Source organism: Pseudomonas kielensis, assembly GCF_030505375.1.
GTDB lineage: Bacteria > Pseudomonadota > Gammaproteobacteria > Pseudomonadales > Pseudomonadaceae > Aquipseudomonas > Aquipseudomonas kielensis.
Genome location: NZ_CP130043.1, coordinates 2,180,187 through 2,237,857, shown reverse-complemented (window position 1 = coordinate 2,237,857; position 57,671 = coordinate 2,180,187). Strand labels below are relative to the sequence as shown.

Annotated in this window: 50 protein-coding genes and 4 pseudogenes (2 of these 54 cut by a window edge); 8 read left to right on the top strand and 46 right to left on the bottom strand. The window is 55.2% G+C overall.

Annotation, left to right across the window (positions count from 1 at the left end):
- On the top strand, positions 1 to 1,066 hold the 3' portion of the coding sequence (locus Q1W70_RS10325) for an MFS transporter (RefSeq protein WP_166588855.1). Its footprint begins 149 nt before the window's first position; 1,066 of the gene's 1,215 nt are visible here — the last part of the coding sequence; its start codon lies beyond the left edge, outside the window; it ends in the stop codon at positions 1,064 to 1,066.
- Positions 1,067 to 2,283: 1,217 nt separating this feature from the next.
- On the opposite strand, the gene Q1W70_RS10315 is transcribed toward Q1W70_RS10325, so the two are convergent.
- The 8 genes from Q1W70_RS10315 to Q1W70_RS27140 all read right to left on the bottom strand — a co-directional run bounded on the left by Q1W70_RS10315 (position 2,284) and on the right by Q1W70_RS27140 (position 9,500).
- Entirely contained in the window at positions 2,284 to 2,784 is a 501-nt protein-coding gene (locus Q1W70_RS10315; protein ID WP_166588856.1) for an Lrp/AsnC family transcriptional regulator, read from the bottom strand.
- 274 nt (positions 2,785 to 3,058) lie between these two features.
- Positions 3,059 to 4,453: an OprD family porin gene (locus Q1W70_RS10310; RefSeq protein WP_256669751.1), complete on the bottom strand. Its 1,395-nt coding sequence runs from the start codon at positions 4,451 to 4,453 to the stop codon at positions 3,059 to 3,061.
- Positions 4,454 to 4,509: 56 nt separating this feature from the next.
- A complete protein-coding gene (locus Q1W70_RS10305) occupies positions 4,510 to 5,274 on the bottom strand; it encodes an ABC transporter ATP-binding protein (protein WP_166588857.1) in 765 nt (254 codons plus the stop codon).
- Between the two features lie 30 nt (positions 5,275 to 5,304).
- Positions 5,305 to 6,012 carry an ABC transporter permease gene (locus Q1W70_RS10300; RefSeq protein WP_302098888.1) on the bottom strand — a complete coding sequence of 236 codons (708 nt, stop codon included), beginning with the start codon at positions 6,010 to 6,012 and terminating at the stop codon, positions 5,305 to 5,307.
- A complete protein-coding gene (locus tag Q1W70_RS10295) occupies positions 6,012 to 6,698 on the bottom strand; it encodes an ABC transporter permease (protein WP_166588859.1) in 687 nt (228 codons plus the stop codon). Before Q1W70_RS10295 ends, Q1W70_RS10300 begins: the two co-directional genes overlap by 1 nt.
- A gap of 103 nt (positions 6,699 to 6,801) precedes the next feature.
- Positions 6,802 to 7,917, bottom strand: coding sequence for a succinylglutamate desuccinylase/aspartoacylase family protein (locus Q1W70_RS10290; RefSeq protein WP_166588860.1), 1,116 nt, complete (start codon positions 7,915 to 7,917; stop codon positions 6,802 to 6,804).
- Between the two features lie 70 nt (positions 7,918 to 7,987).
- On the bottom strand, positions 7,988 to 8,758 hold the full coding sequence (locus Q1W70_RS10285; protein ID WP_166588861.1) for a transporter substrate-binding domain-containing protein: 771 nt from the start codon (positions 8,756 to 8,758) through the stop codon (positions 7,988 to 7,990).
- 391 nt (positions 8,759 to 9,149) lie between these two features.
- Positions 9,150 to 9,500 carry a DUF885 family protein gene (locus Q1W70_RS27140; RefSeq protein ID WP_367186788.1) on the bottom strand — a complete coding sequence of 117 codons (351 nt, stop codon included), beginning with the start codon at positions 9,498 to 9,500 and terminating at the stop codon, positions 9,150 to 9,152.
- Between the two features lie 405 nt (positions 9,501 to 9,905).
- Between Q1W70_RS27140 and Q1W70_RS10280 the strand changes: the two genes are divergently transcribed.
- Both Q1W70_RS10280 and Q1W70_RS10275 read left to right on the top strand, forming a co-directional pair.
- Positions 9,906 to 11,282: an aminotransferase-like domain-containing protein gene (locus Q1W70_RS10280; protein ID WP_166588863.1), complete on the top strand. Its 1,377-nt coding sequence runs from the start codon at positions 9,906 to 9,908 to the stop codon at positions 11,280 to 11,282.
- Positions 11,283 to 11,303: 21 nt separating this feature from the next.
- Positions 11,304 to 11,513: pseudogene (locus Q1W70_RS10275) on the top strand (chromate efflux transporter); the annotation flags it as partial.
- A gap of 93 nt (positions 11,514 to 11,606) precedes the next feature.
- Here the strand turns inward: Q1W70_RS10275 and Q1W70_RS10270 are convergent.
- The 10 genes and pseudogenes from Q1W70_RS10270 to Q1W70_RS10225 all read right to left on the bottom strand — a co-directional run bounded on the left by Q1W70_RS10270 (position 11,607) and on the right by Q1W70_RS10225 (position 17,741).
- Complete coding sequence (locus Q1W70_RS10270) at positions 11,607 to 11,762, bottom strand: hypothetical protein (RefSeq protein WP_166588864.1); 156 nt, start codon at positions 11,760 to 11,762, stop codon at positions 11,607 to 11,609.
- Positions 11,763 to 11,779: 17 nt separating this feature from the next.
- A pseudogene (locus Q1W70_RS10265) lies at positions 11,780 to 12,154 on the bottom strand (transposase domain-containing protein); the annotation flags it as partial.
- A gap of 108 nt (positions 12,155 to 12,262) precedes the next feature.
- Positions 12,263 to 12,574, bottom strand: a complete 312-nt coding sequence (tnpB, locus tag Q1W70_RS10260; protein WP_302098887.1) for an IS66 family insertion sequence element accessory protein TnpB — start codon at positions 12,572 to 12,574, stop codon at positions 12,263 to 12,265.
- A 4-nt stretch (positions 12,575 to 12,578) separates the two neighbouring features.
- Positions 12,579 to 12,920, bottom strand: a complete 342-nt coding sequence (locus Q1W70_RS10255; protein ID WP_218585137.1) for a transposase — start codon at positions 12,918 to 12,920, stop codon at positions 12,579 to 12,581.
- Positions 12,921 to 13,266: 346 nt separating this feature from the next.
- Positions 13,267 to 13,605 (bottom strand): hypothetical protein, encoded by a 339-nt coding sequence (locus Q1W70_RS10250; protein ID WP_166588867.1) that lies wholly within the window; start codon positions 13,603 to 13,605, stop codon positions 13,267 to 13,269.
- Between the two features lie 17 nt (positions 13,606 to 13,622).
- Positions 13,623 to 14,408, bottom strand: a complete 786-nt coding sequence (locus Q1W70_RS10245) for a transporter substrate-binding domain-containing protein (protein WP_166588990.1) — start codon at positions 14,406 to 14,408, stop codon at positions 13,623 to 13,625.
- Between the two features lie 116 nt (positions 14,409 to 14,524).
- Positions 14,525 to 14,893, bottom strand: a complete 369-nt coding sequence (locus tag Q1W70_RS10240) for a RidA family protein (protein WP_166588868.1) — start codon at positions 14,891 to 14,893, stop codon at positions 14,525 to 14,527.
- Entirely contained in the window at positions 14,890 to 16,296 is a 1,407-nt protein-coding gene (locus Q1W70_RS10235) for an FAD/NAD(P)-dependent oxidoreductase (protein WP_166588869.1), read from the bottom strand. Before Q1W70_RS10235 ends, Q1W70_RS10240 begins: the two co-directional genes overlap by 4 nt.
- Positions 16,286 to 16,627 carry a (2Fe-2S)-binding protein gene (locus Q1W70_RS10230; RefSeq protein WP_166588870.1) on the bottom strand — a complete coding sequence of 114 codons (342 nt, stop codon included), beginning with the start codon at positions 16,625 to 16,627 and terminating at the stop codon, positions 16,286 to 16,288. Before Q1W70_RS10230 ends, Q1W70_RS10235 begins: the two co-directional genes overlap by 11 nt.
- Positions 16,617 to 17,741 carry an NAD(P)/FAD-dependent oxidoreductase gene (locus Q1W70_RS10225; protein WP_166588871.1) on the bottom strand — a complete coding sequence of 375 codons (1,125 nt, stop codon included), beginning with the start codon at positions 17,739 to 17,741 and terminating at the stop codon, positions 16,617 to 16,619. The genes Q1W70_RS10230 and Q1W70_RS10225 overlap by 11 nt, the downstream gene beginning before the upstream one ends.
- Before the next feature lie 156 nt (positions 17,742 to 17,897).
- Here Q1W70_RS10225 and Q1W70_RS10220 point away from each other — a divergent pair, with 156 nt between their 5' ends.
- Positions 17,898 to 18,788, top strand: coding sequence for a LysR substrate-binding domain-containing protein (locus Q1W70_RS10220; protein ID WP_166588872.1), 891 nt, complete (start codon positions 17,898 to 17,900; stop codon positions 18,786 to 18,788).
- 280 nt (positions 18,789 to 19,068) lie between these two features.
- On the opposite strand, the gene Q1W70_RS10215 is transcribed toward Q1W70_RS10220, so the two are convergent.
- Positions 19,069 to 21,495: a S8 family peptidase gene (locus tag Q1W70_RS10215; protein WP_166588873.1), complete on the bottom strand. Its 2,427-nt coding sequence runs from the start codon at positions 21,493 to 21,495 to the stop codon at positions 19,069 to 19,071.
- 24 nt (positions 21,496 to 21,519) lie between these two features.
- Positions 21,520 to 22,506, bottom strand: coding sequence for an AAA family ATPase (locus Q1W70_RS10210; protein ID WP_166588874.1), 987 nt, complete (start codon positions 22,504 to 22,506; stop codon positions 21,520 to 21,522).
- A 560-nt stretch (positions 22,507 to 23,066) separates the two neighbouring features.
- On the opposite strand from Q1W70_RS10210, the gene Q1W70_RS10205 reads away from it, so the two are divergent.
- The 3 genes and pseudogenes from Q1W70_RS10205 to istB all read left to right on the top strand — a co-directional run bounded on the left by Q1W70_RS10205 (position 23,067) and on the right by istB (position 26,319).
- Positions 23,067 to 23,534 carry an Xre family toxin-antitoxin system antitoxin gene (locus tag Q1W70_RS10205; RefSeq protein ID WP_166588875.1) on the top strand — a complete coding sequence of 156 codons (468 nt, stop codon included), beginning with the start codon at positions 23,067 to 23,069 and terminating at the stop codon, positions 23,532 to 23,534.
- Positions 23,535 to 24,029: 495 nt separating this feature from the next.
- Positions 24,030 to 25,543 (top strand): annotated as a pseudogene (istA, locus tag Q1W70_RS10200) (IS21 family transposase).
- 20 nt (positions 25,544 to 25,563) lie between these two features.
- A complete protein-coding gene (gene istB / locus Q1W70_RS10195; RefSeq protein ID WP_166588876.1) occupies positions 25,564 to 26,319 on the top strand; it encodes an IS21-like element ISPsy14 family helper ATPase IstB in 756 nt (251 codons plus the stop codon).
- A gap of 1,185 nt (positions 26,320 to 27,504) precedes the next feature.
- Here istB and Q1W70_RS10185 read toward each other — a convergent pair.
- The 26 genes from Q1W70_RS10185 to rpmH all read right to left on the bottom strand — a co-directional run bounded on the left by Q1W70_RS10185 (position 27,505) and on the right by rpmH (position 56,064).
- Positions 27,505 to 29,190, bottom strand: a complete 1,686-nt coding sequence (locus Q1W70_RS10185; RefSeq protein ID WP_166588877.1) for a TniQ family protein — start codon at positions 29,188 to 29,190, stop codon at positions 27,505 to 27,507.
- Positions 29,191 to 29,313: 123 nt separating this feature from the next.
- The gene (locus tag Q1W70_RS10180; RefSeq protein ID WP_166588878.1) at positions 29,314 to 30,981 is read right to left on the bottom strand and encodes a TnsD family Tn7-like transposition protein; all 1,668 of its coding nucleotides are present in this window, start codon (positions 30,979 to 30,981) and stop codon (positions 29,314 to 29,316) included.
- Between the two features lie 15 nt (positions 30,982 to 30,996).
- Positions 30,997 to 32,457 (bottom strand): ATP-binding protein, encoded by a 1,461-nt coding sequence (locus Q1W70_RS10175; RefSeq protein WP_166588879.1) that lies wholly within the window; start codon positions 32,455 to 32,457, stop codon positions 30,997 to 30,999.
- The gene (locus Q1W70_RS10170; RefSeq protein WP_166588880.1) at positions 32,454 to 34,622 is read right to left on the bottom strand and encodes a TnsB C-terminal domain-containing protein; all 2,169 of its coding nucleotides are present in this window, start codon (positions 34,620 to 34,622) and stop codon (positions 32,454 to 32,456) included. Before Q1W70_RS10170 ends, Q1W70_RS10175 begins: the two co-directional genes overlap by 4 nt.
- On the bottom strand, positions 34,619 to 35,422 hold the full coding sequence (locus Q1W70_RS10165) for a TnsA endonuclease N-terminal domain-containing protein (protein WP_302098800.1): 804 nt from the start codon (positions 35,420 to 35,422) through the stop codon (positions 34,619 to 34,621). Before Q1W70_RS10165 ends, Q1W70_RS10170 begins: the two co-directional genes overlap by 4 nt.
- A gap of 332 nt (positions 35,423 to 35,754) precedes the next feature.
- Positions 35,755 to 37,587: a glutamine--fructose-6-phosphate transaminase (isomerizing) gene (gene glmS, locus Q1W70_RS10160; protein WP_166588882.1), complete on the bottom strand. Its 1,833-nt coding sequence runs from the start codon at positions 37,585 to 37,587 to the stop codon at positions 35,755 to 35,757.
- A 1-nt stretch (position 37,588) separates the two neighbouring features.
- Positions 37,589 to 38,365 carry a DeoR/GlpR family DNA-binding transcription regulator gene (locus tag Q1W70_RS10155; RefSeq protein WP_166588883.1) on the bottom strand — a complete coding sequence of 259 codons (777 nt, stop codon included), beginning with the start codon at positions 38,363 to 38,365 and terminating at the stop codon, positions 37,589 to 37,591.
- A 158-nt stretch (positions 38,366 to 38,523) separates the two neighbouring features.
- A complete protein-coding gene (gene glmU / locus Q1W70_RS10150; protein WP_166588884.1) occupies positions 38,524 to 39,891 on the bottom strand; it encodes a bifunctional UDP-N-acetylglucosamine diphosphorylase/glucosamine-1-phosphate N-acetyltransferase GlmU in 1,368 nt (455 codons plus the stop codon).
- Between the two features lie 116 nt (positions 39,892 to 40,007).
- Positions 40,008 to 40,433, bottom strand: a complete 426-nt coding sequence (locus Q1W70_RS10145; RefSeq protein WP_166588885.1) for a F0F1 ATP synthase subunit epsilon — start codon at positions 40,431 to 40,433, stop codon at positions 40,008 to 40,010.
- A gap of 45 nt (positions 40,434 to 40,478) precedes the next feature.
- Positions 40,479 to 41,858, bottom strand: coding sequence for a F0F1 ATP synthase subunit beta (gene atpD / locus Q1W70_RS10140; RefSeq protein ID WP_166588886.1), 1,380 nt, complete (start codon positions 41,856 to 41,858; stop codon positions 40,479 to 40,481).
- A gap of 27 nt (positions 41,859 to 41,885) precedes the next feature.
- A complete protein-coding gene (gene atpG / locus Q1W70_RS10135; protein WP_042556891.1) occupies positions 41,886 to 42,746 on the bottom strand; it encodes a F0F1 ATP synthase subunit gamma in 861 nt (286 codons plus the stop codon).
- 50 nt (positions 42,747 to 42,796) lie between these two features.
- A complete protein-coding gene (gene atpA / locus Q1W70_RS10130) occupies positions 42,797 to 44,341 on the bottom strand; it encodes a F0F1 ATP synthase subunit alpha (RefSeq protein ID WP_095165063.1) in 1,545 nt (514 codons plus the stop codon).
- A 21-nt stretch (positions 44,342 to 44,362) separates the two neighbouring features.
- Entirely contained in the window at positions 44,363 to 44,899 is a 537-nt protein-coding gene (locus Q1W70_RS10125; RefSeq protein WP_095165064.1) for a F0F1 ATP synthase subunit delta, read from the bottom strand.
- A gap of 12 nt (positions 44,900 to 44,911) precedes the next feature.
- Positions 44,912 to 45,382 (bottom strand): F0F1 ATP synthase subunit B, encoded by a 471-nt coding sequence (locus Q1W70_RS10120; RefSeq protein ID WP_095146191.1) that lies wholly within the window; start codon positions 45,380 to 45,382, stop codon positions 44,912 to 44,914.
- A gap of 56 nt (positions 45,383 to 45,438) precedes the next feature.
- Positions 45,439 to 45,696, bottom strand: coding sequence for a F0F1 ATP synthase subunit C (gene atpE / locus Q1W70_RS10115; RefSeq protein WP_002555987.1), 258 nt, complete (start codon positions 45,694 to 45,696; stop codon positions 45,439 to 45,441).
- A gap of 133 nt (positions 45,697 to 45,829) precedes the next feature.
- Entirely contained in the window at positions 45,830 to 46,699 is an 870-nt protein-coding gene (gene atpB / locus Q1W70_RS10110) for a F0F1 ATP synthase subunit A (RefSeq protein WP_095165065.1), read from the bottom strand.
- A gap of 16 nt (positions 46,700 to 46,715) precedes the next feature.
- The gene (locus Q1W70_RS10105; RefSeq protein ID WP_095165066.1) at positions 46,716 to 47,123 is read right to left on the bottom strand and encodes a F0F1 ATP synthase subunit I; all 408 of its coding nucleotides are present in this window, start codon (positions 47,121 to 47,123) and stop codon (positions 46,716 to 46,718) included.
- 148 nt (positions 47,124 to 47,271) lie between these two features.
- A complete protein-coding gene (locus Q1W70_RS10100; RefSeq protein WP_166588887.1) occupies positions 47,272 to 48,144 on the bottom strand; it encodes a ParB/RepB/Spo0J family partition protein in 873 nt (290 codons plus the stop codon).
- Positions 48,145 to 48,153: 9 nt separating this feature from the next.
- The gene (locus tag Q1W70_RS10095; RefSeq protein WP_095165068.1) at positions 48,154 to 48,951 is read right to left on the bottom strand and encodes a ParA family protein; all 798 of its coding nucleotides are present in this window, start codon (positions 48,949 to 48,951) and stop codon (positions 48,154 to 48,156) included.
- Between the two features lie 18 nt (positions 48,952 to 48,969).
- Positions 48,970 to 49,614 carry a 16S rRNA (guanine(527)-N(7))-methyltransferase RsmG gene (gene rsmG / locus Q1W70_RS10090; protein ID WP_302098799.1) on the bottom strand — a complete coding sequence of 215 codons (645 nt, stop codon included), beginning with the start codon at positions 49,612 to 49,614 and terminating at the stop codon, positions 48,970 to 48,972.
- On the bottom strand, positions 49,611 to 51,509 hold the full coding sequence (gene mnmG, locus Q1W70_RS10085) for a tRNA uridine-5-carboxymethylaminomethyl(34) synthesis enzyme MnmG (RefSeq protein ID WP_166588889.1): 1,899 nt from the start codon (positions 51,507 to 51,509) through the stop codon (positions 49,611 to 49,613). Before mnmG ends, rsmG begins: the two co-directional genes overlap by 4 nt.
- 638 nt (positions 51,510 to 52,147) lie before the next feature.
- Positions 52,148 to 53,518 carry a tRNA uridine-5-carboxymethylaminomethyl(34) synthesis GTPase MnmE gene (gene mnmE / locus Q1W70_RS10080; RefSeq protein ID WP_166588890.1) on the bottom strand — a complete coding sequence of 457 codons (1,371 nt, stop codon included), beginning with the start codon at positions 53,516 to 53,518 and terminating at the stop codon, positions 52,148 to 52,150.
- Between the two features lie 79 nt (positions 53,519 to 53,597).
- Positions 53,598 to 55,271, bottom strand: a complete 1,674-nt coding sequence (gene yidC / locus Q1W70_RS10075; RefSeq protein WP_166588891.1) for a membrane protein insertase YidC — start codon at positions 55,269 to 55,271, stop codon at positions 53,598 to 53,600.
- Between the two features lie 2 nt (positions 55,272 to 55,273).
- Positions 55,274 to 55,519, bottom strand: coding sequence for a membrane protein insertion efficiency factor YidD (gene yidD / locus Q1W70_RS10070; RefSeq protein ID WP_010465488.1), 246 nt, complete (start codon positions 55,517 to 55,519; stop codon positions 55,274 to 55,276).
- Positions 55,512 to 55,913 (bottom strand): ribonuclease P protein component, encoded by a 402-nt coding sequence (gene rnpA, locus Q1W70_RS10065; protein ID WP_198422819.1) that lies wholly within the window; start codon positions 55,911 to 55,913, stop codon positions 55,512 to 55,514. The genes yidD and rnpA overlap by 8 nt, the downstream gene beginning before the upstream one ends.
- A gap of 16 nt (positions 55,914 to 55,929) precedes the next feature.
- Positions 55,930 to 56,064: a 50S ribosomal protein L34 gene (gene rpmH, locus Q1W70_RS10060; RefSeq protein ID WP_003213577.1), complete on the bottom strand. Its 135-nt coding sequence runs from the start codon at positions 56,062 to 56,064 to the stop codon at positions 55,930 to 55,932.
- Between the two features lie 565 nt (positions 56,065 to 56,629).
- On the opposite strand from rpmH, the pseudogene dnaA reads away from it, so the two are divergent.
- Positions 56,630 to 57,671 (top strand): annotated as a pseudogene (gene dnaA, locus Q1W70_RS10055) (chromosomal replication initiator protein DnaA) (it continues 477 nt past the right edge of the window).

The window sequence follows — 57,671 nt, the reverse complement described above, 5'->3', positions numbered from 1 at the left end:
CAATATCGTCACGGCGTTGGTACAGGCACCCATGGGGTTTGCCGTGGACCGCTACGGTGCCAGGCGCTTGCTGTTGGTCGCGCTGGCACTGGGCAGCAGCAGTTTCCTGCTGATTGCACTCTTGCCCGGCTACACCTGTTTGTTGATCGCCATGGTGCTGGCCGGTGTCGCCAACGCCATTTATCACCCGGCCGACTACGCCCTGCTGTCGCGCCACATTGACCCCGCCCACATCGGTAAGGCGTTCTCCGTGCATACCTTTGCCGGGTTCCTTGGCGCGGCCGTGGCCCCGGGTTTTTTGCTGGGTATCGCGGTGGCGAGCAACCTGCCCATGGCCTTCGGGGCGGCGGCACTGGTGGGCTTTTTCGTGCTGGCGCTGTTGTTGATCCCTGGTTGCGCACTGACCCGAGTCAGTCGCGTGTATCCCGCCGCCGACCCGACACCCATCGGCGCCAGTCGCCTGTCACTGCTCTCGCCTATGGTGCTCAGCCTGACCCTGTTGTTCGTGCTGCTGAACCTGAGCACCAGCGCGATTGAGAAGTTCTCGGTCGCCGCCCTGATGCAAGGCCAGGGCGTGGCCTTGACCTGGGCCAACTCGGCGTTGACCGCCTTCCTCTTTGCCAGCGCTTTCGGCGTGCTGGCCGGGGGAGCCTTGGCCGACCGGACGCGCCGCCATGGCGTAGTCGCAGCTAGCGCGTTTGCCTTGGCCACCGTGCTGATGCTGCTGGTCGCCACGGCACGCTTGAGCGAGCCGGCGCTGCTGGTCGTGCTGGGGGCTGCGGGCTTCCTGACTGGGGTGATCGCACCGTCCCGCGACATGCTGGTACGGGCGGCTGCCCCGGAGGGTGCCGAAGGCAAAACCTTCGGCATCGTCTCTACCGGTTTCAACATCGGTGGCGCCATCGGGCCCGTCGGGTTCGGCTGGCTGCTCGACCAAGGTCAGCCCAACGCAATTTTCTGGGCCAGCGCCGCCTTCATGTGCCTGACCGTTGTACTGACCCTGATACAGGAGAAGTCCATGGCCAGGGCCCGAAAAATGGCGGCACTCCAAGTGGCATTCAAGTGACCTGGATAAATAGCCGCAACGTGTTTTTGCCGCAGCGCTTGAAGGGCGCCGTCCCGCATTGATTGCGCTGCACCTCTCGCTTGTGCGGACTGGAAAACCCGCGCGGTACGCAAGTACCAGGGTAAACCGGTGGTGGGATGTTCAAGCTCGAAGCAATTGCATGGGTTTCAACTGCAGGCAGCAGGGGAAACTGTTCCAGAATCGGTTGCAACCCCGACGTAGGGAAGCAACCGTGACAACCTTTATTTAATGCAGACACTGGGTTTAAACAACATAGTTTGACACGAATTTTCCCGAAAACACTGGGCGCGCGCGAGGTGGTTGATAGATACTGTTGCAATATAGATTGACACAAACAGGTCGCTATTTTGAATGTGCCACCCTGGCACGAACAACATAGTTTGACACAAGGCACCTGCCGCCTCCCAAAGGGATCAGCTAGGGTGGTGGGATGGTTTTGGGTGCGGTATGGACGGAAGCCTGTGTCGAAAGGTGATGGGGATAGTACGGAGAACGTGGCGGCTGGATGTCCTCACAGACCTCATTGCCTTTGCCATCAAACTGCATCTCAACATCAGCGCCCCATCGCATAGATAGGCCTGTCGTCTCTATTGGAGTTTCTGCATGATGACCGGCTTGTTGGCCAAACTGAAATCGTGGTACTCGAATCGCCGAGTGCAGGAGTGTGGTGATCCCCAGGGGAATCAGCCAATAGAAATCGGATCAGAGGCGCTGATTTGCACGAAATCCGAAGATCGTCTTAGAAGAGCTGACTTCGCAGACTGACTTGCTTGAAGTGAATATCGTGGACTTCTTGGTTCTGGAATCTTTACGCATCTTCGAATCAGACATATACGAAGCTCTAGTCCGAGAAAGGTCATTGGCTCTTGAAGAACACCGCTTCCGAGGCGATGGCCGTCAGGAGGCGGCGAAGGCGGCCACCGAGTGGCTCCTTGAGGTCGTTCCGGAGGAGCGTCGCGCCATCGCCCGGGACACTACAAAACAACTATTCCCAACTCTCGAATGGGCACTAGGCGGCACGAACTACGGGGACGGATTTCAGCTCCAATGGTTGGCAGCAAAGCACACCCAAGAACCTGTTCGCACTGCTGCAATCAGAAACACCCGATGTAAAGCTGCGAGCTTTATAAGCGCGTACCTGAAACCGATTACTTGGTAGCCTTTTCGGCTGCCAAGCGAAACTCTAAACAACAGACCTAATAGTGACTTGTTAAACCAGCTTTGACAGTCGCCAGTTCAGGGTGAGCGACGAGCTTATCAATGTGTAATTCGTCGTTGTTCAACCAGATCTCCGTCAGAATACGGTAGTGCTCCATATCCCTGCAACGCATGCGTAGACTGTAGTCGAACGGCCCCGTGATCAATTGGCAATTGAGCACCTGTGAGCAGGCATTGACGGTTTGCTCGAAGGCTTTCTGAGCAGTGCGCCCACTTTGATTGGATAACGCCACTAGAACCAGTAGCGACAACCCACCGGGCGATGTTGCCTGCATATTAATGATCGCGCTGTAGCCCTGAATAATCCCTTCCCGCTCAAGCTTACGGACCCTCTCCAAGCAGGGGCGGGCTGTTAGGTGCACCAAGCTCGAGAGCTTCTCATAGGTGATCCGCCCATTGTGGCGCAAGACATCTATAATAGCTTCGTCGATGCGATCCAGCGAGTATGGCACACGCGGATTTCTTTCTTTAGTACTCATCTTGGATTTTTCACTTCAATTGTTTTTACAAGATCAGCATGAGCGCTTGATAAGTCCCAGACCATTTAATTATTCTGGAGTGCTAAATAGCTAATCTAATACATAATTAAGAAATTTTATACAGGCACTCTATGTTCCGCTAGGCAGCAGATCATAGATCTTATACCTTCAACACTGAAAGTAGCTGAAGCTCAGGACAAGCAGTCAGCAGTTCCAAAATTTAAGAGCATTGCAATGCTTCAGCTATTTTTATAGCGCTGACGAAAAATAATAGTCAGAGAATTTCCAGTGGATATTCGACAATCAGGCGTACACGATTAAAATTCCCGTCGAACTGTTGCTGAGAGCCACGATGCACCTGCTGAACCAGATAAAAACTAAGGTCCTTGGCTGCGCCACCTTGCACAACATAACGGCCACCAAAGTCTAACTCGTGATGATCCTGCTTCTCGGATGCTCCCCAAACCGCGTGATAGGCACTACTTGACGGCATATGGCCACCATCAATATCAAAGCCTTTCATGTAGACCCCAAAGGCCGATAGTCCTGGAATGAGGATTTCACTCAGATCTAGATCGTAACGAACTTGCCATGACTTTTCATTCGGACCATTGAAATCCGAGTAGTAGCTGTTGGCCAAGTAAATCGAGTAGTTACCAACATAGTCAAAAGGCGTATCACCATCGACTTGCTGATAAGCCAACGTCAGGGAATGAACGCCCTGAGAATAGGTGAAGGCGAGCGAGCCCGTTGTGTTGCCTACAGCGCCGACCTTGGCTGAACCCGCCTCCTTGCTCCGGTAAATATTAAAATTGAAATCCAATTTCTGCGTATCACTCAAGGCCATGCCATAGGTGATATTCATGTAGTACTGACGCCAGTAGTCTTGTAATTCGCCAACATAAACCGAGGCGCTTAGTGCACTATTAAAGTGGTATACCGCTCCTGCAACCCCCATAGAGCCATCCATGACGCCGGCGTAGCCTTCGAACACATCATTGGCGTTAGTCGACGCTTGCTGGTTGGCGGCGGTAAAGTGTCCGAGAGTAACCTCAAGATTATCGACATCCATACTCTGAAGTAAGAATCCTGTCGCCGCCTCGGGTAACAACCGAGTATCGCCGGTATCAAACAATGGCGTATGCACAAACATCTCGCCGTATTTTAACGTGGTATTCGATACTCGCGCTTTTAGGGCCCCGTGTACCTCTCCATAACTATCTTGAGAGGCACATTGGCCTTTGGCATTGCAATCACTGCCATTACTCGGAAGCACTCCGGCACCTGCCCGCCCCTTACCGCTGTCTAGCTTGAAGCCGGCAAGCGCATGAGCATCTAGCCCAAAGCCGATAGTGCCATGAGTGAAACCAGACTCGAAGGTCGTAATCAAGCCCTGAGTCCACTCCCTGTATTTACTTTGCACGGCGCCCGAAGATTTGTTGTCGTCATCGTAGTAGAGGTTACGCGCAAGGATGTTCAGCTTGCTGTCAGCTATTAGTCCGCCGGACTGCGACTGGCTATTCGATGGCGCGGCGGCCGGCAAAGCAACACTATCCTCTACTACTGGTATGGGGACCTGCACTTCGTTATCGGCCAGCGTCATCTGGCTTGCAGCGCTGGCAGTCAAAGCCAAAGCCAAAGCCAAAGCGGCACATTTTATTAGGTACATGATGTATCCCTGTTGATGTTATTTTTATTATTTGGTGTCGCCGCATCAGGGATGGATTACTTCAGAGCACCTGAGAGAAATTGGCGCAAGCGTTCGCTCTTGGTTTGACTGAAAACTTCCTGGGGACTCCCCTGCTCCTCAACCTGCCCGTTGTGCAGGAAAATCACCTGCGTTGAAACCTCACGGGCAAAGGCCATCTCATGGGTCACGACGATCATGGTGCGCCCCTCGGAGGCTAACCCCTGCATCACCTTGAGCACCTCGCCGACCAGCTCCGGGTCGAGGGCTGAGGTGGGCTCATCAAACAGAAGTACGTCCGGCTCCATGGCCAGTGCCCGGGCTATTGCCACCCGTTGTTGTTGACCGCCGGACATGTGCGCCGGGTATGCATTGGAAAAATCGCCGAGACCCACTTGCTGTAGGTACTTCTGACCTCGGGTCAACGCGGCGGCTCGGCTCAGGCCAAGCACATGGATGGGAGCCTCAATGACGTTCTCCAGCACAGTCAGGTGCGACCACAGATTGAAATGCTGAAAAACCATGGCCAGTTTGGTGCGCATACGTTGCAGTTGCTTGGGGTTGAGTACTTTCAACTCACCAAAGTGATCAGTGCCTAGGCGAATGTCTTCGTTGCCCAGACGAATGGCCCCGGCATTGGGCTTCTCAAGGAAATTGATGCAACGCAGGAAAGTGCTTTTACCTGAACCTGAGGAGCCGATGATGCTGATCACATCGCCCTTATTTGCGGTCAGCGAAACACCCTTGAGCACTTCCTTGCTACCATATTGCTTGTGAATATTTTCTACGACGAGGGTTGTCATTGTTTTTCCTCTTCAACGGTATGGTACGACTCAACTAGCCGAGCGAGGCGCCAAATAAGCAAGGTAACGAACTTCTAGCAGCCTGAAGATGCCTACCAGAGCGAAAGTCATGGCCATATAGATCAGGCCGATAAACAAGAAGGCTTCGAAGGGCGCAAAATAGTCTGAATAGACACTGCGGCCTGCTCCGGTGAGATCCATAAGTGTTACTGCGCTAGCGATGGATGATCCCTGCAACATCAGAATAACTTCATTGCTGTAAGACGGGAGGGCACGACGCATGGCCGACGGCAGGACAATTCGACGCAGTGATGTCAGAGGGCTCATTCCGTACGCCCGCGCAGCTTCGATTTCACCATGAGGGATATTGCGCATTGAGCCGGCGAAAATTTCAGTGGTGTAGGCACAGGTATTCAGCGCAAAGGCAATCAGGGCACACCAGTACGGCTCACGTAGGTAAGGCCAAAGAACGCTGTCACGTATCCATTCAAACTGAGATAAGCCGTAATACAGCACTAGCAGTTGCAGCAGCATCGGCGTGCCGCGGAAAAAATAGGTGTATGCCCAGACCGACTGACTTAGCCAACGATTACGTGACACTCGCAGGCGCGCCAACGGCATGGCCAGTAACAGACCTATCAGTAACGAGTAGCCGGTCAGTTTGAGGGTCATCATCAAGCCGGAAAAAAACAGCGGCAAATTGTCGAGGATGATCTGCGGTTGTAGGTCGAACATGATCAAATCTCCGCGTGCCGTACACCAAGGGAATAACGCTTGTTCAAGGTGCTCAGGGCATATTGAGAACACGCGGTCAGGACCAGGTAGAGCAGACATACCAGCATGTAGAAAAGAAACGGCTGGCGGGTGGCCCTGCCAGCTTGATCGGCCATCCAGGTCATATCCTGCAAGCCGATCATGGTCACGATCGCGGTGCTCTTGAGCAGTACCAGCCAGTTATTGCTCAGGCCCGGAAGGGCGAAGCGCATCATTTGGGGGAACAGCACGCGACGAAATACCTGAGTACGGCTCATCCCATAGGCGACTCCTGCTTCTAATTGGCCGGCCGGAACAGCGAGAAAGGCACCACGAAAAGTTTCGGAAAAGTACGCACCGTAGATCAATGCCAAGGTAATGACACCGGCGATATAGGGATCTATATCCCATTGCGCCAAGCCATAAGCTTCTGTGAATACGTTGCAGAAAATCTGCATTCCGTAGAACAGCAGCAGCATCGCCACCAAATCCGGCACGCCGCGCATGATGGTTGTGTACAGGTGCGCCGGCCAGCGCAGCCATGCAAATGGCGAGAGTTTCAGGCAGGCGCCAATTAGCCCCAGAATAATCGCCAGCAACAACGCCAGTAGCGCTACCTCGAGGGTAGTCAGTACACCCGCAAGAATCGCAGGTAAATATCCGTTAAACATGTGTTCTCCAGGGCTCGCTGACGAGCAGTGGGAAACGAATTTTTATAATCATCTTGTTTTCATTCCTGTCACTTGCCCCGCGTCACCGGGGTAGCTTTAGTCCCTAGGCACTGAGAAGGTAACCATCACGTATTGGCACCTGCCCGGCGACGAAAGTCAGCTCGGCGTTGGCTTCGGTAAAGCGTTCCTGCACCCGTGCATAAAACACGCCGGCAATGTTGCTGGTGAGAGTGCTAACCCGGTCTGTCAGCGGATCTATGATGTCGGCCAAGGCGGTGCCAGATTCGACCCATTCGCCGATCGGCGCACGATAAGCAACTACCCCAGCATGCGGAGCATTCAACACTTCGACCGCAGTCAGCGGTGTCGGCTCGTACAATGGCAATGGCACATCAGGCGGCATATCGGCAATCAGCCCCTGGTGACAGAGGTAAGCGAGCAGCGCTTCGGCATCAGTCTTGGCCAGTTCATGACTGACATCATTGAGGCCGCGTAGCTCGACTGTGGCTGCGAAAGTGGCCATTGGAATCGGATGCTGCGGAAAGGCCTGTCGCAGGGAATACCAGACGGCAGTGAAAGACTCGTCGAAGGAGTTTCCGCCCTGCTCCAGAGCATGCAATGTCGCGTAGGCACGGGTCAGACCTGCCAGCACACGAGCCTCGGCCTGTTGTTCGCTGTGCACATAGATATGCAACATGGCCTCGCTATCGCAGTGCACATCAAGTACACAGTCTGCATCGCAAGCCAGACGCTGCAGGATCAGACGTAGAGACTCAAGCTCTGTGCGGGGCTGCATTGCTTGCAGGCTGGTACGCATGCACTCGCGAATCAGTTCCACGTTGACGTCGATATCCTCCCCTAACTCATTGGCCACCTGCTCACTCACCAATTTGGCCAATTCAAGGTAGTGGCGATTAAAGTTTTCCCGACTGGACAGCTCAAAACGTCCCAACTGACGACCGAATACGTAGTTTCCCAAGCCAATCGGGTTGGCGATTGGCACCAGCACCACTTCACCGGTTAGCCGGCCAGCGGCCTCAAGCTCCATCAGGCGCTGCTTCAGGTGATGCAACACCAGCATGCCCGGGTGCTCATCGGCATGGAGGCCCGCTTGTAGATAGGCCTTGCGCCCCTGTCCTTGCGGACCGAAGTGAAGACTTATAACTTCCCGTGGAGTGCCCAAAGTTTGCGCTACTAGCGTATGTCGTATCTTTTGCATGGGGGGTATCCAAATTGAACGCGTGGAGCGGCCTAGCGTTGGCATCGCCACGCTAGGCCACACCAGAACATCACTCGTACTGGTCGTAAGTGAAGTACTTGTCGTTGATCTGCTTGTAGGTACCGTTAGCGAGAACGGTCTTGAGCGCCTGATTGAATTGTCCGAGTAGTGCTTGGTCAGCCTTTCGCACGGCAATTCCGGAGCCTGTGCCGAAGAACGTGGGATCATCGAACTTTTCGCCGAAGGCCTGATAAGCACTCAGGTTTGGATCTTTCTGCGCGTCCGCGATAATCGCGACTTCCAGCACCACGGCGTCCACACGTCCAGCCTTAAGATCCATCAGCGCCATCTGTGTATCTGAGTAACGCGGCACTCGGATTCCAGCCTTTTCGAAGTAATCCTTGGCGAAGTTCTCCTGAATCGAGCCTTTCTGCACCGCAATGATCTTGCCCTGTAGGGCCGCAGGGCTACTGTCGGTCAGACTCTTACTTCCGAACAGCATTGAGTAACCACCCTCATATTTATCCGAGAAGGCGACCTTTTTCTCACGCTCTGGGGTAATCGCCATGGAGGAGACAATGGCGTCGTACTTCTTCGCCATTAGTCCGGGAATAATGCCGTCCCAATCCTGTTTTACCAATTTGCACTGAACTTTCATTTCGGCGCATAGGGCATTGGCAATATCGACATCGAAGCCACCGAGGCTGCCGTCTGGCTTGACGAAGTTGTACGGCGGATAGGCGCCTTCGGTGGCAATTCGGATAACCTGGTTATCTGCGTGAGCAAAACTGCAAGTTACGAGAATTAAAGAACTTATGAGGATTTTTTTTATTTTGAGCATCTGAAGTGTTCCTCTGATGAGTGCTGTTAGCGCCCAGCCACGGTATACCGTCTGTGAGTTAGCTCCATACACAGCGCCCCCTAAATAGACCGTACCTGTATAAGTTGAAAAACCTGTACAGCGCGTTGTTCAGAAGTTGGGAGAGTGGGCTGGTACGATGAGAGGGCTACTGCTGATTGGCAACCCAGTCCTGAACCTTCTGCTGCTCCACCTCCAGAGGCAGGGTGCCGCTATTGATCAGCGAACGAGCCCCGCGAAAATCTCGCATATCAAAACTATGGCCAAGTTTTTTACTGGCCTAGGCACGCAGATCACTGATGCTCAACTGCCCCACCCCCCACTTGAACAACCCTAACCCCGGCTTCGTATTAACGAAAAACACTCCAGGCGCCTAACCATCTGCACTCCCCTGGCTATACTTGGCTCTGCCATCGGTTGCCTCACAAGCAGCCGGAACCGGCTTGATTTCCAAGGGTGCGCGCGGTGTATGACTGAACAAGAGAGGGATGTGGCTGTCGACCCGCTGGGCTATCTGTTGGAAAGCTCGCATCAATCGTGCAGGGGCGGACCAAACATACTGCAGATGACTGAGTAAGTACTGGAACAAGGCTGGCAGATCTCCCTGAAAACAGATCTCAAAGCGTACCTCATCCCTCTCCGAGCGAATGCGTGCGACTTCTTGTTTACCGCGCAGGTAGTTCTGCTTTACCGGCATGTTAGTGGTGGTTTGCTGATCGCTCAGATAGTGGTCCTGGCCTTCCCCTGTGGCAGTTCACTACAACCCAGACTGCTGCCGCTTCGGTCTGCTTCTGTAATTGCGTATCGTTCTTCTGGATTTTTTTCGTAGTCTGGTCGTTGGAGGTACTGGCTGACGCGGCTTGGGCCAAAGGTGAAATGCTCAGGGGCAGCGCTACCATCAACATAGCGAACAACTGTGTGCCACACATGAACCTATCTTCTTATTGTTATAGTATTCCTACGTTATCGCTCGCTACCGCTTCCGGCCATACACAGCCAGGTAGATCAAAAGTGATGGGCAGAAACCCGGTACACCACGTTTTCAGCTGCTCCCTTAACGCCCTCTATAGCTCCACGCTTCTTAAAAAGGCGTTCATGCTTCTCTGTCCCCGGATGACTCCCCCAGCCCATGGAACTTGCTCATAAAACCTCACGAATCGGGCAGCTAGTGGAGCACTTCTCTCAGCTGATCGAGACAGCTCAACTGGCTCAGGGTTCTCGCCTGCTGTCTATCCGTTTGGCGGCCAAAGAGTTCGATGTCAGCACATTCACTGTGGTACAGGCGTACGACCGTCTGGTTGCTTTGGGCTATGTCGAAGCACGTAAGGGTGATGGCTTTTTCGTCGCGAAAACCACTCCTAGCGTCGAGCAGCAGCGCAGTACGGCACCGCTCAGCGATGTCTATTGGCTGCTAGATGACGCGTTCCACCCGGATGCAGATGCCCTGCAACCGGGGAGTGGTGGTCTGCCATATTCGTGGCTGGATGAACCGGGCCTGCACTTGGCGTTGCGCGCCCTAGGCCGCTCCACCAGGCTTATAACAGAGTACGGTAAATCTCATGGCAACCCCGGCTTGCGCAACTGGATCCAGCGCTACCTTAGTGATCGCGGCGTACCCGCACACACAGATCAAATTGTGCTCACCAATGGCGCCAGCCAGGCACTCAATCTGGTAGTCCGCGTGTTGCTGCAACCTGGTGACTGCGTACTGGTGGATGATCCTGGCTACATCAACCTGCTGGCCAACCTGCGCGATTACAAGGTCAAGGCCATCGGCGTGCCTTGGACGCCGCAGGGCCCTGATGTGGAAAAACTTGGCGCGCTCCTGAAGGAGCATCAACCGAAAGCTTTCTTCACAAACCCCTGGCTACAAAACCCGACTGGGGCCAGTTACAGCCCAGCCGTAGCTCATCGTGTGTTGCAACTGGCCGACACCCATGACTGCTGGATAATTGAAGACGACGTGTCCGGCCAGTTGGCCGACATCAATCAAGCACCGCTAGCGGCCATGGACAACCTACAACGGGTAATCCATATCGGTAGCTTCTCCAAGGCCCTAGCTTCCTCGCTACGTGTCGGCTTCATCACTGCCGAGCCTGCGGTAGCCGAAGCCCTACTGCACTACAAGATGACCACTGGACTATATAGCTCGCAATTGTGTGAGCAACTGACACTGCAGATGCTCAGTGACGGCACCCATCGCAAACGCTGCCAGAAGCTACGCGACCGATTACTCAAGGCGCAACTATCCGCCCGACAGCAACTGCAACAACTTGGCTGGCAATGCTGGGCGCCCGCTGCACCGACCCCTTATCTGTGGATCAGCAATGGTAAGGCCGACTTTGATCCCGTGGCGCTGACGCGTGCCGGACTAAATCAGAACATTTTGCTGTCACCTGGCTGTATTTTCCGCCCTAACCTGCAGGCCACGCCCTGGCTACGCTTCAACGTGGCTTTCGGCGAAAATCCGGCAGTCTGGACCTTTCTCGCCGAAAGCCAGAAATGATAAGCATCAGCGGTTGGTGTTGAGGCAGGTGTGGTTGGCCTGACCCTCAGCTTGGCGCTGTTCTTCGGCTACCGCGTGCTTTGGCTCAACGGCTTTAAAGGCGCTTTCGACTGGTCATCTGCGCTGATTGAAGTCGGTGCCGCAGTAGCGCTCTTTCGATTCAAACGGGGTGTGATCCAGGTATTGTGCGCCTCTGCACTGGCCGGAGTTATTATCCAAACCACTCAATAATGCCGGACGTCCTACCTGTTTTGGCGGGAAGCGGTCGTCAGCAAGCACAACATGCCGGTAGCCAAGACCGGTGTGTTGTGCTCATCTGGGAAGTTAAACAAACTCTTCGTCGTCTCCTACCCCGAAGAAGCCCCTGTCAGCATAGCGGTCATCTGATGCCGGCTCTTCCTGTGCCACTGGTGGTTCTTCTGCAGGTGCCTGGCTTGCGAGTTGATCAGCGCCATCGTCCTGGAACATACCCATCAGCATGTTACCAAGCACCATTTGTCCGGCTCGTGATGGGTCAACGTGCGGGGAAACTCGGGCGGCAAGGCGCGACGCTTGGGTTTCTGCTTTTCCTGGGTGGGTGCCGGAGTAACTTGCAGCGACTCCAGCTCCGCCTCAATGGCCGCGATATCAGTATCGACCAGATCGTCGAGCAAACTGGCCTGTTCCGGGCTCATTTGCTCGCTGCGTTTGGCGAACTTGAAACGCTTGAGCTGGGCGATCTCGTGGCTGAGTTTTTCGATCAGCGTTTTGTCGTGATGGATCTTCTTGCCCATGACCTGAACGGTCTTGCTCATCTTCTCGACTTACTCATCGAGCGTTGATACACGTTGCAGCAACTGCGCCGCCAAAGCGCGCAGTTGTTCGGGAGTCAATTAGTCGAGGTCGGGGATCGAAGTCATGCCGTCGATCTTGCCAGATCAGAGTAAAAAGGACGACAGGCTGATCGGGCAATTGCGTTGCCGTATGGGGCATGACTCGGCTTAGAGGATGGAAATGGCGTTTCCGGGGCCGACTCTCTGCCATGGCAAGCCGAGTATCAAGGCCTGTAGCTGTTCGGCGCTCAGCTCCATCTGGGAACCGTGGCGCGTGCCAGGCCAAGCGAATTTGCCTTGATGGAGCCGACGTGACGCCAACCAGATGCCCAACCCATCGTGCACCAGGACTTTCATGCGAGTGGCGTGGCGATTGGCGAACAGATAAGCAAAGTGCGGCTGCGCTGCACCGAACACTGAAATCACGCGGGCCATGGCGGTGTCGGCGCGCATGTCCATCGGCTCGGTGGCGAGCCAGATGGTATCAATGCGGACATCGCAACAGCTCTCGAAGAAAGCTTGCGCAGGTGGCTGCGCTGTCCGCTGGCCAAGTCATCTTGACGGGCGTGCGCGAATGCTGGATTTCAAGGCTGATGCTGGAGGGCTGAGCAGGCGCTCCAGCACCAAGCATCTGAGGATGTAGCGGGATGAATGCAGACTGAAGATCCACGGCTTTTTGGTTGTGCAGCCGAATCCATTTGTGGACGAGGTTGGCATTGAGGCTGTAGCCCAAGGCGATGCTAGCGATGGAGGCGCCGGGCTCGGAGCATTCCTGGATGACCTGGGCTTTGAAAGACTTGTTGTAGGTACGGCGCTGAGGGTGCATGGAAAGTCCGCTTGATGGGCCAGAAATGGTATCCACTTAAAATTAGGTGGACACCATGGCCTTCGGCGGTTGCGTCAGGAGATGTGTTGGCCGGACGCATACGATGATTGGCCAAATGAACGAACTCTTCTCTCAAGCCCATGGCGCCTCTCGCGTTCCAAGGCATGGTCGGATTCACGGCAGATTTGCTTGCCGAAAAGTGTCAACCATGTCTACGTACACCTGTCCACCATGTCTCCGGTCCATACACCTTGCGAAAAAGCAGTAATGTCCTTCGTGTGCTTAACACAAAGATAGAGAAACCCTTGCGCGCATCATAAAATGCACACAAGGGATGTACAGAAAATCAGTCTCTATTCGGTGTCTGCAATGCCCGGGGTATAAGTTCTGGAGGCCAATTGCTATTCTTGGCGACACCTTCCAAACAAAGTGTTAAATCATGTTCAACCCAGCAAACAAACATCCCCCCTTTTTTTAATCGCGGGTGACTAAATGACCTGCTTACCTCTTGCAGTGGTTGAATATGCTCTGACGGATGAAGACACCTTAATATGGAAAAAAATCCAGTTGCGGTAATCCTTCGCTCTTCTACCTGATAGCGAAATGTTTGCCTGGCCTCACCTGACGTATCATCCGCACTGAAGAGCTTCCTCAATGCAAACTGCTCAACTTCGTCAAGTTTCATGCTTTTCTCCAGCTGGATCATTTGTTTCCTGAAATATCGTACGCAAAATATTTTTTACGAATTTTGTCATACGTTCCATCAGACTTTATCTCTGCTAAAGCTTTGTTCAGCTCGCCCGCCAAAGGATCATTCTTACGCACTGCAATCCCTGCTCCAGTACCAAAGTAGTGCTCATCTGTAAAATTCTGATTCAACATGTGATAAGCCTCACCATTTGGTGATTTCAGCAAGCCTTCGTCGATAGCGATAGAACCAGCGAGGGATGCATCAAGTCGACCGGCCACCAAATCGAGAAACACTTCGTTCTGGCTGCCATATTTTATGATCTGCGCACCAGCCTGCTCAAATTTCTCCATCGCGTAGCGATCGAAGTTCGTAGCACGTTGCACGCCAATCCGCTTGCCGGCTAGATCTCCAGGTACAGTGTTTATGTCGCTGTCCTTACGTGTAACAAGCTTGGCGGGTAAACGATAGTAGCTTGTCGTGAAGTCAACAGATTTCAAACGCTCTTCAGTGATTGACACTGAGGAAATAGCTGCATCAATTTTGCGAACCTTAAGTGATGGAATCAGGCCGTCAAATTCGATTTCTATCCATTGGCAGTTTGCCTTGATTTTGGTGCACAATGCTTGACCAATGTCATAGTCAAAACCGACTAGTTTGTCGCTGGGGGTTTTGTAAGCAAATGGCGGATAGGCTGCTTCAATGCCAATGCGTAATGTTCTCTCACTAGCTTGAGCCAGACCAGTTATAGCAATCAACGCAGCAAGCCCGATTGTTTTGATGCTAAATTTAAAGCGCATGATCTTCTCTCTCTTAGTTGTTTTGTTGGATGAAGCTCTGCATATCCCGTCGAAGCGGTACGACGATATTAATTTCCATTTACGTAAGTTTGGCAATAACGGGAAGTAGCGCTTCATCAGCCCACCGCTGACGACAGCGCAGCGACCACAATAAGTTCAAGTCGAATCTGTTCGTCGTCAAAAACAACTTGCGCCGTTGCTCGCGCGGGCGTTTCGTTGGGTGTAAACCACTGACTCCAAACTTCATTCATGATCTCAAAATCAGCTGCCATGTCTTTCATCCAGACTTGAGCGCTCAATATCCGTGAACGACTGCTTCCTGCCTGCTTAAGAAGCTGTTCGAGTCGCTCGAGTACTTGATTCGTCTGCCCCCTGATGCCTTCACTGCAATCAGCGGCGACGATGCCGCTGAGCCATGCAACCCCATTGTGGATGACGACTCTACTAAGCCGCAGGTTGCTCTCTATGCGTTCGATCTCGTTCATGCGGACTCCTGGGGAACGTGGGGGCGTGACTCTCCAGCTAACTGGCCTAGTGTTATGGGTTTGATGGGGGGACGAATGTGGTAGTAACCCACTTGAGTTGGGGGCACATGGCGCCAGTCAGCGATCACCTCTGTCACGCTCAGGCCGCATAAACGACCTTGGCAGGGACCCATGCCACAGCGACCGAATGCTTTGGTCTGGTTCGGGCCCAAACATCCAAGATCGACGTAGCGACGTACATCGCCAGCGCTTACTTCCTCGCAGCGACAGACAATGACCTCGTCCGCAGGAATGCGGGTTTCCTCAAGAGGGCGATACAGCGCATCAATGAGTGGTCGCGCCGCCATCTGTTGCGTTAAAGCTCGCTTCAATGGGGCCGCGCTATGCTCGACCGCGCAGGCGTCGAGCTTTTGTAGCTGTCCTGCCACCCTAAGTGCAGCAATCCTTCCTTGGAGTCGTGCGGCGACAGCGCCTCCAATGCTCCCCCCGTCCCCGGCGATGAAAATGCCGGGCTGGCTGGTTTCCCCCCAACTATCGCGATCAGTGTTCCAACACAATTGTGTTGGATTCCATCGATGCTCGAGTCGTAGTGCCCAACTAATCTGGGTATTTGGCACCACCCCTTGATGGAGGAGGATTAAGTCTGACGCGATGCGATGCTGAGTTTCGCGATGTCGAAAACTTACAGCGCGCGCCCGGTCGGTTCCCTCGATACGCAGGTCCCGCGCACCTCGATAATGTTTGATTCCGGCACGCCGCAAAGTGGCCAACAATGACACGCCCTTGAGCAACTCGCGCCAACCGCGCAATGCACGGGGAACACTTTTCCACACGCGAAAAACGTCCAGGTAGCTCGAAGTGTCAACAAGCGCTGTCAGTTCAATCCCAGCCCTGAGGTATTGAACAGCCAAGAGATAGAGCAACGGCCCACAACCTGCCAGCACCACTGGCCCGGACGGTAGAAGTCCGGCGCTTTTGAGCAGTATCTGCCCAGAGCCCGCTGTCATGACTCCCGGGAGGGTCCAACCAGGAATGGGCATCGGTCGCTCGTAAGCGCCGGTTGCAATCAGCAGTCGTCGACTTTGCGCAATGTACGCTTGACCGTTGACGAGATAATGCACCTGCTTGTCTTCGGCCACCCACCAGACGGATGCGGAACTGACATACCGCGCACCACAGTTGATGAAGGCGTCTGTCAGCGCCAGGCCTGCCAGGTAGTCACTGCCGAGCACTTCCAGGCGCTTGGCATCAGTCGTACGTACGTTGCGATAGATTTGCCCACCGGGTGTTGATTGCTCATCTAGAACTAGCACCATCAGACCATGCCGCCTGGCTTCCAGGGCCGCACTCATGCCCGCGGGACCTGCGCCGACGATCAACAGATCGACAAGCTCATGCTTCATGATGATCACTCCCCATTCCAGCAGCACATGCCAGCGTGGGAGCGCCGTGTTGGGTTCTCACACGCATGCCAGTGCGGACAGGGATCATGCACGCTTGGCAGTTGGGTATGCCGTCAACCTCCACGAGACACTCGAAGCACACCCCCATGAAACAATAGGGTGCACGTGGCTGACCTGTTATCGGTGTAGTGCGGGTGCTTCTGATGCCACTGGCAAGCAAAGCAGCCGCTAGAGAAACATCACCCGGTATCGATAAAGGGTTCCCATCGAATTCGATGGTGTGCCAGAGACACTCGGGAGCGATTTGTTTGAACAAGCTCTCAGTAGGCATGGGCCACCTTGCTCGACGGTGTGAATCGTTGCAGGGAAAATGAAGACACGGCCGGCAACACCTCTACACCGGCAATCCAAGGAGCCAGTTTCAGCGCATGGGCTGCGGCCAGGGTTACACCGCTATGGCAGGACACCACAAAGCAACCTGGGGCGTTGGTCAGGTCTTCATAGATCGGGGCCCCGTCCGGGCTCAGCACCCGTAACGATCCCCAGGCCCTGACAACACGGACATGCTCCAATTGCGGAAAACATGCCACTGCGCGTCCGGCAATCTGAGACATTACTGGTACGCTGGTACGGTCATCAAAGCCTACTCGTTCGGCCGAATCCCCCAGTTGAACGCTTCCTTCATCTGTTTGGCGAACATACGTCGTGGGGAAGTGAAGAAAGGGCTTTAGTCTTTCGGTGACCAAAATTTGTCCACGGCTGGGTTCCAAAGGGACTTTCTGGCCAAACAATGCAGCAAGGGCTCGATTGCCGAGACCTGCGGCTAGCACTAGTCGGTCACTTGCCAGTCGCTGAGGCCCTGCTGTTACTTCAAATCCCCCAGATACTTGCTGAATGTCATTTACCTTAAGTCCGTTTAGCACCTTTACTCCACGCAACTTGCACGCGGCATGCAGTGCATGCAGCAGCTTCAGCGGATTAACGTGCCCATCCATGGGTGAGTAACAGGCGCCAAACACACCAGGCCCAATGCCGGGTAAGCGCTTACGGAGTTCAGCCTGATCAAGAACCTCAAACGGGTAATCAATGTCCTGCGCGGCCCGAATGTCGTGTAGCAGGCGTGCTTCTTCTGACAGTTCTGCCTCAGACAGGCAAAGTTGAAATCCACCAGATTGTTTCAGTTGCAAGTCAATGCCGGTTTCAGCCAGCAGCATTGCCGCAAATCGCGGCCAGCGCCTGACAGAGGCTTGGGTCCACTGCGTATAGGCGCTCATACCGTGGCCTTTACCTTGCACCCAGAGCAATCCGAAGTTGCCACGAGCAGCACGAAAGGCGCTGTCGCCTTCGTCGACAACGACTACCTGACGCCCGAGCAGAGAAAGCCCGTAAGCGGTCGCCATACCGACCAGGCCACCACCGATAACAATCGAATCAGTTTTTTGCATAGAACCTGCTTTCACCGCTGCCAGCCCCTGTCGTACCTTCGGAGCCAGAAAATATGATTCAAAGTCGAAGTTGCAATGATCCTATGGCGCTACAACGAGTATGAAAAATGCTTTATTTTGTGAAAGTCATGTCTTTTTGTTATGGGGATACTCGCCATGAATCTTCGTCAGTTAGAGGCCTTCAGGGCGGTCATCCTCGGGCAGACCGTGACCCGTGCCGCCGAAATGCTGCATATCTCACAGCCAGCAGCGACACGTCTGATTGGTGCGCTAGAGGAGAACATCGGATTCGCATTGTTTGAGCGAACCAAGGGGCGCCTGCAACCAACACCAGAAGCGTTGGTGCTTTATGAGGAGGTAGAACGGTCTTTACTGGGCGTCGAGCGCATCGCTCGCACTGCGCGTGAAATCAGTGATCTGAAGCGCGGATCGCTACACATTGCCTGCCCGCCGGCGCTGGGATTGTCGTTTTTGCCAAGAGCCATCACCGCATTTCTCGAAATGCACGAGCACGCGCAAATCACGTTAATCGTGCAATCGTCGAGAGAGATCGTAGATGCCATTATAGGGGAACGATGCGACGTGGGATTTATTGCTCAACCTAACGCCTATCCCAGCCCTCGTGGTGAGAAAATTATTCAATCATCACTTCTGTGCGCATTACCTTTCAATCATCGACTACGTGATAAAACAGTGATCGGCCCTAAGGACCTGGAAGGGGAGCGCTTCATTTCCTATCCACATGCCGTGGCTTCGCGCCAACACATAGACTCCATCTTCGCCGCATATGGAGTCGCGCGCAGGATGAGCCTTGAAACACAACTTTCAATGCCTATGTGCCAGTTCGTGGAGCTAGGAGCCGGCGTCGCCTTGGTCGATCCCATTAGTGCACATGAATACAAAGGCGAAAACGTCATTTTTCGCCCTTTCGAACCAACTATCGAAATGGACTTCAGCATGTTAGTGCCGCAACAGAAAAAAATATCAAAGTTTCAAGAACGGTTCCTTCAGCACATCAGGACATTTGTTAAGCACGAGATGGGATAAATCCCCACAGTAGTGCGCTCTCTACTCTCCACGATCACGAAGCATAGTGATAAAATTCGATGGAAATGCTGATCTGGTCGAATGAAACGAGTGGGCGAGTCTCTACATTACTGTTGGCGCTGATACGGTTTTTACCATGCTGCCGGAACTCATTGGCCCGCCCAAATACTCAGCATACGATGGCCTTGCCTAGGATCTCAGAGGCTGCAAATGGCTCAGTAAAAATCAGCAGACTGGGCCAAAATCGCATCAACGGCAACAGCTCTGATCTAAAGGGTGCTCAGATTTTTATCTGTTGCCGAGCTTCCTGACGTACTTGTTCGCGAGCTTGCACTTGTTGAGCGATAGTTGCCTGAATCTCGGTGTAGAGCTGAGCTCGTTCGTTATCACGATCAGCTACGGTCACCACCAACGCGTAAGGCTCCTTATCGAGTACATCGGGATGATTCCATTCCCTGTCCTGGCGCGTGACTACAACAAACCATTTTTCGGTAGGATTTCGCTGCTTGAAGATCCACCTGGACGATTGCACAGTCCCTCGGCTTCGGAGCTGTGCTGGAATATCACGGTTCTGGGTAGCATCATCATTACGAGTCTTCGCGTCATCCTGATTGTCGTGATTGAAGAATTTCTGAACAGCCTCGAGGGATTCGCCTTTGACCAGACGGTAGCTGATTTGGGTCGCTAGGTAGTCTAGCCGGGTGGTTCGAACCGCTGGTGAGTAAGCAAGGGTCACGCTTAGCTCCCTTATGCCCTTAGTCTTGCGCAGATAGGAACTCGGAAGCGGCAGTTCATAAAATTGGCTTGAGTCCTTCTCGATTGCGTCCTCGCACATCAAAACTACGCAGTGGTCGGAGGATCTGAAGAGATCGCTCTCGCTGACCTGACCATAGCCTCCAACGTCACGTGGCATGTCCCGCTGCCAAGTGGCTTTGTTTGCTCTGTAGGCCTCTTTCAGATCCCGCGAAAAAGTCGACTCAATTTCCTTAGGCAGAGAAGCGTGATTTACCAACATCGCCCTCAAAAGATTCGCGGACGCCTCCGGATATTCGTTGAGTAACCGGCCGGCCAAGTGGGTGATGTAAGGCGCCGAGAAACTAGTGCCGCTGATCTCTTTGAAGATAGTGTTGCCTTGGAATTGGTGGTTCAGTGTGAGGACGCCCAAACCCCGCATATCCACCTTCCATTGATCACCCGCTTGATGCATCGGACAGGCTAAGTTTCCACCCGGGGCTATCAGTTCTGGCTTCAGAGCGCCTTTGACTGAGGGCCCATGGCGGGTAAACGGAGATGGTTGTCCTTCAGATGCCGGCGAAAGCTGATGAATTTCAGGATATCGTTGGCTGTCGTACGTAGCGTTATGGCGAGCAAAACTTCCTACAGTCAGAACGTTCAGCGCTGAGGCCGGATCAATGATGACACTCTGCTGGTGTAGAAGGTATTCGGGATATTCCTCCCGCCAGCTGTTAATGGGGATAAGCGGGTCTTCAGAGCCCCTGAAATTTCCGGTTGAAACGATAAACAGTACGTTGTGCTTACGCGCGAGCACGTCGAGGATATAGGCCAACCCTCTGATGTGAGTGCCATCATAGGGCGCGTTGGTATTGCCAAGGGACAGGTTGAATATTCTACAGCCCAGCTCAACGAAGTGCTCCACCGCTTCCGTCAGTGTGGCTTCGACAGTGTGCTCATCGTAAACGGCATTGTTAGTTTGCAAGCATTTGCGCATCACCTTGCCGTTATACAGCCAGAATTCCGGTCGCCAGAAATTGCTTCGCTCGCATGCTTCAACGTCTCCGTACAGCGCAATACCGGCTACTGCGGTTCCATGACCAGCTTCGTCGAACTCATCTTGCCCCCTGACGAACGACTGACTTTCCCCCATCGCCGCTCTTAGAAGGGGGTGGTTTGTATTGATCCCGCTGTCGAGTATGCAGACACGCGCAGCATCTTGTGCCGGACTCGGGATGTTTCGCGGAAGCTCAGCGATATCTCGGTTCAATTGAGGATAGGAGATACCGGTCTGAGGAATGAGGTCTACCAGGCGAACGTCGCCATGGTTCAACATCATCTCGGCCTGGATCATATTGACCTCGACGCGGTACATTACCAAGCTATCGAAGTTGAGCCGGTGGATCGTTCTGACCCCCACCTCCGCAAGCCAGGCTTCGAAAGCGGTACAAAGACGAACACGGACGGGATGGTTGGCTACATGGTGTGGCCAAAGCTCGACATCTAGCTTGAAAGTATCAGTGTCAGGCAGCCCGATATGGCGCAGAGCCCAACTCTTACGATCCTCGGCTGACCAGCTGTCAATGCCTTCAATAGCCTCAAGGATCTGACGATACGTGACCGTTTGTCCTGCTACACCGAGTTTGTTCAGGTGCTCCTGAAACATGGCCAGGCCGGCCTCAGTCGCGAATACCACGCACAGCTGCTTGTCTTCCTGGCTAATGAATTCAAGACCGTGCTTTTGCAGGTTTTCGAAGGTCATAGCGCCGTCGTACCTGATCTTGAGCACGAACGGTGAGTTCTCAGCAGACCTCAGTTGCTTTCGCGCGTCTGCTGCAGCGGTGGCGAAATAAGCATTGAGCTTCTGACCATGCCCTCGAAGGTCGCCTTGTTTTTTGAACCTAGGAGGATTCTTGGTTCGCCGGCGGTTATTGAGGCTTTCACGATCGATGGTCAGGTGTTTGTACGTTGCCAATTCATCATCCTTGATTGCAGGTCGTTAATGTTTTCGCAGGCCTTCTCGCACGAGCGCGCTACGTAGTTCCTTGATCGTCAGAAACTCTTGGCCTCTCAGGATCATGCGCTTAACTGCACGGCGAACAACGCGCTCGACATCAGCACCGCTCTTGCCTTCAAACTCGCTCAGCAGTTCCTTGTCATCGAGCTCAAACTGTCGGCGAGTGCCACGTAGCTTGAGCTGCAGTAACGAGATCAACTGCTTCTGATTTGGCAGTGGGAATTCAATAGCATCATCAAAGCGGCGCCAGATAGCGGAATCGAGAATGTTTTCGTGATTAGTTGCAGCCAAGATGAGGCTTCTGCCGTCATAGGCGTCCATCATCTGAAGCACGGCGTTAACCACACGACGAAGCTCGCCGTGCTCGCCGCTGTCTCCGCGCTCCTTACCAATGGCATCGAACTCATCGAAAAGCACGACCAGATCATGCCGTGCGATGAAATCGAAGACTTTACGCAGATTCGCTGCAGTCTCGCCGAGGAAGGAGGAGACCAAGGCATCGAGACGAACGATCGCTAGAGGGCGATCCAGTTCGAAAGCAATCACTTCGGCCGCGAGCGTCTTACCGCAACCTGGAGGGCCGAAGAAAATGATCTTGCCTGAAGGCTTCATCCCGTAACTTCGGAGCACGTCAGCTCTTCGGTGCTCCTCCAGCATCTCCTCAATCATGTCCGTACTGGTTTCCGGCAGGATAATTTCCTCTAAGGAGCGCTTCGACGATCTAATATCGAGCAACGGAAGCCCACGCTCCTTGTCGACCGGAATTTCATATTCAAACTGCGGTTTACGACCAGATGACTGAGCATGCATGTCGCCGCCGTAGAGAATCTGTTCTAAGTCGTTTGCCAGCAGGTGATGCTGCTTTTGACGCTCTTCTTCAATAATTGCTTCAGAGGCACGGCGAAATGCCGCAGGGTCCCCGAGAGTACCAGCCTTGAAGAGTTGCCTAAGTATTTTTCCATTAGCCATTTTATATGTCCTGCATTTAGCTATTTGTTTCAGAGTCGCCAACTCGCGAAACTAATCCTTGCCCTAAGCAGAAAGAACTAACAGGATAAATTAATCAGAGCTAACATATTATATGACTCTATTCAAAACTTAGTAGATTATCGGCTTTTAATTAAAAACTGGACAACTACGAGTACTTAGAGTATCGACAATGCTGGCATTTTGTCCAGTATTATCAGGGCGCCAACGAAACTGACTGATCGCCAATCGACGAGTGGTAGTTACGCATAGCCTCTATGCTGAGAGCATGAGTGATTGAGGGCCAATACGACGTTGGCGCTCCGCCTTTCGGATGAGCTACCTCGGAACCCGGCGTCAACATCCGTGACACCTGAGTCGAGAAGTATGTCGGCCGTCGCCGCTTGATGATGCTCAGCAAAAACGCTCGCCTTTCAGATCGCCTTGATGAACTGTTCGGCCGTTAGGACAACTTCGACTAGGAGCAGACTAATGGGTAAGCCAACCCACCCTGCTGCTTTGTAAGCAGCTACCTTTGATCATCCAACGAAATCGGAGGACGTATGAATACACCTGCTGCTCAGGTCAGAATAGCCACCGCCTCGCGGCAACACCTGATCGAGGTTTTTTGGGAGTTCTGCGCTCAGTTAGAGAGGCTAAAAGAGTCAGAGCGGCTGCAGCAGATCAAGACCGGCGTATCCGTTGACTTGGTGGAAGCAACACGGGCTACCTTTAACCTTACTGATGACCAAGTGTCGATGCTCTTCAATGCTTCACTCTCCACCCTCAACCGGTGGCGAAATGCCAAAAAAAATTTGGATCAGGTCGCCTCCGAACGGCTCGATCGGATTGCCGGTGTCTGTTTGCATGCAGAGTCGGTGTTTGCGAGCCGGGCTAACGTTTCCCGCTGGATGTCAGCCGAGAACCTTTCCTGCGGCCATTGCTTGCCGGTGATGCTTTGTTTAACTGAGATCGGAGCTAAACAGGTTCGCCGTGTGCTTTACGCCCTAGAGTGGGGTGGGGTCGCCTGAACAGCCACACTAGGCCCGCTGATAGAGCGGTACTCGGCACACCCCATGCGGCTCTCAGGACTTGAAAACCTGCGGAGCCCTTCCGCTACCACCTGCAGCGTTTGCGCAGGTTCTTTCGCGGGAAAGCATGCATTGTTTAGGCCGATACCGAATCGAACTATATGCCGACGCAAGACTGACCCACCTCCAAATAGGCAAAAACCCGCCATAGGCAATAGTTCGCGAGGAATCAGACTAGGTCAGTGACATCTCGCAACCGGGTCAATTCGACATCAGCGCCAACAATCAGCATCCATTCATGGTCGATCTCATCAAAGAACGACGTGATATCCGCATCCAATATCCAGTTCACCTTCTGGCTGCGGATTCCACGGGCATCCGGCCACCCATTCCAGGGTCATCCGGCCACCCTTAAGGCAGGCAGCAACGCAGGATTAATTCACTACCATCGACCTCTTTTATCAAAGCGGAGAGGTCGTCGTGGAGCGGTTATCCATGCGTAAGATTCGAGAAGTGCTACGTCTCAAATTCGAGGTCGGCCTATCTGCCCGCCAGGTCGCTATCAGCTTGCAAGTAGGTCGAGCTAGCGTCGGTGAGTACCTCAATCGCTTCGCTGCCAGCGGCCTTACCTGGCCGTCTGCGCTGACTGACGCCGAGTTGCAACGGCATCTTTTTCCGCCGCCGCCCGCTGTCCCCAGTGATGAACGTCCGGTACCAGACTGGGCTCGTGTCCACGCCGAGCTACGCCGCCCCGGCGTAACCCTGGCCCTGCTTTGGCAAGAGTATCGGCTCACCCATCCGCAAGGCTTCCAATACAGCTGGTTCTGCGAGCACTACCGGCTCTGGGCCGCCAAGGTCGACGTGGTCATGCGCCAGGAACATCGCGCCGGCGAAAAACTGTTCGTCGATTACGCGGGTCAGACCGTGCCGATCATCGACCGGCGAACCGGAGAGATCCGCCAGGCCCAGATTTTCGTCGCCGTCCTCGGCGCCTCCAGCTACACCTTCGCCGAAGCCACCTGGTCGCAGAAACTGCCCGACTGGCTGGGCTCGCACGCCCGCTGTTTTGCTTTTTTCGGTGGCACCGCACAGATCCTGGTGCCCGACAATCTGCGCAGTGCCGTGACCAAGGCGCACCGTTACGAGCCCGATATCAACCCCAGTTACCGCGATCTGGCCGAGCACTACGGCGTCGTCGTATTGCCCGCTCGCTCACGAAAACCCTAGGACAAAGCCAAGGTCGAAGTCGGTGTTCAAGTGGTCGAGCGCTGGATCCTGGCGGTGCTGCGCAACCGCCAGTTCTTCTCGTTGGGCGAACTCAACACGGCCATCGGACTGCTGCTGGATCGGCTCAATCAAAAGCCCTTCAAAAAGCTGCCCGGCTCACGCCGTTCGGCCTTCGAGATCATCGACCAACCGGCGTTAGAACCGCTGCCGGAACACCCTTACATCTACGCCGAGTGGAAAAAGGTGCGAGTCCACATCGACTACCATGTCGAAGTCGACGGCCATTTTTACTCCGTGCCGTACCAACTGGTGAAACACCAACTCGAAGTACGCCTGACCGCGCAGACCGTCGAGTGCTTCCACGCCAACCAGCGCGTGGCCAGCCATCTGCGTTCGCCGCACAAAGGCCGCCACACCACCCAGATCGAGCACATGCCCAAGAGCCACCTCGAACACGCCGAGTGGACGCCGTAGCGACTGATCCGTTGGGCAGAGCAGACAGGCCCGAATACGGCCGCATCATCGCTTACATCCTCGAACGCCGAATCCACCCGCAGCATGGCTTCCGCGCCTGCCTGGGCATCCTGCGCCTGAGCAAACAGCACGGCGAAGAGCGGCTGGAAGCCGCTTGCCAGCGTGCGCTGGCACTGGGCGCGTGCAGCTAAAAAAGCCTCGAATCGATCCTGCGCCAAGGACTGGAACGGCTACCGCTGGCCCAGCAAAACCTGCCGTTATTGCCCGAAGAACACATCAACCTGCGCGGCCCTGGCTACTACCACTGACGTGAAAAAGGAGCACCAACATGCTGCCCAACCCGACACTCGACAAGCTACAAACCCTGCGCCTGCACGGCATGATCAAGGCGCTTGGCGAACAACACGCAACGCCTGACATCAACGATCTCAGCTTCGACGAGCGCCTCGGCCTGATGGTCGACCGCGAGCTGACCGAGCGCGAAGACGCCCGCCTGACGACTCGCCTGAAAGCCGCACGACTGCGCCATAACGCCTGTCTGGAAGACATCGACTATCGCAGCCCGCGTGGCCTGGACAAGGCCCTGATCCTGCAACTGGGCAGCGGCCAGTGGCTTCGCGACGGCCTGAACCTGATCATCGGCGGCCCAACTGGCGTAGGCAAAACCTGGCTCGCCTGCGCGCTGGCTCATAAGGCCTGCCGCGACGGTTACAGCGTGCGTTATCTGCGCTTGCCGCGCTTGATGGAAGAACTGGGCCTGGCCCACGGCGACGGCCGCTTCGCGAAACTGATGACGGGTTATGCCAAGACTGACTTGCTGATCCTGGACGACTGGGGCCTGGCGCCGTTTACCGCAGCGCAACGGCGCGACATGCTCGAACTGCTGGATGATCGTTACGGCAACCGCTCGACACTGGTGACCAGCCAGATGCCGGTGGACAAATGGCATGCGCTGATCGGCGATCCAACCTTGGGCGATGCGATCCTCGACCGGCTGGTGCACAACGCTTATCAAATCGAACTGAAGGGCGAATCGATGCGCAGGCGCGCAACGAAATTGACGACGGCAGGGACTTCAGACTAACAATGCAAACCTGCGTCGCTGCGCTCCGACTGCCTGGCCGGATGAACGTGGAATGGGTGGCCGGATGGCGTGGAATGCGCATTCTGGCCCTTCAACGCCTTCAACGCCTCCAGCGCATCGTGCTGGCTACGTCTCGGCCGAAACCCATACGAGAATCCCAGAAAGTGCTCTTCATAGATCGCATTCAGAACGGTAACGACTGCCTGCTGTACGATCTTGTCCTCCAGAGAGGTAATGCCCAACGGGCGTTGCCTGCCATCGGCTTTTGGAATGTAGACCCGCGCGATGGCATTGCTCGATAGGCTCCACCGTGGAGCCTTGCGTGCAAATCGGTTACCCGCTGGAGAAGACCTTCCTCGTATTCCCGCCACGACATGCCGTCCACCCCTACCGCTGCATCGCGGCGCAGGGCATAGAAACTCTGCGCCAATAACTGCAGTGTGATGTGGTGCAGCAAAGCCGTGAACTGCATGCCCTTATTCTTTCGGGCTGCTTCACGTACACCTTCAATTCCCATCGACACGTAACTGATCCGGCTCAGTGTCCGGGGCGCGGGAGGCTTGTTGGTGTTTCCCTTGGCTACGTCCCTTTCCTCCACTATCTCCGCAGGGCCAGGCCCTTTGTTCGATGGCTTCTCAGGCACTACGGACGTATCCGACTTCTCAGCGGCGTAGACAGCAGGGTTACGGCTTTGGGCCTTTCCTGCTCCGCCCGGTGCTTTCGCACCGGGCGCCGCTGAGATCTCCCAGTTTCTGTGCTAAGGACTTCCCGACCTGCAGAGGGTCTCCGACCGCGCGGGATCAGAGCATGACTGGCGTATAACGCCATGCTCCGTATTGCCTTTTGCTTCGCTTAACAGCATCGGCATCCCGAATTCCTGATTACGCGGCTCAATGGCTGGCCCATAGGTTTCCCCTGTCAACGCTTCACACTGCACCTCACGGTGCAACATGCATGACTCGGGGCCTGGTTGATTCGCCATTTCTTACCAGTATCGAACTTTCATCGACTATCCTCCGCCAGCTTTAACTGGCGCACTAAGCGTACGGCGAATTCACCCACCCGATCCCAACCATAAGAGCGATGGTGTCCACCTAAAAATACGTGGACACCATCGTCCTTAATGCTCGAGATCGGAGGGTGTGTTCGCTGGCCGCTTACAGCGCAACTCCCTCTGCCCTGGTTTTACATCGGCCCCGAGAGCTCGACGTCGCGCGTCCTCCGACGGTATGCATGTCCACCCAAAATGACATCGTAGCCGGGAGGGCCTTCCCAGTTCCGCAATACACCGGTTGACTTGAGTAAGGTCTCTGGCCCAATGCCGTTTTTGACGAAATGCTCCAGATCCCACTCAAAGAAGCTGAAAAGTAATGGGAAAACTTGAGCAGGTACCGTTGAGACTAACTTGAGACTTCCAGTGTTCAAAGGAAGGTTTAGCCTTCGCATTTCCGCAATAGCCCACACCAAGCGCCTTAATCGAAAATGCCAGACAGACTCAAGATGACGCTCAACCATCTGCGTGACTAAAGGAAATTTCTGTTTACGGATTGCTGGTATAGGGCTCATGCGGGTTGGAAGCAATTTCAGGAGATTGCCGATGTTTACACGCTTCTGATCTTTGGTAACTCGATACAAATCATCGACCCGTGCTTGAATGATGTCAGCATATGACGGATCTCGTGGGTCGCTAGCCTCCTCTACCGATATGGGCTCGTGTTTCACTGCGCGGAGTTTCGCCATAAGCCATGAGTTATCATGTTCTGTAATCCATCTAGTAGCTTGATAAGCATTCGCCCAGAGATATTCTAAGTTAATATCGGCGCATAGCGCCATAAGCGTTTCTATTTTCTGTCGATGTCGCTCCTTCTTACTCGGCCGCCCCTGCTTAACTTTTGAAGGCGTCCCAGAATTAGCAGCGCTAAAAAGAACTAACTCTTTTCTCAAGGACAATTCAAACTTTTCGACACTGCCGAACAGATGGAGCGCGATAATCAAATGCCGGGCTAACGGCATATCGATCAGGCCTTTATAAACCCTAAATCTAATCCAGGTCTGAAGCTTCCCTTGGTCAAAAGCCCTGTCCATCTGCGACAGAACCTCATCCCCAAACTTAGCTCTAATGCTATCAATCAACTTTGCAGTACTGATTAGTTCGCCGTGAGTGAAGCCACGTTTTCTAGTCTGCCGAACAAGGCAGGAGGAAAGAACTTTACTGCACACCGATGGAAGATTACGCTGAAGAACTTCATGCGCGAAAATTGCAAACTTCATCTCAACATCCGATGCCTTCGTCCCTTCTGCAGCTTTTAACGGACTCCAACCGCATACACATTGTTCGGTTAAGCTCGGGAGTAATTTGTATCTCCGATAAAATGGGTGAGAACACTTTGGGCAGGCATGAATAAGCCGCTCGCCATGACGCCAGCAGACCATGACACCAGGCACATGGTGTGAACGATGCCAGTAGGCATAGCCGAGTTCCAAAAGATCCTGCTGTACGCAGCTGAGACAGATCCTAGCCTTTCCGTGAACCGTTACTTCTCGACGCGGTACACGCGCCACTTCAGAAACAATGCTTCCGTCAGCTCCTTTTTCCGCATCGTCGCGCATGCCCAAAAAAGGCCGATAGACTGGAAAAGTAGTGTTGATGCTGATTAGCTCGTCGAGATTGCGCTCTCTATCACCCGGCAGCTTCGCCGCGAGAACCTCGATCTGTTTAGGAAGCATTCCAACGCCAAATGGAGTCGAGTCGAACAGATCATGAAAGGTCTCTGCTTCGGTTCTGTTACCTGACAGATAGTGATAGCGGGTGATACGAGAATGCAACATCTCGTCCGGCATCGAAATAGGGAAAAAAAGCAGATCAGACATCAGTTATCGACTTAAAAGGTAGGGCTCGCAAAGGACACATATCCCGGGGTCGGCCCCTTGTAACACACGCCAACCTGTACCAGGGTAAGGATTTTTAACACGCGGCACCCGATCATCATCTGACTAAATCCTAAGCCTGATACTCGCAGTCCTGTAGAGAGACGACTGGCTTACGGACTTTCCCTCCGAACGAAGCTTTTGCCTCGCCCACCACAATCGTCGATTTTGGAACTCTTCGAGAGGCTCACAAACCTCGATGAGTGCTGCTGCACAGAGGGGTAGTTTGGAGAGTTGTTTCTCGAAACGGGACAGCACGTGAAGCTCTCGGCCAATCCTAGTACGTGAGATCCGGACAGGTTTTCCCGGCAAAGAGCGAAGAGCTCGGGCACATTGCCCGACTTGCTTGGCAAGTCTCACATCGAGAGCGGCGAACATGTCAGCGCTATCCGCTCTGTTTGCATGGTCGGCAGCTCGTTTCGCAATGCATTCCGTCAGCCAAGGCCGATCGCAACGGTACAGCCAAGCGTACCCCCGACAGTCATGTGCCTTCTGCAAGCGATATTCAGCATCAAAGACCATTCGTCTTTCGCGGATCTGGCTGAGAAACCTAGCCTCTTTCCAGGCCTCTGACCCACCTTCCACGCCACGGATGGTCCGGTAGACGTGGACCAGGGAAACCCCTAGTACGGATGCGATCTTTATCGCATCGGCGCCCGCGAGCGCATGTTCCCACACCGATGTCGATATACAGTCCAGCCCCTCGATGGCAAACATCGGTGGCACGCACTTTGGGGGTGGAGTGACAGCCCTTAGAGGAGGCGCTGTCTGTGGCTCACATAATGTCCTTTTACCGAGCACGCTCTCCATATTGACCCTCAGTGCGCAGGCCAACAGGATGTACTTGAGAGGATGGTGGGAGTCTCTTGGCTTGCGCAGTAGCTTAGTGACCCATGTGGCGGGGATACCCTCACGAGTCTCGCTGAGTACCGAATATTCCCAGGCATTCGGAAGTGTTCGGAAAAATACAGCCATATGCTGCGCAAGGCGCCGTAGATGCAAGCGACGGGCCTTGGATGTAAGGTCTTGTTCGGCGGCCCCTTGCAGAAGCGTGGAGCGCACTTTGGAGGTCGACAGAGCACGAACCTCAGATTCGAGCACCAGCAGTGAGCGCAGCGCTATGTCGTGTAGCGTCGGCAGACAGATCGATGGGACATGAAGCGGTATCGAGTGTGCTTGCACACTGTCATCGCCAGGCAGGTTGAGTTGCCGAGAATTGCGACTGAACCAGCGATGATCCACGATGTTGAGCACGGTGCCATGATGGGGGCACACCAGCACGCCAGGGAGCGTGTGAACCCGATGCCAATAGGCGACTCCGACTCGAACCTGATCCTGGGCTACGCATTCTGGGCAAAAACGCGTTCTGGAAGCGAACTCGAGACGACTCGCATTGACTCCCAATTTGAGCATAAGCCCTGTTCCATCGCCCGCCATCAACGCCTGGGCCTGATCCACTTGATCTTGGCTAACAAAGGGGGCGTAGTAGGGCAATAGCGTGTGACGCTTGATAACCTCGGTCACCGACAAGCCCGTACCGCAAGGAAGGGCTTCGATTAAATCGTCCAAGTGACTTGGGAAAGCCACACTCTGCGAAAAAGCCGCTGGTGATCTTACTCCGGCGAAAGCTGCTTTGAAGCTGCGAACACCGCAAAGGCGTGCATAACGAGAAAGCACGCTATGTAGTGTCTCGTCGGGAAATGCCGCAGGGAAGAAATGGAATTTGAGATCCATTCAACCACCTCCGACTCACTTTTTGCGATACGTCGACGAAAACTCAAACAGGTCATTATTCATCCAACCTGCGGCCCTTAACGCTACAAGAGGGGAATCGTGTTCGCTGAGAGTTTGAGCCTCAGATGCCTCTACAGCAACAGCAGCAGGTGCCTTGGGTTTACTCGCGGAGACTGCTGGTGTCGGATTTTTCGGATGCTCACGCGGCACGACACTCCGAAGCAGGGCAAGGCGCTCTGCTCGACCCGGTCCATCGAACGCCATCATGTCGTTCAGTTGATCTTCGATCGGCAGCAGATCGTCGAACTGCCGCATCCGCTTTGGATCTCGACTACGCAGGGCTGACAGCGCAGGCTTCAGGATCTGCATCTTGGAGTTGCTCACCGTTGCAATTATCTCGGCAGTCAAACACTCCGAGCCACTTTGAACTGCATAACGCTGACTCAACACCAACAGCTTGACGAGAAAATCTGTAACGCCTTGGGTGTGCTCATACAACACATCGAAAATCTCGCCAGTCAGTGCAGCCGCCTGCCTGCACCACTGATAACCCCAAAGGTTCTCAACCAGCGTTTTCCATTCATCATCTTCTTTTTCGAATCGTTTGAACTCCAGCATGCCAACACCGCAGCAACGACGGGCGTTGCGCATGACATCCGAAAACAAGCTGATCATCGAGTTTGTACCGATGAAAACGACAGGAATTCCGATGTTGTTAACTAGGTTGAGGAAGAAGTTCAGCATGTTCTCCTTCCCACCAGTCTTAGCCAAGTGGAGGTTCTGAAGCTCGTCGATCAGCAACGCACCAATGAAAAATGTGCTGGCAACCTGCTCCATCTGCTGCAGTGCATCATTGATGTTCCGATGCCTGTGACGCTTGTGATAGTCCTTGTCCCCCAGAGCATTTCCAACGGCATAAAAGAACTGCTGGCAGAATCCCGACAAGGAACCATCTCGGGGGCAGTCGAGCTTGAGCCAAGTGATTTGGGTGTGGACGAATTGCTTACCCTCATAACGCTCATGACGAATCGTTTGTGGATAAAGGCTCAAGATGGCATGCAGGGCTGTCGATTTACCAATGCCGCTTAGACCCACCACGCTGAAGGTCTCGGCGGTCGACTTGAAAGCGTCATGGTAACGCTGAGCTCCCGACAAAGAGTGCAAATGCCTAACGGTATCAGGTGACGTGGGATTACGGCCCACGTACCCCCGGCGGATAAGCAGGGAGAACATGGACTCTAAATCCAAGTGAAGCAAAAAGGGTTGCACCACTGTTCTCAAACGATCTATGCAGTGAATCCGGGTTGCCCCATCTAGGGTTAGCTCTTCGGGATCCACTGGCTGAGGGAAATTCGAGATCAATTCCCCAGCTGCTGTCTCCGAAAGGATCGGAGGCAATGCCTCGATCAGAGGGTTGCCAGCGTATTCAGGGATAGGCTGTTTGGCGTAGCTCGCAAAAATCTGGGCGCCTTTCATTTGGTATGTCCTGGGCGGATTCTCTTGAGCATATCGATAACCTGCGCGCTACGTGGGCCGGCATATGACTCAGGAACTTTGGGAATTGGTCCAACCTCCCGATCAGTTGGCTTTGCCCGCACACCATCAGGAACAGGAGCAGTCTCGCGCTCCATGAATCGCTCCTCAGCCCGATTCTCGCGAATGTTTCCTACGACCTCTGCTTTTGTGGCAGGTGCTGGTTCTTGCTTCTGCTCTGCAAGCGCGTTGTTGATGATCTTACCAACCACGTCGGTGAGCTCCACACGACTTTCCAACTCAGCGCGTCGGTGAGCAGGTGGTTTTTGGCGATAGGCTTCGATCACATCATAGATTTCGTCCGAACGATAACCAGCGTACTTGGCATCCGATCGGCGAAGATCACAACGAATGAACTGCTTATCATCACCCTGTATCCAGATATGAGCCGAGGAGTTCGGGTCGTACCAACACTCTATCGACCAGAACCCACGACTGCGGGCCTTGGCAAACCAGTTTTTCTCCACAGCCATTTCACAGACATAGTGCATGCCACGGAACATCACCCCGCCCTTTTGGACGCTTGCCCTTTCACGAGGCAACAGGTGCAGGTACACCAGCTCGTCTGGCCGATTATTGGGCTCGATTAGTTCGTTTTCAGAGGCCCAGGTCCATATCCCGATAGGAGTAGGCTCAACACCATCATTCATCATCGCCTGGGTGAGCCGATCAGGTTGCCGGTGATGCCGGTTGTAGTGGAGGACACACCTGATGATGATCTGGGTGAACTCCTTCAGATTCAGCGTTGCGTCAAGCCGGTAATCTCGTTCACCTCTCTCTTTCTCGCGTGCAGCTACTCCACCGGGGAGCCACCGGATCCCGGTGAGGTCATTCAAAATGCCGAACCGACTCTCGACCATCGGCTTCCAATCTGGTCGGAAAGGCGGAGCAGTCCCCATCTCAATGCCCAAACCTGACGCAAGCCCTTCTGAAGCCAGCGACAGCATCTCGCCCCTATCGGCGTAGATATGGTGCGGCAAGTGGTGGCAGTCCCAATCCTCAGGGCTGATCTCGACATCATTCTGAGCACAGAACTCGACTTTAGAGGTAAAAGCATTGAACAGCGCCTGTCTGGCACCATTCCAGCTTGGGCCCTCCAGCCCCACATAAAGGCCAACAATCATTCCGGAGAAACTATCGACTACGATGTAAAGTACAGGCCGACCTATCAGCATTCGCCTAGAGTAGCTGTTTACCAAATAAATGTCGGAAATAGTTGCATCGATTTCGAACTGATGACAGGGGCCACGAAGCCAATCGCGAACTGTACCAGCCAGCGGACGGCAATCTTTAAGCCATTTCGTTAAGCCCTTGCGTCCACGCTCAGTCTCTACCTCATCGAAGAACTGCTTACCCCAATAATTGAATTGCCTAAAATTCGGTATTTCCGAACTCGGTAGCAAGCGACGGTTAGTTCCCGGCTTGTTAGAGATATCTTTGACTGAGTAAAATTTATTCAGCATTTCATCATAAGCGCTGACGATAGATGACTTTTTATCCTTTACATACAGAGCGTATCCCAACCGGATACAACGTTTATCAACGGCGTTGATAATCTTAGCGGGCTGAACAAGTACCCCTTGAAACTTCGGTTTCCTTCCCGGCGGCCTACTGGGATCGTAGTTTCGTACGCCCCTCCCCACTGCTGTATAGTTATTCAGCAATGAATTTCGCACCTGACCATAAACCCAATACCGGTAGAGTAGTCGATAGATGGTTTTGCGCTGGATTCCAAGCTCCGAAGCTCTATTTCCCACCAATCGCCCCAGTTCACCACGAACAAATAATTGTCCTGGATAACCAGAGTCGATCAGCGGGGCTATGACTGCCCATTTCTCGTCCCTGGCTTGCTTGGATTTCTCGCCCAGATCGTCCTCAAGCACCATCATAAATTCTGGCGTAGCGATAGTTACCGGCTTCGTATCACCGGAATCCAGCGAGCAGCTAAGATCCTCAAGTCCAATAGCATAGGGCTGCCGAAGGGGTTCTGATAGCTCAATGACAAATACCACATCATGCTTTTCATCGAGGTGTATAGCCCTGACCATGGCAGTGATGACAGAGAGCTCTGTAACCGGTTCAAATACGCCATTAACGAAAACTTTCATGAAGTTTTCTCCTTCAAGAATGCCTGGCCGGTAGTTTGAAACACTTCAAATTCCGGCAGAGCGGCAGTCAATAAGAGAGGGGCGTCCAGCAAATCAACTTTTATCACTTTATTCCAAACAAGATAAAAAAATATCCCTCTGGCGTCGGCGTACGATATAGATAACCGATAAGCAATTTTTCGAAGACACTCAGCCAAAGTCCATGGACAGGCTCTGCTGTTCTCCAAACAATCGATGAAGTCAACGTGCAAGGATGATTTGATTAAGTCTCTAGGTAGCTGCGAGTATTTTCTGAGCATACCAAGATTTTTTATCAAATCTTGAGTAAAAAACTCTTCAGTAACGATGCTCCACTCAACTCCTTGGCTCTGCCAAAAACGCTTTTCAACTTCAAGTTTTTCAAGCGTTCTCTTCGCCCCTTTACCTTCCAAATCCTTTTGATACTTAACCGTTCTAGCAACAGATTTGAAACCTCCATCAGACTCCCGAACGGTCAAGAGAAAGTCTGTCGTCATTACATACGATAATTTGGTACCAGGGTACTTCGGATAACGGACACCTATCGAAGCGGCAATAGTTTGCACATGCTCCAGAGGTAATAATGGATATTGCTCACGGATATCCACGACATCTTCGGAAAATTCGCAAATAAGGTAATAGGATCTCTCAAGATCTGAGAGAAGGTGATGAATCCGATCAACCTTCACCCCTTGGATCTTGTGTGAGCGCCCCCTTGACGGAACATCCTGCACTCGTAGCCAAGGCAAGTAGTCTCGCTCCAGCGCCTGCGCCAAATCCATTTGCAATGTGCCGTTCGATGTCCTGCTGTGATGCAAACCTGCGACCTCGCAACCCCCCGCCTCCTCTGACCGTGCGAACCGCCTCAATTCACACAGGAAATAGTTGTAGGAAAAGATGCTCGATAAAACGACCATCTCGAAGGCAATCCTAGGCTACTACAGCTGAAAATCGAAACGATGAATCCGGACCAAAGGATCGACCCGGATAAGGTAACCCCCGTAAATACGGGGGTTTAGGCCTTGTGTCAATCTATGTTGAATTGTGTCAAACCTTATTGTTCTGTGTCATTCTTTATTGTTCACATCCAGACACCTGTTCCGCTGTGGATAACTTATTCCACAGTCACCGACTTCGCCAGGTTGCGGGGCTGGTCGACGTCAGTGCCCTTGAGCACGGCGACGTAGTACGACAGCAGTTGCAACGGAATGGTGTAGAGGATCGGCGACAGGATGTCGTGGATGTGCGGCATGTTCACCACGTGGGTACCTTCCCCGTTGCTCATGCCGGCTTTCTCGTCAGCAAACACGATCAACTGGCCGCCACGGGCGCGAACTTCCTGCAGGTTGGATTTGAGTTTCTCCAACAGCTCGTTGTTCGGCGCCACGGTGACCACCGGCATGTCGTTGTCGACCAGGGCCAATGGACCGTGCTTGAGCTCGCCCGCCGGGTAGGCTTCGGCGTGGATATAGGAGATTTCCTTGAGTTTGAGTGCCCCTTCCATGGCCACCGGGAACTGTGCGCCACGGCCCAGGAACAGCGTGTGGTGCTTCTCGGCGAACAGTTCAGCGACTTTCTCGACAATACCGTCCATGGCCAGGGCTTCGCCCAGGCGAATTGGCAGGCGACGCAGTTCTTCGACCAGCTCGGCTTCCACGCCTGGGGCGAGGGTGCCGCGGACCTGACCCAGGGACAGGGTCAACAGCAACAGGCCGACCAGTTGGGTCGTGAAGGCTTTGGTCGAGGCCACGCCGATTTCACGACCGGCCTGGGTCAGCAGGGTCAGGTCGGATTCGCGCACCAGCGAGCTGATACCGACGTTGCAGATCGCCAGGCTGGCGAGGAAGCCCAGTTCCTTGGCGTTACGCAGGGCGGCCAGGGTGTCGGCGGTTTCGCCGGACTGGGAGATGGTCACGAACAGGGAGTCGGGTTGCACCACCACTTTACGGTAGCGGAACTCGCTGGCGACTTCGACCTGGCACGGGATGCCGGCCAGCTCTTCGAGCCAGTAGCGGGCAACCATGCCGGCGTGATAGCTGGTGCCGCAGGCGACGATCTGCACGTTACGCACTTTGGCGAACAGCTCGGCGGCTTGCGGGCCGAAGGCCTGGACCAGCACCTGATCCTGGCTCAGGCGCCCTTCCAGGGTGCGCTGGACCACGGACGGCTGCTCGTGGATTTCCTTGAGCATGTAATGGCGGTACTCGCCCTTCTCGGCCGATTCGGCGTTGTCGCGGTACTGCACCGACTCACGTTCCACGGCCTGGCCGTCGACATCCCAGATCTGCACGCGGTCACGCTGGATCTCGGCGATGTCGCCTTCTTCCAGGTACATGAAGCGGTCGGTGACCTGACGCAGTGCCAGTTGGTCGGAGGCAAGGAAGTTCTCGCCCAGGCCCAGGCCGATCACCAGTGGGCTGCCACTGCGGGCGGCCACCAGGCGATCCGGTTGCTGGGCGCTGATCACGGCCAGGCCATAGGCACCGTGCAGTTCCTTGACCGTGGCCTTGAGCGCGGCGGTCAGGTCAGGCTGGTCCTTGAGCTTGTGGTTGAGCAGGTGAGCGATGACTTCGGTATCGGTGTCCGAGGTGAACACATAACCCAGGGCCTTGAGTTGTTCGCGCAGGGCTTCGTGGTTCTCGATGATGCCGTTGTGCACCACCGCCAGGTCGCCGGAGAAATGCGGGTGGGCGTTACGTTCGCACGGGGCGCCGTGCGTTGCCCAGCGGGTGTGGGCGATACCCAGGCGGCCGACCAGCGGCGTGGTTTCCAGGGCCTGCTCCAGTTCGCTGACCTTGCCCGGACGACGCATGCGCTCCAGCGTATTGTCGTTAGTGAAGACTGCCACACCGGCGCTGTCATAGCCGCGGTATTCGAGGCGCTTGAGGCCTTCGAGCAAAATGGCGGTGATATTACGTTCCGCGACTGCGCCAACAATTCCACACATGTTATTTCTCCTGGCTGACTGCCGCGCAAATCAAGTGTATGCCGCGGGCCTGAATCTGATCGCGCGCTTCGATGGGCAGGCGGTCATCGGTAATAAGGGTATGGACACTGCTCCATGGCAGCTCCAGGTTGGGAATCTTGCGTCCGATCTTGTCGGATTCGACCATCACAATCACTTCGCGGGCCACATCGGCCATGACCCGGCTGAGGCCGAGCAGCTCATTGAAGGTAGTGGTACCGCGCACCAGGTCGATGCCGTCGGCACCGATGAACAACTGGTCGAAATCGTAGGAGCGCAGGACCTGCTCGGCCACCTGCCCCTGGAAGGACTCGGAATGGGGGTCCCAGGTTCCGCCAGTCATCAACAGCACCGGTTCATGCTCCAGTTCGCTCAAGGCGTTGGCCACATGCAGAGAGTTGGTCATGACCACCAGGCCGGGCTGCAGGCCCAGCTGGGGAATCATCGCTGCCGTGGTGCTGCCGCTGTCGATGATGATGCGCGCATGCTCGCGAATCCGCTGTACGGCGGCACGAGCGATGGCCTGTTTGTAATGAGAGACCGGCTGGCCGGGGTCGGTGACCAATTCCTGAGGCATGGTGATTGCGCCGCCATACCGCCGGAGCAACAGGCCATGACTTTCCAGCGCGGCCAGATCCTTGCGAATCGTCACTTCCGAGGTTTCGAAGCGTTTGGCCAACTCATCCACACTGACTTCACCCTGCTCGGTGAGCAAGGCAAGGATGTTGTGTCGGCGTAGGGGCGTGTTGCGTTTCGACATGAGCTGATAAGTTTCGTTTCGAAAGATAACGAAAGCAATAAAAACCTATCAGCGAAACTTCGTCAAGCGCGGAGAATAAAAATCTTCGCGGGCAAGTCTTGCTCCTACCGGGAGGAGGCTTGCCCGCGAAGGCGATAGATCATCAGCCTGTGGATAAATCAGGCCTTCTTGATCTTCTCCGGGCGTTTCCAACCATCGATATTTTTCTGCCTGGCCCTGGCCACGGCCAGTTGGGACTTATCCACATTGGTGGTGATAGTTGACCCGGCTGCAGTGGTTGCACCGGCAGAGATATCCACAGGCGCAACCAGGGAGTTGTTGGAGCCAATGAACACGTCTTCGCCCAAAACGGTTTTCCATTTGTTGGCGCCGTCGTAGTTGCAGGTGATGGTGCCTGCGCCGATGTTGCTGCGCGCACCGATTTCAGCGTCACCCAGGTAGGTCAGGTGGCCGGCCTTGGCGCCTTCCCCGAGGCGGGCGTTTTTCAGTTCGACAAAGTTACCCACATGGGCCCGCGCTTCCAGGACCGTGCCCGGACGCAGGCGGGCGAATGGGCCGGCATCGCTGCCTTCACCCAGAATCGCGCCGTCGATGTGGCTATTGGCTTTGACCACTACGCCTTTGCGCAGGGTGCTGTCCTTGATCACGCAGTTCGGGCCGATCTCCACGTTATCTTCGATGACAACGCGGCCCTCGAGAATCACGTTGATGTCGATCAGCACATCCCGACCGACGGTCACTTCGCCGCGCACATCAAACCGCGCCGGATCGCGCAATGTCACACCCTGGGCCATCAATCGGCGACCCGCACGCAACTGGTAGTGACGCTCGAGTTCGGCCAGTTGCTTGCGGTCGTTGGCGCCCTGCACCTCCATGGCGTCATGGGGTTGTTCGGTAGCCACCACGAGGCCATCGCTGACGGCCATGGCAATTACGTCAGTCAGGTAGTACTCGCCCTGGGCGTTGTTGTTGGACAACCGGCTCATCCAGTCACCCAGGCGCTCAACAGGCACCGCGAGAATCCCGGTGTTGCCTTCGGTGATGGCCCGCTCGGCCTCGTTGGCGTCTTTTTGCTCGACGATGGCGGTGACCTTGCCCGCTGCGTCACGCACGATCCGGCCATAGCCGGTCGGATCATCCAGCTCGACCGTCAACAGACCCAACTGCTGCGGGGCGACGTGGGTGAGCAGGCGTTGCAGGGTTTCGACTTCGATCAGCGGCACGTCGCCGTAGAGAATCAATACGGTGTCGGCTGTGATGAACGGAACGGCCTGGGCTACAGCATGACCAGTACCCAGTTGCTGGTCCTGCAGGACGAAGTTTAGATCGTCCGCCGCCAGGCGCTCACGCACAGCGTCGGCACCATGGCCGATCACCACATGAATGCGCTGTGGCTGAAGCTGCCGGGCGCTGTGGATAACATGGCCAAGCATCGAGTTGCCCGCCACCGGATGAAGCACTTTTGGCAAGGCCGAACGCATGCGGGTGCCTTGACCGGCGGCGAGGATAACGATTTCTAGTGACATGACTGGCTACCAATCCTGGGTGGTCAGCGGCTGCGACCAAGAGGTGAATTGCAAAAAAAGAAAAAGGGTAGCCGAGGCTACCCTTTTTAATCAATCACACAACAAGCGGGAGGCGATTAGCCGCCGAACTTCTTGCGGATCTGCTGGACGGTGCGCAGCTGAGCTGCAGCCTCGGCCAGTCGTGCGGAAGCAGAGCCGTAATCGAACTCAGCGCCGCGTTCATGCAGGGCCTTCTCGGCAGCCTTGACGGCTTCCTGAGCGGAGGCTTCATCCAGGTCGGCAGCACGTTGCACGGTATCGGCAAGTACCTTGACCATGTTCGGCTGAACCTCGAGGAAACCACCGGAGATGTAGAACACCTCAGGCTCCCCGCCTTGCTTGATCAGGCGGATCGGACCCGGTTTCAGATTAGTGATCAGCGGCGCGTGACCCAGGGCGATACCAAGATCACCCAGTGCACCGTGCGCAATCACCATCTCGACCAGGCCGGAAAAGATTTCTCCTTCCGCGCTGACGATGTCGCAATGGACTGTCATAGCCATCTGATTGCCTCAACCTAAATTAGCGCCCGTCGCCGGGCGCCTGGATTACAGTTTCTTGGCTTTCTCGATCGCTTCTTCGATGCCGCCAACCATGTAGAACGCTTGTTCTGGCAGGTGGTCGTAGTCACCGTTGAGGATGCCTTTGAAGCCAGCAATGGTGTCTTTCAGGGAAACGTATTTACCCGAAGCACCGGTGAAGACTTCAGCCACGAAGAACGGCTGCGACAAGAAACGCTGGATCTTACGAGCACGGTTTACCAACTGCTTGTCGGCTTCCGACAGCTCGTCCATACCCAGGATCGCAATGATGTCCTTCAGTTCTTTGTAACGCTGCAGAACATACTGTACGCCGCGAGCGGTGTCGTAGTGGTCCTGACCGATCACGTTCGGGTCCAGCTGACGCGAAGTCGAGTCCAGTGGGTCAACCGCTGGGTAGATACCCAGGGAAGCGATGTCACGGGACAGAACGACGGTGGCGTCCAAGTGGGCGAAGGTGGTCGCTGGCGACGGGTCAGTCAAGTCATCCGCAGGTACGTATACCGCTTGGATCGAGGTGATCGAACCGTTTTTGGTCGAAGTGATGCGCTCTTGCAGAGTACCCATCTCTTCAGCCAGGGTCGGCTGGTAACCTACTGCCGAAGGCATACGGCCCAGCAGTGCGGATACTTCAGTACCGGCCAGGGTGTAACGATAGATGTTGTCGACGAACAGCAGAACGTCGTTACCTTCGTCACGGAACTTCTCGGCCATGGTCAGGCCAGTCAGTGCTACGCGCAGACGGTTACCCGGCGGCTCGTTCATCTGACCGTAAACCAGTGCCACTTTGTCCAGAACGTTGGAGTCCTTCATCTCGTGGTAGAAGTCGTTACCCTCACGAGTACGCTCACCCACACCGGCGAACACGGAATAACCGCTGTGCTCGATGGCGATGTTACGGATCAGTTCCATCATGTTTACGGTTTTGCCTACACCGGCACCACCGAACAGACCAACTTTACCGCCCTTGGCGAACGGGCAAACCAGGTCGATAACCTTGATGCCGGTTTCCAGCAGGTCGTTGCCGCCCGCTTGTTCCGCGAAGGTTGGCGCAGGACGGTGAATGCCCCAGCGCTCTTCGGTGGCGATTGGACCGGCTTCGTCGATCGGGTTGCCCAGAACGTCCATGATCCGGCCCAGGGTCGCTTTACCGACTGGTACGGAAATGGCTGCGCCGGAGTCGATGACGTCCAGACCACGCTTCAAGCCCTCGGTGGAGCCCATCGCAATGGTACGAACCACGCCGTCGCCCAGCTGTTGCTGAACTTCCAGAGTGGTTGCGGCCGCGCTTTGAACTGTCAGCGCGTTGTAGATGCTCGGTACGCTGTCGCGTGGAAATTCCACGTCGATAACGGCGCCGATGATTTGAACGATACGTCCGCTACTCATAGCTGGATCCTCTGAATATTTGAACCGTTAAACCGCGGCAGCGCCGCCGACGATTTCCGAGATCTCTTGGGTGATCGCAGCCTGACGCGCCTTGTTGTAGATCAGCTGCAAATCGCTGATCAAGTCACCGGCGTTGTCGGTAGCGTTCTTCATTGCGATCATCCGCGCCGCTTGTTCAGCTGCGTTGTTCTCGACCACCGCCTGGTAGACCTGCGACTCCACGTAACGGACCATCAAGCCGTCCAGCAGCTCCTTGGCATCCGGTTCGTAGAGATAGTCCCAGTGGTGCTTGAGTCCTTGATCCGGGGTTGCCACCAGCGGAATCAACTGCTCCACGGTAGGCTGTTGCGTCATGGTGTTGATGAACTTGTTGGAAACCACGCTCAGGCGGTCGATACGGCCGTCCAGGTAGGCATCCAGCATCACCTTGACGCTGCCGATCAGATCATTGATCGATGGCTCTTCACCCAGGTGGCTGATAGCTGCTACGACGTTACCGCCGAAGTTGCGGAAGAAAGCCGCACCCTTGCTACCAACAACACACAGATCGATCTCGACGCCATTTTCGCGGTTTACCGCCATGTCCTTGACCAGGGCCTTGAACAGGTTGGTGTTCAAGCCACCACACAGACCACGGTCACTGCTCACTACGACGTAACCGACGCGCTTGATTTCACGGTCGATCATGAAGGGGTGGCGATATTCCGGGTTGGCGTTGGCCAGATGACCAATAACCTGGCGGATGCGCTCCGCGTAAGGACGGCTAGCAGCCATGCGCATTTGTGCCTTGCGCATTTTGCTGACCGCCACTTTTTCCATGGCGCTGGTAATCTTTTGCGTGCTTTTGATGCTCGCAATCTTACTGCGAATCTCTTTTGCGCCTGCCATGTAACACCTATCAGGTTAGCAAGCGGGAGCCTTGCGGCTCCCGCTGCGGCTTACCAGGTTTGGGTGGCCTTGAACTTCTCGATACCGGCTTTCATGCCAGCGTCGATTTCGTCATTGAAGTCACCCTTCACGTTGATCTTCGCCATCAAATCGGCGTGATCGCGGTTGAAGAAAGCAATCAGCGCTTGTTCGAAGCTGCCGATCTTGGCGATTTCAACGTCAGTCAGGAACCCACGCTCAGCGGCATACAGCGACAGCGCCATGTCAGCGATCGACATTGGTGCGTATTGCTTCTGCTTCATCAGCTCGGTAACGCGCTGACCATGCTCAAGTTGCTTACGGGTCGCTTCGTCCAGGTCAGAAGCGAACTGGGCGAATGCCGCCAGTTCACGGTACTGAGCCAGAGCGGTACGGATACCACCGGACAGCTTCTTGATGATCTTGGTCTGAGCGGCACCACCCACACGGGATACCGAAACACCGGCGTTCACAGCAGGACGGATCCCGGAGTTGAACATGGCCGATTCCAGGAAGATCTGACCGTCGGTGATGGAAATCACGTTGGTCGGAACGAACGCGGAAACGTCGCCAGCCTGGGTTTCGATGATCGGCAGTGCGGTCAGGGAACCGGTTTTGCCGGTCACTGCGCCGTTGGTGAACTTCTCTACGTATTCTTCCGAAACGCGGGATGCGCGCTCCAGCAGACGGGAGTGGAGATAGAACACGTCGCCTGGGTAAGCTTCACGGCCTGGTGGACGGCGCAGCAGCAGGGAAATCTGGCGGTAAGCCACTGCTTGCTTGGACAGATCGTCATAAACGATCAGCGCGTCTTCACCGCGGTCGCGGAAGAATTCACCCATGGTGCAACCGGAGTACGGTGCCAGGAACTGCAGTGCTGCAGATTCCGAGGCGCTCGCAGCCACGACGATGGTGTTAGCCAGTGCGCCGTTTTCTTCCAGCTTGCGAACCACGTTGGCGATGGTCGATTGTTTCTGACCGATCGCGACGTATACGCAGAAGATGCCGCTGTCTTTCTGGTTGATGATCGCGTCGATCGCCAGAGCGGTTTTACCGATCTGACGGTCACCGATGATCAGCTCACGCTGGCCACGGCCGACTGGGATCATGGCATCGACAGCCTTGTAGCCAGTCTGTACAGGCTGGTCTACCGACTTACGCCAGATCACGCCTGGAGCAACTTTCTCGACCGCATCGGTCTCGGTGTTGTTCAGCGGACCTTTGCCGTCAACTGGGTTACCCAGTGCGTCGACTACGCGACCCAGCAGTTCCTTACCAACCGGAACTTCGAGGATGCGGCCGGTGCACTTGGCGCTCATGCCTTCAGCCAGGGACTGGTATGCGCCCAATACAACGGCACCTACGGAGTCCTGCTCCAGGTTGAGAGCCATACCGAAGACGCCGCCCGGAAACTCGATCATCTCGCCGTACATTACGTCGGCCAGACCGTGAATCCGCACGATACCGTCAGATACGCTGACGACAGTGCCTTCGTTACGGGCTTGGGAGGTCACATCGAGCTTTTCGATGCGGCCCTTGATAATTTCACTTATTTCGGAAGGATTGAGTTGCTGCATTGCTCTGCTGCCCCTTCAAACTCAAGATTTCAATGCTTCGGCAAGATTCGCGAGTTTTCCGCGAATCGAGCCATCGATTACCAGGTCGCCGGCGCGAATGATGACACCACCAATCAGGGCGGCATCCTCCGCAACTTGCAGGCGCACTTCCCGGTTGAGTCGTGCACTGAGAACCTTGGCGAGTTTGTCTTGCTGTTCTTGGTTCAATGCAAAAGCACTGGTGACTTCTACATCTACCGACTTCTCCTGTTCAGCCTTGTACAGGTCGAACAGAGCGGCGATCTCCGGCAACAGCGGGAGACGGTCGTTTTCGGCAACGATGTTGATGAAGTTCTGTGCCTTGGCATCAAACTTGTCGCCGCACACGTCAATAAACGTGGCGGCCTTGTCTGCGCTCGTCAGTCGCGGGGCCTTGAGCACGCGCTGCATGGTGTCGTCTTGCGACACTGCTGCAGCCAGGCCGAGCATGGCTGACCAAGAGGCCAGTTGCTGGTGGGCCTGGGCGTGCTCGAAGGCTGCCTTAGCGTAAGGTCGGGCCAACGTGGTCAATTCTGCCATGATCGCCCTCGCTTAAATTTCAGCAGCCAGTTTGTTTACCAGCTCCGCGTGCGCGTTTTGATCGATTGTGGCACCCAGGATCTTCTCGGCGCCGCCAACGGCCAGTGCACCCAGTTGGGTACGCAGCGCGTCTTTGACACTGTTGATTTCCTGCTCGATCTCGGCCTGAGCCTGAACCTTTACGCGTTCAGCGTCGATACGGGCTTTTTCAACAGCCTCTTCAACGATCTGATTGCCGCGCTTCTTGGCTTGCTCAATGATTTCGGCTGCCTGAGTTTTTGCTTCGCGCAGTTGTTGACCCGCTTTATCTTGGGCCAACTCCAGGTCGCGAGCTGCTCGGGCGGCAGCGTCCAGTCCATCCGCGATCTTCTTCTGACGTTCGTGCAAAGCCGCAATGACCGGAGGCCACACGAACTTCATGCAAAAAAGTACAAAAATTAAGAACGCAACGGACTGGCCAATCAGGGTTGCATTAATGTTCACGCCAACACCTCGCTCGTTCGTTGCACATCACACCAATCACTCGAAGGTTCGAGTGATTAGCCAGCGAGTTGACCAACGAATGGGTTCGCGAAAGTGAAGAACAGAGCGATACCAACACCGATCATGGTTACGGCGTCGAGCAGACCGGCAACGATGAACATTTTAACTTGCAGCATTGGAACCATTTCTGGCTGACGCGCTGCGCCTTCCAGAAACTTGCCGCCCAACAGGCCGAAACCAATTGCGGTACCCAGTGCGCCCAGGCCGATCAACAGTGCAACAGCGATAGCGGTTAGACCAACTACAGTTTCCATCTTTCCTCCCGACTTTTACGTCGTATGGTTTAGGTTTTTTAGATTAAAGCGGTAAAACAAATCGTTTCATCGTGCCCGTGATGGGCCCCCTCCCGCCGAGACGAGAGGGACATCAGACTAGCCTAAGCCGGTCTTAATGGTTCTCTTCGTGCGCCATCGACAGGTAGACGATGGTCAGCATCATGAAGATAAACGCCTGCAGGGTGATGATCAGGATGTGGAACACAGCCCACGCCCACTGCAGAACTACGCCCAGGCCGCTAAGCCAGAGCAGACCACTGCCGAACATCACAGCGATCAGAATGAACACCAGTTCGCCGGCATACATGTTGCCGAACAGACGCAGGGCCAGCGAGATTGGCTTGGCAATCAGCGTCACGAACTCCAGCAGGAAGTTCACCGGGATCAGCAGGGCTTGAACGAAGACGTTCTTGCTGCCGAACGGGTGCAGGGTCAGTTCGCCGATGAAGCCGCCGATGCCCTTGACCTTGATGCTGTAGAAAATGATCAACGCGAACACCGACAGGGCCATGCCCAGGGTAGCGTTCGGGTCAGTGGTCGATACGGCACGGAACGGAATGTGCGGATCGCCAGAGATCATCATGGCCAGCTGAGGAATCCAGTCAACCGGGATCAGGTCGACGGCGTTCATCAGGAAGACCCAGACGAAGATGGTCAGTGCCAGCGGTGCAATCACCGGGCTACGGCCATGGAAGCTGTCTTTCACGCTGCCATCGACGAATTCGACCAATACTTCAACGAAGTTCTGCAAAGCACCTGGTTGACCGGAGGTCGCTTTCTTCGCCGCCATGCGGAAAAGAAGTACGAAAATCAGACCCAATGCGACCGACCAGCCGAGAGTATCGACGTGGAAAGCCCAGAAGCCCATTTCTTTGGCTTCTGCTGCGGTGTGGGCAAAGCCCCAGCCGCCGGTAGGGTGCTGACCGAAGGTCAGGTTCTGCAAGTGGTGCTGGATATAGCCCGAAGCGGTTGTTTCTGCCATGGTTGCCTCAAACGCCCTAAGGTCTCGAAAGTCTTGTTCTCATCAGCAGGGGAGCGAACCAGCTGACCAGTTGGGTCAACACAAAGACGCCGAAGACTGCTAACGGCGCCAGTGGCTTCACACCTGCGAACGTCAATGCAAAAAGCACTGCCGTCAAAATCAGTTTGCCCGCCTCACCGGCATAAAAAGACCGGACGATGGCTTGAGCTGCCCGGGCCCCGGAAAACCGAAATGCCCTGTGAGCGAAATAAACATTGGGAAGCAAGGCTATCAGGCCTCCGCAAAGTCCTGAGTACCCGGCTACGACTCCATGCCATTGCCAAAGCGCCAAAGCGGCCAGCAGCAAAACGACAAATTGAGCCAGTAACACCGGAAAAACCGCCAGGCGATGGAACGGCAAGCGGTTTGGCGTGCGGCTTTCCATCGATCTTGCTCCTCAAAGGTCGGCTGCCAGAATTCAATAACTTGGCATAATTTGTGCCGACAAAATGCGCGCAGAGTATAGGGGCGGTTCAGCCCCTATTCAACTGTCAGGTAGTGATTTCCGACTGCACGCTACATGAGGAAATGTTTCAGCGGATGTGTGCAAGGACACCTTGAAGCTCATCCAATGAGTTGTAGCCGATCACCAACTGACCCTTTCCCTTCTTCCCGTGGCGGATCTGCACCGCAGAGCCCAGGCGCTCTGCCAGACGCTGTTCGAGGCGGGCGATATCCGGGTCGGCCTTGACCGGTTCGCTGACCTCAGGCTTGCCGCTGAGCCACTGGCGAACCAGGGCTTCTGTCTGGCGCACGGTGAGGCCACGTGCGACAACGTGTCGCGCCCCTTCAACCTGTTGATTTTCCGGTAAACCGAGCAAAGCACGGGCATGACCCATTTCCAGGTCGCCGTGGGACAACATGGTCTTGATGACTTCCGGCAAGGCAATCAGGCGCATCAAGTTGGCGACGGTCACCCGGGACTTGCCCACGGCTTCGGCCACTTGCTGCTGAGTCAGCTGGAATTCCTGCTGCAAGCGCTGCAGGGCCACGGCTTCCTCGATTGGATTGAGGTCCTCGCGCTGGATGTTCTCGATCAGGGCCATGGCGATAGCGGTTTCATCCGACACGTCGCGCACCATCGCCGGGATGGTTTCCTGCCCGGCTTGCTGGCTGGCGCGCCAGCGGCGCTCACCGGCAATGATCTCGAAGCGCCCGGCGCCGATTGGGCGAACCACGATCGGCTGCATCACGCCCTGGCTCTTGATCGACTGCGCCAGCTCTTCCAGCGCCTGGGGATCCATGTCGCGGCGTGGCTGGTACTTGCCGCGCTGGAGCAAGTCCAGGGGCAAGTGCTGCAGCTCGCGCAGGTCAGCCTGCACGGCCTGTTCTTCCAGCGCGCTGACAGTCGGACCACTCAGCAGTGCATCCAGTCCACGTCCGAGACCTCGTTTCTTGACGGCCATGGGGATTCCTTAAGTTGCCTGAGCAGCGGCGGCACGTGAATTTTTGCGTTGACGGCGAACCATCTCGCCTGCCAATGCCAGGTAGGCAATGGCGCCTCGCGATGATTTGTCGTAGGCCAGCGCGGGCATGCCATAGCTTGGTGCTTCGGCCAGGCGGATGTTGCGTGGGATGACCGTATCGTACAGCTGCTCGCCGAAGTGTTCCTTGAGCTGGGCCGAAACATCGTTCATCAGGCTCAGGCGCGGGTCATACATGGTCCGCAGCAGGCCTTCGACCTTGAGGTTCGGGTTCAGCAGTTCGGCGATGCGCTTGATGTTATCCACAAGGTCGCTCAAGCCTTCGAGTGCAAAGTATTCACACTGCATGGGGATAATGACCCCATCAGCGGCGACCAATGCATTCAGGGTGAGCATCGACAACGACGGCGGGCAGTCGATCAGAATGTAGTCATAGCTCTCGCGAATCGGCGCCAAGGCGCTGCGCAGGCGGCTTTCCTTCATCTGCATTTCCAGCAGGACCACTTCCGCCGCAGTCAGGTCGCGGTTGGCCGGCAACAACTGGTAACCACCGTGTTCGGAGAAATGCATGGCCTGGGTCAGGTCGCATTCACCGATCAACAAGTCGTAGACCGAGTTTTCCAGGCCGTGTTTATCCACACCGCTACCCATGGTGGCGTTGCCCTGTGGATCAAGGTCGATCAACAGCACCCGGCGCTTGGTAGCGACCAGGGATGCTGCGAGGTTGATGCAGGTGGTGGTCTTGCCCACACCACCCTTCTGGTTCGCTATCGCGAATACCTTAGCCATTCTTGCTTGTGTTCCCAATCATGCCGTGCGGCGCAGTATCAGCAGATGGCGTTGGCCTTGGCAACCAGGTACGGCCAAGGCGTGTTCGCTATCGAGGTGGAAGTCTGCCGGCAATGCTACCAGCTCATCCGCGGGATGAACGCCCTTCATTGCCAGCCAACGTGTATCGGTGTCGCCGAGGTGGCGAGTCCAGTTGCTGAAATTCTCCATGCTGCTGAACGCCCGGGAAATGATCCCGTTGAATGGCAGCTCAGGCTGGAAGGCTTCGACGCGACTGTGGATAACTTGCAGGTTATCCAGTTTGAGTTCGAGTTTGACCTGGGTCAGGAAGCGGGTTTTCTTGCCGTTGCTGTCCAGGCAAGTGACTTGCGACTCTGGAAACAGGATGGCCAGGGGAATACCCGGCATGCCGCCGCCACTGCCGACATCCAGCCAACGGCCGTTTTCGATGAAGGACATCACGCTCAGGCTGTCGAGCAAATGGCGCGACACCATTTCGTCCGGATCACGCACCGCGGTGAGGTTGTAGGCCTTGTTCCATTTGATCAACAGGGCCAGGTAACCCAGCAGTTGGGCGTGCTGGGTTTCACTCAGGTTGACACCGAGCTGGCGTGCACCTGTGGATAACTCTTCGGCGTGTTGCAAGGTGACCAACGAACTCAAGCGCTTTGCTCCAACTGACGGCCCGCGCCGCGTTTTTTCAAATGAATCATCAACAGCGAAATGGCTGCCGGCGTCACGCCCGGGATCCGCGAAGCCTGGCCCAGCGTTTCCGGACGGGTTGCACCGAGCTTGCTCTGGATCTCCTTGGAGAGACCGGAGATGGTCGTGTAATCGATATCCACAGGCAGTTTGGTGTCTTCGCTGGCCCGCAGGCGAGCGATTTCATCCTGTTGGCGATCGATGTAACCGGCGTATTTGGTCTTGATCTCGACCTGCTCGGCGACCTGTGGATCTTCTGCACCGGCGCCCGTGACCGAGATCAGGCCAGCGTAGTCGATTTCCGGACGGGTCAGCAGGTTCAGCAAGTTGTATTCGTGGGTCAGCGGTGTGCCGAACTTTTCGGCAATCGCATCGCCCTGCTCGGTGCCGGGGCGAACCCAGGTACTTTTCAGGCGCTGCTCTTCGAGTTCGATGCTTTCACGTTTTTTGCAGAATGCCGCCCAACGCGCGTCATCGACCAGGCCCAGCTCGCGGCCTTTTTCGGTCAAGCGCAGGTCGGCGTTGTCTTCACGCAGGATCAACCGGTACTCGGCGCGGGAAGTGAACATCCGGTACGGTTCCTGGGTCCCGAGGGTAATCAGGTCGTCGACCAATACGCCGATGTAGGCTTCGTCGCGACGCGGGCACCAGGCGTCTTTGCCCTGTGCACGCAATGCGGCGTTGGCTCCGGCCAGCAAACCCTGGGCGCCGGCTTCTTCGTAACCGGTGGTGCCGTTGATCTGCCCGGCGAAGAACAGACCGCCGATCACCTTGGTTTCCAGGCTGTACTTCAGGTCGCGCGGATCGAAGTAGTCGTACTCGATCGCGTAACCCGGCCGCACGATGTGCGCATTCTCCATGCCGCGGATCGATTGCACGATCTGCAATTGCACGTCGAACGGCAAGCTTGTGGATATCCCGTTCGGGTACAGCTCGTGGGTGGTCAGACCTTCCGGCTCGATAAACACCTGGTGGCTTTGCTTGTCGGCAAAGCGGTGGATCTTGTCTTCGATCGACGGGCAGTAACGTGGACCAATGCCTTCGATCTCACCGGCAGCCGAATACATCGGCGAACGGTCGAGGTTCGCGGCAATGATTTCGTGGGTACGGGCGTTGGTGTGGGTAATCCAGCAACTGACCTGCTTGGGATGCTGTTCCTTGTTGCCCATGAACGACATCACCGGGATCGGCGTATCACCTGGTTGCTCGGTCATCACCGAGAAATCCACAGAGCGGCCGTCAATGCGCGGTGGCGTACCGGTTTTCAGGCGACCCACACGCAGCGGCAGTTCACGCAGACGGTGAGCCAGGGCAATCGACGGCGGATCACCGGCGCGACCGCCGGAAAAATTCTGCAACCCGATGTGGATAAGTCCACCGAGGAAGGTACCGGTGGTCAACACCACCGAGTCGGCGAAGAAACGCAGGCCCATCTGGGTAACAACACCGCGTACCTGTTCCTGTTCGACGATCAGGTCGTCCGCTGCCTGCTGAAATATCCACAGGTTCGGCTGGTTCTCGAGAATCTCGCGAACGGCAGCCTTGTACAACACGCGGTCGGCCTGGGCGCGAGTAGCGCGCACGGCTGGGCCTTTGCGGCTGTTCAACACGCGGAACTGGATACCACCCTTATCGGTGGCCATGGCCATCGCGCCACCGAGGGCATCGATTTCCTTGACCAGATGGCTTTTGCCGATCCCGCCAATCGCGGGGTTGCAACTCATGGCACCGAGGGTTTCCACGTTATGCGTCAGCAACAGGGTTTTTGCCCCCATACGTGCTGATGCAAGTGCTGCCTCGGTACCGGCATGACCGCCGCCGATGACGATCACTTCAAAACGGGAAGGGAAATCCACCACGCACCTCGTGCCTGCTTCAGTTAGGTAATTCAGAAATGGTTTGAGCTCAGGTTTTTGGACCTGGTCGACAAGTATAGGGACTTCGCCCTTCCTAAAGAACCCTTTGCACAAAATTTAACCAGCTGTGGGTAAGTCACGAACAATAGAAATTAAAAAGAAAGAAATTTATAAGATCTTTGTTTTTATGTTTATTTCTATACAGCTACCTTTCTGTGGATAGAACGCTACAAGCCTTTATTTACAATGTGTACAGAGGTTTGAAAGTCTGTGGTCATGTGCCCTTGAGGGCGTTGGATAACCGGTCTAAGCCTGTGGATGATTGAGGTGGTTATCCACAGCGGTGGTTTTACTCAGTTTTCAGGCCCTGTTATCAACTGACCTTAGTGGCAGTTATTCACAGGGCTTAATCCACAGAAAAACCGCAAAAAAGCAAATCGCGCCCACGGGGGCACCACCCTGGCGAAGAAATCGCAGGGCAACGAGAGAAGAAAAAGGGATTAACCGTCTTGAGGAGCTGCCGAAGACTGCGTTCTTTCAACGATTCATGCACCCGTGCCAGAGGGAAGCACGGGTAGAACCATCAAAATATCGAAGATTGCAGGCTGCGCCAGCTCCTACGCCCAGGAAGGAGGGCGTTATTTACCGATGCAAAAGCTGGAAAAGATCCTGCCCAGCAGGTCATCGGAGCTGAATTCACCGGTAATTTCACCCAGCGACTGCTGTGCCTGGCGTAAATCTTCGGCCAACAACTCGCCGGCGCCGGCCAATGTCAGCTGCGCACGCCCGTGTTCAAGGGAGTCACTGGCATGGCGCAAGGCTTCAAGGTGACGGCGCCGGGCGCTGAAACTGCTTTCCGAGGTCTGCTCGTAGCCCATGCAGGCCTTGAGGTGGTCACGCAGTAGCTCCAGGCCTTCACCTGCCGACTTGGCGCTGAGACTGATGGTGACGTGCCCATCGTCGCAGACCTGCAGCCCAATGGGCTCCCCCGTGAGGTCGGCCTTGTTGCGGATCAGGGTGACTTTGCCCGGCTCCGGACGCTGTTCCAGGAACTCAGGCCACAGGGCAAAGGGATCAAGGGCTTCAGGGGCCGTGGCGTCGACCACCAACAACACCCGGTCAGCCTCGCTGATCGCCTTCAATGCCCGCTCCACGCCAATCTTCTCGACCTGGTCCTCGGTATCGCGCAGACCTGCGGTATCGACCACGTGCAGCGGCATGCCATCGATGTGGATATGTTCGCGCAGGATGTCCCGGGTGGTGCCAGCGATCTCGGTGACAATAGCCGCTTCACGCCCGGCCAGTGCATTGAGCAGGCTCGACTTGCCGGCATTCGGACGACCGGCGATGACCACGGTCATGCCATCACGCAGCAAGGCGCCCTGCCCGGCTTCACGCAAGACCTTGGCCAACTCCTCGCGCACGGCATCGAGCATGGACAGCACATGGCCATCGGCAAGGAAATCGATCTCCTCTTCCGGGAAGTCGATGGCCGCTTCGACGTAAATGCGCAAGGCAATCAATTGTTCGGTGAGGTTATGCACACGCTGGGAAAACGCCCCCTGCAAGGAGCGCAGGGCATTACGCGCGGCTTGCGCGGAACTGGCCTCGATGAGGTCGGCAATGGCTTCTGCCTGGGCCAGGTCGAGCTTGTCATTGAGAAACGCGCGCTCGCTGAATTCCCCCGGCCGGGCCAGACGGCAACCCAGTTGCAGGCAACGCTGCAGCAACATGTCCAGAACGATCGGTCCGCCGTGGCCCTGCAGTTCCAGCACGTCTTCACCGGTGAAGGAGTTGGGCCCCGGAAAATACAGGGCAATACCTTCATCCAGGACTTCATCGTCGGCGCTGAGAAAAGGACCGTAATGGGCAAAACGCGGCTTCAGCTCGCGACCACTGATGGCAAGTGCCGCATGGCGTGCCAGCGGCCCGGAAATACGAACGATACCGACGCCCCCACGGCCCTGGGCAGTGGCGACGGCGGCGATGGTTTCACGAGGAGCGCTCATAAACCGATATCCCGATAAAAATGGCAGATAGCAAAACGCCCCACGAGGGGGCGTTTTGAATGGTTACATACTGAGCAAGTTATGCGTCGGCTTTTTTCGCCGCTGCTTCAATCTTGCGAGTGATGTACCACTGTTGAGCGATCGACAGGCAGTTGTTCACAACCCAGTACAGCACCAGGCCCGCCGGGAACCACAGGAAGAAGAAGGTGAAGATGATTGGCATCAGCTTCATCACCTTGGCCTGCATCGGATCCGGAGGTGTAGGGTTCAACTGCTGCTGGATGAACATGGTGACACCCATGATGATCGGCAGAATGAAGAACGGATCCTTGATCGACAGGTCAGTAATCCACAGCATGAACGGCGCTTGGCGCATTTCCACGCTTTCCAGGAGTACCCAGTACAGCGAGAGGAAAACCGGCATCTGCACGAGGATTGGCAAGCAACCACCCAGCGGATTGATCTTCTCTTTCTTGTACAGCTCCATCATGGCTTGCGACATTTTCTGCCGGTCATCGCCATGTTGCTCTTTCAGTGCAGCCAGTTTTGGCGCCACTGCACGCATGCGAGCCATGGACTTGTAGCTGGCAGCCGACAGCGGGAAGAAGATCCCTTTGATCAGCATGGTCAGGAAGATGATCGACCAGCCCCAGTTACCCACAATCGCGTGGATATGTTGCAGCAGCCAGAAGATCGGTTGAGCGATGAACCACAGGATGCCGTAGTCGACCGTCAGTTCCAGACCTGGGGATAACTCTTTGAGTATCGCCTGGCTTTTCGGGCCAGCGTACAGAGTAGCGCTGGTTTCAGCCTTGGCACCTGGCGCAACGGTCAAAGCCGGGCCAGTGAAACCAATGATGTAGTTGCCTTGGCTGTCTTTGCGAGTCTGCACCACGTTGCTGTCGTTCTTGGCTGGAATCCAGGCCGTCACGAAGTAGTGTTGCAGCCAGGCGACCCAGCCACCATTGACGGTTTCTTTCAGCGCAGCCTTGTCGATATCTTTCATCGACACTTTTTTGTACGGCTCTGCACTTGTCCACAGGGCGGCGCCCAGGTAAGTGGCGGTGCCGGTGGCTGTGGTGGAAGAAGGATCCGAACTGGCATCACGCTTGAGCTGGGCAAACAGGTTGCCTGTCCAGGCCTTGTCGCTGGTGTTGTCGATCAGATAGGTGACTTTCAGATCGTACAAACCGCGAGTGAAGGTGAAGCGCTTGATGTAATTGACACCGGCATCGCTGAATTTGAGGTCAACGTTGAGCTGGTTCTGGCCATCAGCCAGTTGATAAGTCTTCTGCTCGGCCGAGTAAACCGGACGACCGGTCGGGCGTGCATCCGGACCGTTGGTGCCAGTCAGGCCGCTTTGCGCCAGATAAGTACGTTCGCCGCCGTTATCAAACAGCTGGAACGGAACATCCGGATGGTCCTGACGACGTGGATATTTTGGCAGCATCAGCTGGGCGACATCACCACCCTGAGGATCGATAGCCAGTTCGAGCACATCCGTTTTGACGTGGATGAGATCTTTACTCGCCACTACCGGAGTTTCGGTAGGGGTGCTGGTATCGGTATTCGCGCTGGGTACATCGGCACTGGCGGAAGCGTTGGTACCGTCCGGAATAGCCGGGGCATTCTGATTGGCAGCAACATTCTGAGTCGGCAGGGCAGCCTGGCCATAGTCCTGGTTCCATTTCAGGACCATGACGTAGGACACGATTGCCAGGGCGACGATCAGGATCGTGCGTTTAATATCCATGATTACTCGGCCATCGAAGAAGAACGGGAGGTAGGGATAGGCGGAACCGGGTCATAACCACCGGGATTCCACGGATGACAGCGACCTAAACGACGAAAGGTCAGCCAGCCACCGCGCAGAAGGCCATGATTTTCAATGGCTTCATACGCGTAGCAGGAACAACTGGGGTAGAAACGACAGTGACTGGCCATCAGAGGACTAATGGCATAGCGATAAAACTGGATCGGAACGAGTGCCAGTTTACGCATCGGTGCTGTCTACCCCTACAGTTTCGGCTTTGACTGCTGGCTCTGGCTTGTTGCGTGCCAGACGTTTCCAGAGTTTGCCGAAATGCTGAATCAATTCGGGGTTTTCTACTTCGCCCAAACCTTTGCGCGCGACGATCACGATATCCCACCCAACCAGAGAATCCTGGTGGAGGCGAAACGATTCGCGCATCAGACGTTTGAGGCGATTTCGCTCAACGGAGAGTTTCACACTCTTTTTCCCGATAACCAGCCCGAGACGGGGGTGATCGAGATCGTTGGTGCGTGCAAGGAGCAGGAGATTTTTCCCCGGAACCTTGCCGGTAGGGGAGTCAAAGACTGCCTTGAAATGCCGGGGGGTCAGCAAACGCTTTTCCCGACTGAAGTCCTGACTCACCTCCAGTACCGGATTATCAAACTGCCAGACGCGCACGACCTTTGGCGCGACGACGCGACAGGACTGCGCGGCCGTTCTTGGTAGCCATGCGAGCACGGAAACCGTGGGTACGAGCGCGTTTGATAGTGCTTGGTTGGAAAGTACGTTTCATGTCGTGTTACCTGGTTCGTCCACAACGGGCCGGAATGGCCCCCGTTTTAAGAGACCGGGGATTCTAGAGAAAGCAAGCCTCTAGGTCAATTTCCAACCAAGGTTTCCTTTAAATGGGTATTCGGGTGCTTCGTCCTTGAAAGGTGGATAGCTAGATATAAAAATAAAGAAGGAAAGTATTTAAAGCTTTTCTGTAAAGCTTATAAAAGCTAGACCCGCCTCCATCTGTGGATAACTGGCTTTAACCCTTCTACCCCGTGCTGTACAGAGAATGACAACTACGGTGGAAAACGGTGGTCATGCTGTGCTGCGCTGTCGGATAAGCTGTGGGTGAAACAGGTGGTTATCCACAGGCAGGTTATCCACCGAGTTTCGCCCCCACTTGTACAACGAGCTCAGGCATGGTTATCCACAGAGCTTATGCACAGACCATTGGTCGCCTTTTTTACCGATAAAACCTTGATTCTTCTGCACCTGTGATCAAGCTACGTGTGGATAAGTCTGCGTCCGGTCGCTACAATGGCCGCTTGTTTTTGCCTCACCGGCTTTCAACTTAGGGGATATCCGTGTCAGTGGAACTTTGGCAGCAGTGCGTGGAGCTTTTGCGCGATGAGCTGCCTGCCCAACAATTCAACACTTGGATCCGTCCACTACAGGTCGAAGCCGAAGGCGACGAGCTGCGTGTCTACGCACCGAATCGCTTTGTTCTCGACTGGGTCAATGAAAAGTACCTGAGCCGCGTGCTCGAACTGCTGGATGAGCACGGCAACGGCATGGCGCCTGCGCTTTCCTTATTAATAGGCAGCAAACGCAGTTCTGCACCGCGGGCCGCACCCAACGCACCTCTGGCTGCTGCGGCATCGCAAGCCCAGGCTGCTGCGGCGCCGGCAGTGGTCAATACGCCAACGCCGGCTCCAACCAGCAAGCGTTCGACGCAGAAAATCGTCGAGGTCAATGAAGAGCCGTCCCGTGACAGCTTCGACCCGATGGCTGGCGCCAGTTCGCAGCAAGCCCCTGTGCGTGCCGAACAACGTACCGTGCAGGTAGAAGGTGCGCTCAAGCACACCAGCTACCTGAACCGGACCTTTACCTTCGAGAACTTCGTCGAGGGTAAGTCCGACCAAGCTGGCCCGCGCTGCGGCCTGGCAGGTCGCGGACAACCCCAAGCACGGCTACAACCCGCTGTTCCTGTATGGCGGCGTTGGCTTGGGTAAAACCCACTTGATGCACGCTGTGGGTAACCATCTATTAAAGAAGAATCCGAATGCCAAGGTCGTGTACCTGCATTCCGAGCGCTTCGTGGCCGACATGGTCAAGGCACTGCAACTGAACGCGATCAACGAGTTCAAGCGCTTCTACCGTTCGGTAGACGCCCTGCTCATCGATGACATTCAGTTCTTCGCCCGCAAGGAACGTTCCCAGGAAGAGTTTTTCCACACGTTCAACGCCCTGCTTGAAGGTGGCCAACAGGTCATCCTCACCAGTGACCGTTATCCCAAGGAGATCGAAGGCCTTGAAGAGCGCTTGAAGTCGCGCTTCGGCTGGGGCCTGACGGTTGCCGTCGAGCCACCTGAACTGGAAACCCGGGTCGCAATTCTGATGAAGAAA

Coding starts and splice junctions, on each gene's coding strand:
- Q1W70_RS10315 (WP_166588856.1), bottom strand. CDS start 2,784: ATGAGTACTAAAGAAAGAAATCCGCGTGTGCCATACTCGCTGGATCGC.
- Q1W70_RS10310 (WP_256669751.1), bottom strand. CDS start 4,453: ATGTACCTAATAAAATGTGCCGCTTTGGCTTTGGCTTTGGCTTTGACT.
- Q1W70_RS10305 (WP_166588857.1), bottom strand. CDS start 5,274: ATGACAACCCTCGTCGTAGAAAATATTCACAAGCAATATGGTAGCAAG.
- Q1W70_RS10295 (WP_166588859.1), bottom strand. CDS start 6,698: ATGTTTAACGGATATTTACCTGCGATTCTTGCGGGTGTACTGACTACC.
- Q1W70_RS10290 (WP_166588860.1), bottom strand. CDS start 7,917: ATGCAAAAGATACGACATACGCTAGTAGCGCAAACTTTGGGCACTCCA.
- Q1W70_RS10285 (WP_166588861.1), bottom strand. CDS start 8,758: ATGCTCAAAATAAAAAAAATCCTCATAAGTTCTTTAATTCTCGTAACT.
- Q1W70_RS10280 (WP_166588863.1), top strand. CDS start 9,906: ATGGAACTTGCTCATAAAACCTCACGAATCGGGCAGCTAGTGGAGCAC.
- Q1W70_RS10270 (WP_166588864.1), bottom strand. CDS start 11,762: ATGCTGATGGGTATGTTCCAGGACGATGGCGCTGATCAACTCGCAAGC.
- Q1W70_RS10255 (WP_218585137.1), bottom strand. CDS start 12,920: ATGCACCCTCAGCGCCGTACCTACAACAAGTCTTTCAAAGCCCAGGTC.
- Q1W70_RS10250 (WP_166588867.1), bottom strand. CDS start 13,605: ATGAAACTTGACGAAGTTGAGCAGTTTGCATTGAGGAAGCTCTTCAGT.
- Q1W70_RS10245 (WP_166588990.1), bottom strand. CDS start 14,408: ATGCGCTTTAAATTTAGCATCAAAACAATCGGGCTTGCTGCGTTGATT.
- Q1W70_RS10240 (WP_166588868.1), bottom strand. CDS start 14,893: ATGAACGAGATCGAACGCATAGAGAGCAACCTGCGGCTTAGTAGAGTC.
- Q1W70_RS10235 (WP_166588869.1), bottom strand. CDS start 16,296: ATGAAGCATGAGCTTGTCGATCTGTTGATCGTCGGCGCAGGTCCCGCG.
- Q1W70_RS10230 (WP_166588870.1), bottom strand. CDS start 16,627: ATGCCTACTGAGAGCTTGTTCAAACAAATCGCTCCCGAGTGTCTCTGG.
- Q1W70_RS10225 (WP_166588871.1), bottom strand. CDS start 17,741: ATGCAAAAAACTGATTCGATTGTTATCGGTGGTGGCCTGGTCGGTATG.
- Q1W70_RS10220 (WP_166588872.1), top strand. CDS start 17,898: ATGAATCTTCGTCAGTTAGAGGCCTTCAGGGCGGTCATCCTCGGGCAG.
- Q1W70_RS10210 (WP_166588874.1), bottom strand. CDS start 22,506: ATGGCTAATGGAAAAATACTTAGGCAACTCTTCAAGGCTGGTACTCTC.
- Q1W70_RS10205 (WP_166588875.1), top strand. CDS start 23,067: ATGAATACACCTGCTGCTCAGGTCAGAATAGCCACCGCCTCGCGGCAA.
- istB (WP_166588876.1), top strand. CDS start 25,564: ATGCTGCCCAACCCGACACTCGACAAGCTACAAACCCTGCGCCTGCAC.
- Q1W70_RS10185 (WP_166588877.1), bottom strand. CDS start 29,190: ATGTCTGATCTGCTTTTTTTCCCTATTTCGATGCCGGACGAGATGTTG.
- Q1W70_RS10180 (WP_166588878.1), bottom strand. CDS start 30,981: ATGGATCTCAAATTCCATTTCTTCCCTGCGGCATTTCCCGACGAGACA.
- Q1W70_RS10175 (WP_166588879.1), bottom strand. CDS start 32,457: ATGAAAGGCGCCCAGATTTTTGCGAGCTACGCCAAACAGCCTATCCCT.
- Q1W70_RS10170 (WP_166588880.1), bottom strand. CDS start 34,622: ATGAAAGTTTTCGTTAATGGCGTATTTGAACCGGTTACAGAGCTCTCT.
- Q1W70_RS10165 (WP_302098800.1), bottom strand. CDS start 35,422: ATGGATTTGGCGCAGGCGCTGGAGCGAGACTACTTGCCTTGGCTACGA.
- glmS (WP_166588882.1), bottom strand. CDS start 37,587: ATGTGTGGAATTGTTGGCGCAGTCGCGGAACGTAATATCACCGCCATT.
- Q1W70_RS10155 (WP_166588883.1), bottom strand. CDS start 38,365: ATGTCGAAACGCAACACGCCCCTACGCCGACACAACATCCTTGCCTTG.
- glmU (WP_166588884.1), bottom strand. CDS start 39,891: ATGTCACTAGAAATCGTTATCCTCGCCGCCGGTCAAGGCACCCGCATG.
- Q1W70_RS10145 (WP_166588885.1), bottom strand. CDS start 40,433: ATGGCTATGACAGTCCATTGCGACATCGTCAGCGCGGAAGGAGAAATC.
- atpD (WP_166588886.1), bottom strand. CDS start 41,858: ATGAGTAGCGGACGTATCGTTCAAATCATCGGCGCCGTTATCGACGTG.
- atpG (WP_042556891.1), bottom strand. CDS start 42,746: ATGGCAGGCGCAAAAGAGATTCGCAGTAAGATTGCGAGCATCAAAAGC.
- atpA (WP_095165063.1), bottom strand. CDS start 44,341: ATGCAGCAACTCAATCCTTCCGAAATAAGTGAAATTATCAAGGGCCGC.
- Q1W70_RS10125 (WP_095165064.1), bottom strand. CDS start 44,899: ATGGCAGAATTGACCACGTTGGCCCGACCTTACGCTAAGGCAGCCTTC.
- atpE (WP_002555987.1), bottom strand. CDS start 45,696: ATGGAAACTGTAGTTGGTCTAACCGCTATCGCTGTTGCACTGTTGATC.
- atpB (WP_095165065.1), bottom strand. CDS start 46,699: ATGGCAGAAACAACCGCTTCGGGCTATATCCAGCACCACTTGCAGAAC.
- Q1W70_RS10105 (WP_095165066.1), bottom strand. CDS start 47,123: ATGGAAAGCCGCACGCCAAACCGCTTGCCGTTCCATCGCCTGGCGGTT.
- Q1W70_RS10100 (WP_166588887.1), bottom strand. CDS start 48,144: ATGGCCGTCAAGAAACGAGGTCTCGGACGTGGACTGGATGCACTGCTG.
- Q1W70_RS10095 (WP_095165068.1), bottom strand. CDS start 48,951: ATGGCTAAGGTATTCGCGATAGCGAACCAGAAGGGTGGTGTGGGCAAG.
- mnmE (WP_166588890.1), bottom strand. CDS start 53,518: ATGAGCGCTCCTCGTGAAACCATCGCCGCCGTCGCCACTGCCCAGGGC.
- yidC (WP_166588891.1), bottom strand. CDS start 55,271: ATGGATATTAAACGCACGATCCTGATCGTCGCCCTGGCAATCGTGTCC.
- yidD (WP_010465488.1), bottom strand. CDS start 55,519: ATGCGTAAACTGGCACTCGTTCCGATCCAGTTTTATCGCTATGCCATT.
- rpmH (WP_003213577.1), bottom strand. CDS start 56,064: ATGAAACGTACTTTCCAACCAAGCACTATCAAACGCGCTCGTACCCAC.